At 53.0% G+C, this 46,951-nt stretch carries 44 protein-coding genes; 19 read left to right on the top strand and 25 right to left on the bottom strand.

The window, feature by feature from the left end:
* Positions 1-266: 266 nt before the first annotated feature.
* From PN477_RS14500 to PN477_RS14515, 4 genes are all read left to right on the top strand, one after another.
* Entirely contained in the window at positions 267-575 is a 309-nt protein-coding gene (locus PN477_RS14500; protein WP_272120858.1) for a hypothetical protein, read from the top strand.
* Positions 563-790 (top strand): hypothetical protein, encoded by a 228-nt coding sequence (locus tag PN477_RS14505; RefSeq protein ID WP_272120859.1) that lies wholly within the window; start codon positions 563-565, stop codon positions 788-790. The genes PN477_RS14500 and PN477_RS14505 overlap by 13 nt, the downstream gene beginning before the upstream one ends.
* Before the next feature lie 95 nt (positions 791-885).
* Positions 886-1,095, top strand: coding sequence for a type II toxin-antitoxin system HicB family antitoxin (locus tag PN477_RS14510; RefSeq protein WP_272120860.1), 210 nt, complete (start codon positions 886-888; stop codon positions 1,093-1,095).
* A complete protein-coding gene (locus PN477_RS14515) occupies positions 1,088-1,312 on the top strand; it encodes a type II toxin-antitoxin system HicA family toxin (protein WP_272120862.1) in 225 nt (74 codons plus the stop codon). The genes PN477_RS14510 and PN477_RS14515 overlap by 8 nt, the downstream gene beginning before the upstream one ends.
* 276 nt (positions 1,313-1,588) lie before the next feature.
* On the opposite strand, the gene PN477_RS14520 is transcribed toward PN477_RS14515, so the two are convergent.
* From PN477_RS14520 to ftsZ, 7 genes are all read right to left on the bottom strand, one after another.
* Entirely contained in the window at positions 1,589-1,867 is a 279-nt protein-coding gene (locus PN477_RS14520; RefSeq protein ID WP_272120864.1) for a glycoside hydrolase family protein, read from the bottom strand.
* A gap of 162 nt (positions 1,868-2,029) precedes the next feature.
* Positions 2,030-3,013: a porphobilinogen synthase gene (hemB, locus tag PN477_RS14525; RefSeq protein ID WP_272120866.1), complete on the bottom strand. Its 984-nt coding sequence runs from the start codon at positions 3,011-3,013 to the stop codon at positions 2,030-2,032.
* 125 nt (positions 3,014-3,138) lie between these two features.
* Positions 3,139-3,942 carry a hypothetical protein gene (locus PN477_RS14530; protein ID WP_272120868.1) on the bottom strand — a complete coding sequence of 268 codons (804 nt, stop codon included), beginning with the start codon at positions 3,940-3,942 and terminating at the stop codon, positions 3,139-3,141.
* A gap of 58 nt (positions 3,943-4,000) precedes the next feature.
* Positions 4,001-6,796: a cation-translocating P-type ATPase gene (locus PN477_RS14535; RefSeq protein WP_272120870.1), complete on the bottom strand. Its 2,796-nt coding sequence runs from the start codon at positions 6,794-6,796 to the stop codon at positions 4,001-4,003.
* Positions 6,797-6,911: 115 nt separating this feature from the next.
* Positions 6,912-7,547, bottom strand: a complete 636-nt coding sequence (locus PN477_RS14540) for a hypothetical protein (protein ID WP_272120872.1) — start codon at positions 7,545-7,547, stop codon at positions 6,912-6,914.
* 74 nt (positions 7,548-7,621) lie between these two features.
* A complete protein-coding gene (gene thiD / locus PN477_RS14545; RefSeq protein WP_272120874.1) occupies positions 7,622-8,440 on the bottom strand; it encodes a bifunctional hydroxymethylpyrimidine kinase/phosphomethylpyrimidine kinase in 819 nt (272 codons plus the stop codon).
* 6 nt (positions 8,441-8,446) lie between these two features.
* Positions 8,447-9,601: a cell division protein FtsZ gene (ftsZ, locus tag PN477_RS14550; protein WP_465250283.1), complete on the bottom strand. Its 1,155-nt coding sequence runs from the start codon at positions 9,599-9,601 to the stop codon at positions 8,447-8,449.
* A 584-nt stretch (positions 9,602-10,185) separates the two neighbouring features.
* Between ftsZ and PN477_RS14555 the strand changes: the two genes are divergently transcribed.
* Both PN477_RS14555 and PN477_RS14560 read left to right on the top strand, forming a co-directional pair.
* Positions 10,186-10,512 carry an STAS domain-containing protein gene (locus PN477_RS14555; RefSeq protein ID WP_272120878.1) on the top strand — a complete coding sequence of 109 codons (327 nt, stop codon included), beginning with the start codon at positions 10,186-10,188 and terminating at the stop codon, positions 10,510-10,512.
* A 97-nt stretch (positions 10,513-10,609) separates the two neighbouring features.
* Positions 10,610-11,410 carry a tetratricopeptide repeat protein gene (locus tag PN477_RS14560; RefSeq protein WP_417158828.1) on the top strand — a complete coding sequence of 267 codons (801 nt, stop codon included), beginning with the start codon at positions 10,610-10,612 and terminating at the stop codon, positions 11,408-11,410.
* A 303-nt stretch (positions 11,411-11,713) separates the two neighbouring features.
* Here the strand turns inward: PN477_RS14560 and psaK are convergent, their stop codons facing one another.
* From psaK to PN477_RS14580, 4 genes are all read right to left on the bottom strand, one after another.
* Positions 11,714-11,971: a photosystem I reaction center subunit PsaK gene (psaK, locus tag PN477_RS14565; protein ID WP_272120882.1), complete on the bottom strand. Its 258-nt coding sequence runs from the start codon at positions 11,969-11,971 to the stop codon at positions 11,714-11,716.
* A 180-nt stretch (positions 11,972-12,151) separates the two neighbouring features.
* Positions 12,152-12,445 carry an aldo-keto reductase family protein gene (locus PN477_RS14570; RefSeq protein ID WP_272120886.1) on the bottom strand — a complete coding sequence of 98 codons (294 nt, stop codon included), beginning with the start codon at positions 12,443-12,445 and terminating at the stop codon, positions 12,152-12,154.
* Positions 12,421-12,555, bottom strand: coding sequence for a hypothetical protein (locus PN477_RS14575; protein WP_272147368.1), 135 nt, complete (start codon positions 12,553-12,555; stop codon positions 12,421-12,423). Before PN477_RS14575 ends, PN477_RS14570 begins: the two co-directional genes overlap by 25 nt.
* A gap of 264 nt (positions 12,556-12,819) precedes the next feature.
* On the bottom strand, positions 12,820-14,214 hold the full coding sequence (locus PN477_RS14580; protein ID WP_272120888.1) for a uracil-xanthine permease family protein: 1,395 nt from the start codon (positions 14,212-14,214) through the stop codon (positions 12,820-12,822).
* A 423-nt stretch (positions 14,215-14,637) separates the two neighbouring features.
* On the opposite strand from PN477_RS14580, the gene PN477_RS14585 reads away from it, so the two are divergent.
* The 3 genes from PN477_RS14585 (at position 14,638) to PN477_RS14595 (ending at position 19,730) form a co-directional block, all read left to right on the top strand.
* Positions 14,638-16,899 (top strand): GAF domain-containing protein, encoded by a 2,262-nt coding sequence (locus PN477_RS14585; protein WP_272120890.1) that lies wholly within the window; start codon positions 14,638-14,640, stop codon positions 16,897-16,899.
* A gap of 300 nt (positions 16,900-17,199) precedes the next feature.
* Positions 17,200-17,430 carry a hypothetical protein gene (locus PN477_RS14590; RefSeq protein WP_139276428.1) on the top strand — a complete coding sequence of 77 codons (231 nt, stop codon included), beginning with the start codon at positions 17,200-17,202 and terminating at the stop codon, positions 17,428-17,430.
* A gap of 434 nt (positions 17,431-17,864) precedes the next feature.
* On the top strand, positions 17,865-19,730 hold the full coding sequence (locus PN477_RS14595; protein ID WP_272120892.1) for a two-component system response regulator: 1,866 nt from the start codon (positions 17,865-17,867) through the stop codon (positions 19,728-19,730).
* A gap of 18 nt (positions 19,731-19,748) precedes the next feature.
* Here PN477_RS14595 and PN477_RS14600 read toward each other — a convergent pair whose 3' ends face one another.
* From PN477_RS14600 to PN477_RS14615, 4 genes are all read right to left on the bottom strand, one after another.
* The gene (locus PN477_RS14600; protein WP_272120895.1) at positions 19,749-21,302 is read right to left on the bottom strand and encodes an Hsp70 family protein; all 1,554 of its coding nucleotides are present in this window, start codon (positions 21,300-21,302) and stop codon (positions 19,749-19,751) included.
* 29 nt (positions 21,303-21,331) lie between these two features.
* Entirely contained in the window at positions 21,332-21,955 is a 624-nt protein-coding gene (locus PN477_RS14605; RefSeq protein WP_272120896.1) for a hypothetical protein, read from the bottom strand.
* Positions 21,956-21,961: 6 nt separating this feature from the next.
* On the bottom strand, positions 21,962-22,189 hold the full coding sequence (locus tag PN477_RS14610) for a DNA-directed RNA polymerase subunit omega (RefSeq protein ID WP_072619362.1): 228 nt from the start codon (positions 22,187-22,189) through the stop codon (positions 21,962-21,964).
* Positions 22,190-22,278: 89 nt separating this feature from the next.
* Complete coding sequence (locus PN477_RS14615; RefSeq protein WP_072619361.1) at positions 22,279-22,851, bottom strand: hypothetical protein; 573 nt, start codon at positions 22,849-22,851, stop codon at positions 22,279-22,281.
* A gap of 600 nt (positions 22,852-23,451) precedes the next feature.
* On the opposite strand from PN477_RS14615, the gene atpD reads away from it, so the two are divergent.
* Together atpD and atpC are read left to right on the top strand one after the other, a co-directional pair.
* Positions 23,452-24,906, top strand: a complete 1,455-nt coding sequence (gene atpD, locus PN477_RS14620) for a F0F1 ATP synthase subunit beta (protein ID WP_272120900.1) — start codon at positions 23,452-23,454, stop codon at positions 24,904-24,906.
* A 102-nt stretch (positions 24,907-25,008) separates the two neighbouring features.
* Positions 25,009-25,422 (top strand): ATP synthase F1 subunit epsilon, encoded by a 414-nt coding sequence (gene atpC, locus PN477_RS14625; protein ID WP_272120902.1) that lies wholly within the window; start codon positions 25,009-25,011, stop codon positions 25,420-25,422.
* Between the two features lie 118 nt (positions 25,423-25,540).
* Here atpC and PN477_RS14630 read toward each other — a convergent pair whose 3' ends face one another.
* Positions 25,541-25,846 carry a 30S ribosomal protein PSRP-3 gene (locus tag PN477_RS14630; protein ID WP_272120904.1) on the bottom strand — a complete coding sequence of 102 codons (306 nt, stop codon included), beginning with the start codon at positions 25,844-25,846 and terminating at the stop codon, positions 25,541-25,543.
* Positions 25,847-25,974: 128 nt separating this feature from the next.
* Between PN477_RS14630 and PN477_RS14635 the strand changes: the two genes are divergently transcribed.
* Positions 25,975-26,754 carry a TIGR01548 family HAD-type hydrolase gene (locus PN477_RS14635; RefSeq protein WP_272120906.1) on the top strand — a complete coding sequence of 260 codons (780 nt, stop codon included), beginning with the start codon at positions 25,975-25,977 and terminating at the stop codon, positions 26,752-26,754.
* 198 nt (positions 26,755-26,952) lie between these two features.
* Here PN477_RS14635 and PN477_RS14640 read toward each other — a convergent pair whose 3' ends face one another.
* Positions 26,953-27,621 (bottom strand): type IV pilin-like G/H family protein, encoded by a 669-nt coding sequence (locus tag PN477_RS14640; protein WP_272147370.1) that lies wholly within the window; start codon positions 27,619-27,621, stop codon positions 26,953-26,955.
* 177 nt (positions 27,622-27,798) lie between these two features.
* Between PN477_RS14640 and PN477_RS14645 the strand changes: the two genes are divergently transcribed.
* Positions 27,799-28,563: a DUF1350 family protein gene (locus PN477_RS14645; protein ID WP_272120910.1), complete on the top strand. Its 765-nt coding sequence runs from the start codon at positions 27,799-27,801 to the stop codon at positions 28,561-28,563.
* Between the two features lie 89 nt (positions 28,564-28,652).
* Complete coding sequence (locus tag PN477_RS14650; RefSeq protein ID WP_417158829.1) at positions 28,653-29,123, top strand: DUF4079 domain-containing protein; 471 nt, start codon at positions 28,653-28,655, stop codon at positions 29,121-29,123.
* On the opposite strand, the gene PN477_RS14655 is transcribed toward PN477_RS14650, so the two are convergent.
* The gene (locus PN477_RS14655) at positions 29,120-29,890 is read right to left on the bottom strand and encodes a DUF1997 domain-containing protein (protein WP_272120913.1); all 771 of its coding nucleotides are present in this window, start codon (positions 29,888-29,890) and stop codon (positions 29,120-29,122) included. The two genes, PN477_RS14650 and PN477_RS14655, sit on opposite strands and share 4 nt — an antisense overlap.
* An 84-nt stretch (positions 29,891-29,974) precedes the next feature.
* On the opposite strand from PN477_RS14655, the gene PN477_RS14660 reads away from it, so the two are divergent.
* The 4 genes from PN477_RS14660 to kaiC all read left to right on the top strand — a co-directional run bounded on the left by PN477_RS14660 (position 29,975) and on the right by kaiC (position 33,948).
* Positions 29,975-30,637: an NAD(P)H-binding protein gene (locus PN477_RS14660; RefSeq protein WP_272120914.1), complete on the top strand. Its 663-nt coding sequence runs from the start codon at positions 29,975-29,977 to the stop codon at positions 30,635-30,637.
* A 381-nt stretch (positions 30,638-31,018) separates the two neighbouring features.
* Positions 31,019-31,936 (top strand): circadian clock protein KaiA, encoded by a 918-nt coding sequence (locus tag PN477_RS14665; RefSeq protein WP_272120915.1) that lies wholly within the window; start codon positions 31,019-31,021, stop codon positions 31,934-31,936.
* Between the two features lie 65 nt (positions 31,937-32,001).
* The gene (gene kaiB / locus PN477_RS14670) at positions 32,002-32,304 is read left to right on the top strand and encodes a circadian clock protein KaiB (RefSeq protein ID WP_072619351.1); all 303 of its coding nucleotides are present in this window, start codon (positions 32,002-32,004) and stop codon (positions 32,302-32,304) included.
* A gap of 72 nt (positions 32,305-32,376) precedes the next feature.
* The gene (kaiC, locus tag PN477_RS14675) at positions 32,377-33,948 is read left to right on the top strand and encodes a circadian clock protein KaiC (RefSeq protein ID WP_072619350.1); all 1,572 of its coding nucleotides are present in this window, start codon (positions 32,377-32,379) and stop codon (positions 33,946-33,948) included.
* 150 nt (positions 33,949-34,098) lie between these two features.
* Here kaiC and PN477_RS14680 read toward each other — a convergent pair whose 3' ends face one another.
* The 4 genes from PN477_RS14680 to recN form a co-directional block, all read right to left on the bottom strand.
* Complete coding sequence (locus PN477_RS14680) at positions 34,099-34,755, bottom strand: lysophospholipid acyltransferase family protein (protein ID WP_272120916.1); 657 nt, start codon at positions 34,753-34,755, stop codon at positions 34,099-34,101.
* Between the two features lie 53 nt (positions 34,756-34,808).
* Positions 34,809-36,446: an adenylate/guanylate cyclase domain-containing protein gene (locus PN477_RS14685; protein WP_272120918.1), complete on the bottom strand. Its 1,638-nt coding sequence runs from the start codon at positions 36,444-36,446 to the stop codon at positions 34,809-34,811.
* A gap of 393 nt (positions 36,447-36,839) precedes the next feature.
* Complete coding sequence (locus tag PN477_RS14690) at positions 36,840-39,491, bottom strand: adenylate/guanylate cyclase domain-containing protein (RefSeq protein WP_272120920.1); 2,652 nt, start codon at positions 39,489-39,491, stop codon at positions 36,840-36,842.
* A gap of 228 nt (positions 39,492-39,719) precedes the next feature.
* Positions 39,720-41,438 (bottom strand): DNA repair protein RecN, encoded by a 1,719-nt coding sequence (recN, locus tag PN477_RS14695; RefSeq protein WP_272120922.1) that lies wholly within the window; start codon positions 41,436-41,438, stop codon positions 39,720-39,722.
* A 387-nt stretch (positions 41,439-41,825) separates the two neighbouring features.
* On the opposite strand from recN, the gene PN477_RS14700 reads away from it, so the two are divergent.
* A complete protein-coding gene (locus tag PN477_RS14700; RefSeq protein WP_272120924.1) occupies positions 41,826-45,062 on the top strand; it encodes a type ISP restriction/modification enzyme in 3,237 nt (1,078 codons plus the stop codon).
* A gap of 37 nt (positions 45,063-45,099) precedes the next feature.
* Here the strand turns inward: PN477_RS14700 and PN477_RS14705 are convergent, their stop codons facing one another.
* The 3 genes from PN477_RS14705 to PN477_RS14715 are packed head-to-tail and all read right to left on the bottom strand — an operon-like array spanning position 45,100 to position 46,797.
* Positions 45,100-45,393, bottom strand: a complete 294-nt coding sequence (locus PN477_RS14705; RefSeq protein WP_272120926.1) for a DUF3288 family protein — start codon at positions 45,391-45,393, stop codon at positions 45,100-45,102.
* Positions 45,377-46,369 carry a WD40 repeat domain-containing protein gene (locus PN477_RS14710; RefSeq protein ID WP_272120928.1) on the bottom strand — a complete coding sequence of 331 codons (993 nt, stop codon included), beginning with the start codon at positions 46,367-46,369 and terminating at the stop codon, positions 45,377-45,379. Before PN477_RS14710 ends, PN477_RS14705 begins: the two co-directional genes overlap by 17 nt.
* Positions 46,366-46,797 (bottom strand): heavy metal-responsive transcriptional regulator, encoded by a 432-nt coding sequence (locus PN477_RS14715; RefSeq protein ID WP_272120930.1) that lies wholly within the window; start codon positions 46,795-46,797, stop codon positions 46,366-46,368. Before PN477_RS14715 ends, PN477_RS14710 begins: the two co-directional genes overlap by 4 nt.
* Positions 46,798-46,951 lie beyond the last annotated feature (154 nt).

Consider the following 46,951-nt stretch of genomic DNA (forward strand, 5'->3'; position numbering starts at 1 on the left):
TCGGTGGCTAGTGCCGTTCTTGGAGATATCGTGAGACCCACAGGTCGGACAGGTCATCTCAATAGCCATGAGCTTGTCTCCCTAGTTATCGTAGTTGTGTAGCCTGATTTTCCTCCGTCCCGTGCATTAATGCACTACCCCAAAAGAAACTCGATGCCATCACCGAAAACCTCGAACGCCTCGAATGGTTCGGCCTCATCATCGCCACCACCGAAAACGGCATCCCCACCTGGCACACCGCCGACACAGCAACAGCCGCCTAAGCCATGACGATTCGTTTTGAAATTACAACCCCCCTCGGTTTTCACGTCCGAACCACAGAAACCCACTGGCAAAGGCTCATCATCAAACATCCCGACATCGCCGATCTTGAACAATTCGTGCAGCAAGCACTACACAGTCCTGATGAAATTCGCAGAAGTAGCCGTGATGAATGCGTTTTCTTGTTCTACTCTATCCGTAAGCCCCAACGCTGGGTTGTTGCTGTAGCCCGACAATTAAACGGAGAGGGCTTTTTGATCACCGCCTATCAAACCGACGCAATCAAAGAAGGAGTGACGCTGTGGCCCAAGTAAAAGTCTTCTACGAACCCGAACTCGAACTACTCACCGTTTTTTGGCAAAGCCCCCGCCCGAATCAAATCTGCACCGAACTCGGCAATGGCATCATTTTGATCAAAGATGCCGACAGCGGCGAACCTATTGGCATGGAACTGCTGGCCTATAAACCGGGGGATGCTCGGTTTGACTCCGTGAGTGTTGAAATTGGCACGGCGCAATCGGTCGCCTAACGATGCGCTATTGTAGCCAGGGTTTTGAAAAATTTAAGGCTCTTGCTTGCGCTACGCTAAACCCTAGAAGCTCAACACGCTTAGAAGTCATTGCCATGAAAACACGTCAATTCACTGTCATTGTTCATCAAGAAGACGGGATGTACATTGCCCAATGTCCAGAAGTGGGCACGGTGGATCAGGGTGAAACTCCTGAGGCAGCGATCGCAGGTCTACAAGAAGCCACACGCCTTTATCTTGAAACCTTCCCCCTGCCAGAAACGACACCTCCGCTCGTCACCAGTATGGAAGTCAGCTATGCCTAGGCTGCCTCGTGTTTCCAGTAAGAAAGTAATTCGAGTTCTCAAGGGTCTGGGGTTTCAGTCAGTTCGTCAAACGGGTCATGTTGTTTTGAAAAAAGTAACCACCGATGGTGTGGTGGGCTGCGTTGTACCGATGCACCGTGAATTAAAAATTGGCACGTTAAGCAGCATCCTCAAACAAGCAAAAATCTCACCGGATGATTTTATTGACCATCTTTGAGCGATGTGAAGTTGTTACTCTCCTTGACCCGTGGGATCAAGCGGGAGGGGAGAGCGCGATCGCGCCGTCGGGGGTAAAGTGGCAGGCTTGGGGTTCCGCGAGACCGTTGGCAAAATGGCCCCCCTGATCAGCCCAGTAGAAGCCGAAAAAGAGCGGGTTGGCAGCGGTGGGGTTGAGGATTTTGCCCGCGTAGAGGTTGGGGGCGAGACAGCGGGCGATCGCAGGCAGGGGCGGGAAGGTGAGGGTATCGAGGGGAACCGGATCGGAGTGAAGGTATTAGGTGTCGGTTTCGGGATGTTGGATGATGCTCCCCGTCCCAATCGCGAGATTATCCCAGCGGTGGGGCGCAGGATGGGGGGTTAATGCTGGTGCTGGGAGGGCGTGCCAGCCCCAAGCCGTTCGCACCGCATGGCCAACAGTGGCGCGATCGTGGCGGCGTTCGGGATTGTAGCCACAGGCCGCCGGATCTGCCTGGAGATAGAACAAATGCAAGGTTTCCCCCTGCCAGGCAAACCAAAAATCCCAAATATACCGATTCAGCGGAAACCACGCCACGCCCTATCCCTCCTGTTGACAGCGATCGCGCAATAGAGCATCAGCATACCGAATGAACGATGGGATAGCGGGGGAGAGTCGTGATCAGGAACGCTCAAGGCTGACTATGTCGCCGCCTTGAGTCGTTAGGAGAGCAATGCAGGCGATCGCGGCGCGGCGATCTTAGCCCCGTAGCCAGCGCACGGCATCTTTGGCGTGATAGGTGAGAATCAAATCAGCCCCGGCACGTTTAAAGCTGGTGAGGGTTTCGAGCACCATCCGCTCTTCATCAACCCAGCCGTTGAGGGCGGCGGCTTTGACCATGGCATATTCCCCCGAAACATTGTAGGCAGCAACGGGGAGATTCGTCATTTCTTTAACGCGCCAAATGATATCCATATAGGCCAGGGCGGGCTTGACCATCAGCATATCTGCGCCTTCTTGGATGTCGAGTTCCACTTCTTTGAGGGCTTCGCGACCGTTGGCGGGGTCCATTTGGTAGGTGCGGCGATCGCCAAATTGAGGCGAGGAATCGGCGGCATCCCGGAAGGGGCCATAGTAGGCCGAGGCATATTTCGCCGCGTAGGACAGGATCGGAATCTGGGTAAAGCCCGCCTCATCGAGACCCTGGCGAATGGCAGTGACAAACCCATCCATCATCCCGGAGGGGGCGATAATATCGGCTCCGGCCTTGGCTTGGGAGACGGCGGTTTTTTTGAGGAGTTCGAGGGTGGGATCATTGAGGACGCGGCCGGTGAGATCGCCCACTTCGAGATAGCCACAATGGCCGTGGCTGGTGTATTCGCACAGGCAAGTGTCGGCGATGACGGTGAGACCTTCGACAGCTTCTTTAATGGCGGTGGCGGCTTTTTGGACGATGCCGCAATCATGCCAGGCTCCGGTGGCTTCGGTGTCTTTGCTGTCGGGGATGCCGAACAGAATCACGGCGGGAATGCCGAGGTCGCGCACTTCTTTGGCTTCTTCGACGATTTTGTCGATGGAGAGTTGATAGACCCCCGGCATTGAGGTGACCTCGTTGGCGATGCTCTCACCGGGGACGGCAAAGAGGGGATAGATGAGATCATCGGCGGTGAGGGTGTTTTCGCGCACCATCCGGCGGAGGGGGTCGGTTTGGCGCAGGCGGCGGGGGCGATGGGTGGGAAACATAGGAAAATTTTTAAAAGTTTGCTTAATTCGATTGCATTAAGGTTAACAGTGTAGGGCGATCGCATCCCTTCCCGGTTGCGATCGCCCCAGCTTGAAACGTTTTGTAACGTTTAACCGGGTCGGGATTACCAGTCGCTAGAATCCACCAATTCCAAACCGGGCGAGTTGAGAATTTCCTCTCCCCCCTGCCAGACTAAAAGCGTGGTGGGAGCGTCCCCGTTTTCCGTCAATTCCGTGGAGAGGGTGTAGGCATAGTCGCCATTTTCCCAAGCCATATTACAGATCCCATTGCGGCAGATCGTCACGCCCCCATCGAGGGCCAAGCAATTGCCTTGGGTATCACAGCCGTAATAGGTGAGGCCCCCCGTCCCATTCACCCCGTCCCAACTGTCCAACTGGCCGATCGTCACCGTCCATTTCCCATTACTCAACACCTGCCAACTGTCCCCCAACATCACCGTATCGGTGATCAGGGTTTCAACGCGGGTTTTGCCGCAGGGTTCGGCGCTTTCACAGTCGGCGACATTTTCGTCACTGTAGACAAAGCGCACGGTTTGATTGATCAGGGCATCATTGCGATCGCAAATCTCAAACCCCGCCCCAATCTCAAACACCTGCCCCTGACGATCCATCACCGTCGTGTAGCACATCAGATCACCAGTTTGGGTTGCGGTAATCGCGCCAATGCTGGGGTAGCCACGATCTTCAGGAAGCACGGCTTCTTCGGCGGCGTTTTCCGCCTCCTGTTCTGGGGTGAGGGTCGGGGTCTCGGCAGAGGTCGCGGCGATTTCGGTCTCGTCTTCCACGAGTTCTTCTGTGACAGCCTCCGACTCTCCAGCCGGCGTTGTGGTATTGGTGCTCGATCCACAACTGCTCAACAACAAAACTAGGGCGATCAAGCCCGTCATCATCCATGGTCGCTGCATCATAAATTTAGTATCCCAGAACATTGTTTTCTCTCTGATCGCGAATGACGCACCCCAAAGCTTATTCCGGACGCATCGGGCGCATCCGTCGCTGCATGAAAAAGCGCACAAAGAGCTTTTCCCCTTCCACCCAGAGGAACATCAAACTACTAAACCCGAAACAGATCAGCAGTTCCTCTTGGGTCAGCACACTCGTCCCGAAGAAATCACGCAGAACGGGCACATACACCAGCATCAGTTGCAATGCCGTTGTGCCAATCACCGCCGCGAGCAGCGCCACGTTGGAAAACGGATTCATTTCAATGGTGAGTTGGGTGTACGATCGCGCCGCCAAGGCATGGCCCATTTGCGCCAAACAGAGGGTGGTAAACACCATCGTCCGCCAACTGTCGGGATGGGTTTCATACATCCACACCATCAGCACAATCGAGAAAATCGCAAAGACAATCCCAATCCGGACAATATACGACCCTAGCCCCCGCGCAAAAATACTCTCGTTGGGATGAAACGGGGGACGCTGCATCACATTGGGTTCGGCGGGTTCGACGGCCAGGGCGAGGGCGGGTAAACCATCGGTCACGAGGTTCATCCAGAGGATTTGCAGCGGGGTGAGGGGTATAGAGGACAGGCCGAGAATGGGGGCAGCGGCAATGGTGATCACTTCGCCGACGTTACTACCGAGGATGTATTTAATAAAGCGGCGAATATTGGTATAGACGACGCGCCCTTCTTCGGTGGCGGCGACGATGGTGGCAAAGTTGTCATCAAGCAGGATCATGTCGCTGGCTTCTTTGCTGACATCAGTGCCGGTGATGCCCATGGCGATGCCGATGTCGGCCTGTTTGAGGGCGGGGGCATCGTTGACCCCGTCACCGGTCATGGCGATGAATTTACCGCGCTTTTGCAGGGCTTTGACGATGCGGAGTTTATGTTCCGGGGAAACGCGGGCGTAGACATTGACGGCTTCGACTTCCAGTTCTAGATCCGCTTGGGACATGGCTTCGAGGGTTTGGCCGGTGAGAACGTGACTGTTGGCCTCGGCAATGCCGAGACGCTGGGCGATCGCGCTGGCCGTCAGTTGATGATCCCCGGTAATCATGATCGTGCGAATGCCCGCCGCCTTACAGCGGCGCACGGCTTCGGCTACTTCGGGGCGGGGCGCATCGAGCATCCCCACCAGTCCCAGCCACACCATCCCCTGTTCCGCATCTTCCCCCTCGGCGGGCAGGTGGTCGAGAAAACGATAGCCAAACCCTAAGACCCGCAGGCCTTGGCTGGCCATTTCGGCGTTCATGCGGAGGACTTCGTCCCGTTCTTTGGCGGTGATCCGGTGGGCATGGTCGCCGAATTGATAGTAGTCGCAGCAGTTGAGGATCAGTTCGGGGGAGCCTTTGCAGAAGAGGGTATAGGCATCGGTTTTTTTGCGATCGCAACAGATCACACTCATCCGTTTGCGCTCGGAGGAAAACGGGATTTCATCCACCCGCTCAAACACCTCATCCAATTGGGATTGAAACAATCCCGCCTTCCCCGCCAAGGTGAGCAATGCCCCCTCGGTGGGGTCGCCCAAAATCCCCCAGTTTCCCGCTTCATCCTGTTGCAACAGGGCATCATTACAGAGCACCCCCGCCACCAAAACCCCTTGGATTTCGGAATAGGCTTTGGTCGCCACCACCTGGGCTTCCTGGGCAAAGAATTTACCGTCGGGGCTGTAACCTTCCCCGGTCACTCGTAATTGATTGCCCAGGGTTTGCACCATCTGCACCACCATTTTGTTTTGGGTCAGCGTCCCGGTTTTGTCCGAGCAAATGGTGTTGACGCTGCCGAGGGTTTCCACGGCGGGCAATTTCCGGATCAGGGCATGGCGTTTTACCATCCGTTGCGTCCCAATCGCTAACGTGACCGTAATCACCGCTGGCAAGCCTTCGGGAACCACCGCCACCGCCATACTCAAGGACACCTCTACCAGTTCTTGGAGACGGCTAAAGTTACCGGCTTGGATAAAGCCAAAGCCCACCACCAAGGCCACCAACACCAGGGAACTGGTAACGAGGACATTCCCCAGTTGGGTCATCCGTTTTTGGAGGGGGGTGGGTTCATTCTCCACGCCTTGGATCAGGGTGGCGATCTTGCCGAGTTCGGTGTCCATGCCGGTGGCAATGACGATCGCTTTCCCTCGCCCTTGCACCACTTCCGTGCCGCCAAACACCATGTTGAGGCGATCGCCCAAGGGGGTATTCTCGTCCAAGTCCAACGCCACTTGCTTATTTACGGCGGTGGATTCCCCGGTCAAGGCGGCTTCTCGGATTTGTAAATTGCTCATTTCGATCAATTGGCCATCCGCCGCCAACTGCACCCCGGCTTCCATCAGGAAAATATCCCCTGGTACGAGTTCATGGGCTTCAATTTCTTGCACCTGGCCGTTGCGGATGACCCGCACTTGGGGCGAAGACATCTGTTTCAAGCTGGCGAGGGCTTCCTCGGCGCGGACTTCTTGGATATAGCCCAGCAGACCGTTGAGTACCACGATCGCTAGGATGGCGATCGTATCTTTGAAGGGCAATCCCTCACTAGTACCATCCTGGAGGGACATAAAATCCAGCACCCCAGAAATAATGGCGACGGCGATTAACATCAGCAACATCACATTACTGAACTGATCCACTAAAATATCCCAGCGGCTGCGGCCGGCGGTTTCCACCAGTTCATTGCTGCCGTAATGGAGGCGACGGCGTTCAATTTCTGCGGAGGTTAGGCCTTTCGTTGGGTCACTCTGCAAGGTTTTCAGAGTGTCTGCAACGGGGTGACTATGCCATGACTGATGGGGATTGGGAAGGGATGAATTGGGTGAGATCACGGGTGCTTACAGGAAAAATGAGCAGGATAGGGTCAGCGGGCAGGATGCAGAGGGGTTGGGAGCGAGGCCGTTGAGCAGTATCGAGATGCTCTTGATGCGATCGCACCCCCACCCATTAATTTTGAGTCGGATTTGATAACAATGATCTTACAAAAATAAATCCCCCTCCTAGGGCCGTGGCGATCATCAAAATCACGGCCACCCACAACAGCCACCCGCTCATTTCTGCCGAAGCTTGGCCAGAACGGGAGCGACGCATGGGTTCTGCGATCGTGGCGACGGGATCATCCAGGGCCGGATCGGCTTCAAAAAAGGGCGGCATCACCGCATCTAGAGCAGATGGATCAGCCTCCGCGCCGGGTTCTGGTGCGTAGGTCGGTTCCGGCGCATAGGCAGGTTCGGGGGGTGCTGCCAGGGTTTGGAAGGGCTGCAAGCTCCCGGCAATTTGCTGGAGTGCCTGGCCCATCATCTGGTTTTGCTGGTGGAGGTGTTGGTTTTCGCCTTGGAGGTGGTGGAGTTGGGCTTTGAGGGTTTGGAGTTCGTCGGCCAGTTGGCGGTAGACCGTGATCGGTACGGCGGCTTGATAGCCGCTTTTGGAGTCTTCGGGGGGGGGAGGTGCTGGCGGGGTTTTCGGGTTGGCCAGCTTCAGGGGGCCTCCTTTTTCGGGGCGCGGTTTGGCCGCGGGCGCAGCTTGGGACTGGGCCTGCTTTTGCTGTTCGAGTTGATATTTAAAACGCGGTTTGTTTGTCATAGCCCAAATAACCCTAGAACGTTCGGTGTTGAAGTAATGGGACGGGTGCGATCGCACCGGTTCAAGCACCCACATCACGATGCGGGTGATGCGGGTGCTGTGAGGAGGGGGTAAAAATGCCCCACAGGGCCGGTTCCTTGGCCAATGGCGAGGCCGTGGTGGAGGGCTTGGGTGACGTATTGTTTAGCGCGGCGCACGCTGGTGAGGCGATCGTGACCGAGGGCGAGGTTAGCGGCGATCGCTGCCGAGAGAGTGCAGCCCGTGCCGTGGGTGTGGGGAGTGGCTACCGCTGGCCCTGGGAGCCAGTCCCACTCTTGCCCGTCGTACCAAAGATCCACCCCCCGCAGCGCGTTGGTAAAACCGCCCCCTTTCAGGAGTACAGGAACGTGGCTATCTTGGTAAATTCCCTGGGCGGCGGCCTGCATGGTGTCGGGGTCGTGAATCTCCATCTGCGCCAAAATCTGGGCTTCGTAACGATTGGGCGTAATCAAGACGGCATGGGGAAAAATCTGCTCGCGCAAAATTGCGATCGCCCCATCCTCAATCAACTGCACCCCCGCCCGCGACACCATCACCGGATCAACCACCAGATTGGCGATCGGATGCGCCCTCAACACCGCCGCCACCGCCGTCATAATCTCGCCATTCAACAGCATGCCCGTTTTCGCCGCCGTGATGCCGATATCCGATCGCACCGCGTCGATTTGGGCCACCACCGCTTCCGGCGGTAGGGCATCGACGCGATTCACCCCCATCGTATTTTGAGCCGTGACACAGGTGATCGCCGTCATGCCATGGACACAATGCATCGCCAGGGTGCGGAGATCGGCCTGAATCCCCGCCCCACCACCACTGTCAGACCCTGCGATCGTCAACACCGTCGGGATCGTCATGGCTCGTTAGCGGCGCGGAAACCGTCGCCGTTGCAGAAACTCCGGAATATCCAAGCCCCCACCGCCGGGTTGCGGTTGAGGGGGGGGCGGCATCGTCGGCGCTTGGGGCGGCGGCATCGGGGGTACGGGCGGCTGCTTCGGCAATGAAGCCCCCGATGGATTCATGGATTGGCGGGCTTTGGGTGCTGAACTACTGCGACTACTGCTCGGCGTTTTTGGGGCATCACCAAGGTTAAACCCCGTGGCGATCACCGTGATTTGCAACTCGCCCTGCATTTTTTCATCCACCACGGCCCCAAAAATAATATTGGCATTGGGGTCAACCACTTCGTAGATGGTTTCAGCGGCGGTATTCACTTCATGGAGGGTCATGTCTGCCCCCCCGGTGATGTTGAAGACGACCCCCTTGGCCCCTTCGATCGAAGATTCTAAGAGGGGGGAAGAAATGGCAGCGATCGCCGCCTCACGGGCACGGGACTTACCCGATCCGCCCCCAATCCCCATCAGCGCCGACCCCGCATCGGCCATAATCGCCCGCACATCGGCAAAGTCCACATTCACCAAACCCGGAATCGTGATGATGTCGGAAATCCCCTGCACCCCTTGACGCAGAATATCATCCGCCACAAAAAAGGCTTGCTGTACAGGGGTTTCCGGCGAGATCACCGACAGCAGTTTATTGTTGGGAATCACAATCAGGGTATCCACCCGACTTTGGAGGGCGGCGATCCCTTCTTCGGCTTGGGTGGTGCGCCGTCGGCCTTCAAAGGTAAAGGGACGTGTGACGATGCCCACTGTGAGACAGCCCATTTCCTTGGCGACTTCGGCCACAATCGGCGATGCTCCGGTCCCACTACCGCCCCCCATCCCGGATGTAATAAAGACGAGATCTGTGCCTTCGAGGGCGGCCGCAATTTCATCGCGGGATTCTTCCGCTGCTTTTTGGCCAATGGCTGGATTGCCACCCGCGCCTAAGCCTCTGGTCAATTTTTGACCGATCTGGAGGCATTTGGAGGCAGAGGACATTTCTAAGGCTTGGGAGTCTGTATTAATCGCCCAAAACTCGACCCCAGTAATCCCACTGGCGATCATGCGGTTGACGCCATTGCAGCCCCCGCCGCCGACACCAATCACTTTAATGCGAGCAACGTTAGTAGGCATGATCGTATCTGGCCGTGTTTGATCAGGTTCAGGGGTTGGATATTCGTTGGAGTGGGGCAAGGATAACCCCGGATTATTAAAGGGTGTGTTACTAGCCACAGGTACAGGAAGTTCCGCTATTGGTTCAACAGGTTTAATTTTTTAGATTCTACTCGTATCAATAGGGTTTAGTTTACTACCAAGGGAGTTTTCCCACCTTGATGGATCAATGGATTGGTGGGGAATTGCGATCGCAGATGTCATCGTCACCTCATTTTGGCCTAATCTTGAGGGCGGGTTCCTGAGCGCAGTGATCAACAAAGCCTGTCAGTTCCGGCTTGATGCGCAACCAAGATTCGCCCCAGTGCTCGACTTATAGCAGTGGACAAATTCGTTAGGGCAGGCAAGGGGCTTAAGCCTCTTGTTCCAGAGTCTCTGAATGTCCTAACTGCCCTGGCTCGTGCTATCCATCTTGGGCCTGTTGAGGAGATGATGTCGAGCACCGTTCCTGTGCCGCTCGTGTGCCGCAGCGGCGGGGCAACCGGTGGAACGTTTGGATCAGGGTGAGCGATATTGAACCAGAGTACTGTTTAGGAGCATTTTTGATGAATGTGGTTCTTCGTCCTCAGCGAAATTTAGATATTAAAGGGGCTTCGATGCTGCAACAGCGGGTGGTGAATTTGAAGCCGATCGCAGAAAATTCGATTTGGGTGATTGATCTCGTCGAAGTGAATGTGATCGATCATTTTGGCTTGACGGCGTTGATGATGATTCGCCGGGCTGCCCGTCAACACCACTGCCGGCTGTACTTGATTCATGTCAAGCAGTCGGTGCGCTATATGCTTGATATTACGGAGTTGTCACCTCGGTTTGAATTTCTTGAAACCATTGATGAGGTCTTAGGCGAGAAAATCCGCTTGTTATTATGTTGAAGGCGATCGCCCTGCTCAGGAGCGCGATCGCTTTCAACAGGATTTATACATTAGGAGTGGGGCGGTGCAACGATTGATCCAGTGGGGGACAAAGACAATCAGGGCGATGCGGATCGCGGGGTTGGGGTTGGTGCTGCTGTTGTGCCTAGGGAGTTTTGAGGGAGCGATCGCCGCCCCTTTAACCGCCGAAGCCGTCAACGCCGGGGAATCCTTGGCCGGTCAAGCGATCGAGGCGCTCCAACAGGGCGACCTCCGCGCCGCTGAAGATATTTGGACGCAATTAATTCAACAATTTCCCACCAATCCCGCCGTCTGGAGCAATCGCGGCAGCACGCGGGTCAGTCAAAATAACCTAGAGGCCGCCATTGACGACTTTAACGAAGCGATGCGCCTCGCCCCTGATGCGCCTGACCCCTATTTAAACCGGGGGATTGCCTATGAAGGGTTAGCCCGCTGGGATGATGCGATCGCTGACTATAACCGCGTTCTCGAACTCGACCCCGATGATGCGATCGCCTATAACAATCGCGGCAACGCCGAAGCGGGCCGGGGCGATTGGGCCGCCGCCCAAGCCGACTACAACCACGCCATCGAACTCGAACCCCAATTTTCCCTCGCCCAAGCCAACAACGCCCTCAGTCTCTACGAACTCGGCGACGACCAAACCGCGATCCAAACCATGCGAAATCTCGTGCGGAAATATCCCATGTTCCCCGACATACGCGCCGCCCTCACCGCCGTGCTGTGGGACAGTCATCAGCAGGGAGAGGCCGAAAGTAATTGGGTGGCGGCCATGGGTCTCGATCGCCGCTACAGCGATATTGAATGGGTGCGAACGGTGCGCGGCTGGCCCCCACGAGTGACCGCAGCGTTAGAACGGTTTTTAACCCTGAATTGATCCGTAATCCGGCTCAAAAGGATGACAGCGATGGGAGTGTGAGCCTCTGGCTCCCTCCTGCTAAAAGCCAAACTCGCAACTTGGGTTATAAGCACTAGCAAGGGCAGTTAGGACATTCAGAGACTCTGGAACAAGGGGCTTAAGCCCCTTGCCTGTCCTAACGAATTTGTCCACTGCTATATGTATCAGCAGCGAGCTAGAAGCTCGCACGACGAGAAGCCCGCAAAAAAACAGACTATCGCGTCCTACGATAGTCTGATGGAATTCAAGCTCAACGCAAATGGCACGTCAGAATCGACGGGATTAGATGATCCCCATGTTGGCCAAGCCCAAGATCACGCCAATGCCCAGGACGTGACCAAAGCTGGTGGTGGCCAACAATGCCGGGAAACCCATGCCGCCGAACATGTTGCTCATGGGCAAGGCGGGGCCTGCACTGGGCTGATCAATTTTGAACTTACCGATCGCGATCGCAGCCACATTACAAACAATCATCACTGCACCCACCATCGGAGTCCATTCCACTGTGGTCGGCATCGTTGCAAGTAGGGATAAAACCATGATGTCTAAAACTCCTGAAAACCGTCATTCAAATAGATGTGTAATGCTCAAGTTTTATCTCGAAACATCGGCTTTCATTACATAGCGTTGCAATTGTTCATGCAAATGCCCCGTTTTCCCTAAGAAATGTAAACGAATTGAACCGTGCAGATGGGTCTTCAATTTCACAGCCAGCCGAACCTAAGTCCAAGCCCGGTAAAAACTGTTGTCTTCCCAATGGTTTTGGACGCGGGCTGCGATCGCTCCCTGTTCTGCCGCCGTTAAGGGTTGGAACGCCGCCGCCGCCGCCACATTTTCCCGCAACTGTTCCGGGCTGTCCGCCGCAATAATCGAGCTATGGACACCCGGTTGCGACAGGGAAAACCCGAAAGCCTGGGTGATCGAGGACAACACCCCCGGCTTCAACAACCGTCCGTAGGCGGGCACTTTCATCGCAATCACGCCCACATTCAATTCCTGGGCAACGGGTAACACCGACGGAATAAATCCGGCTCTTGCTTGCCCAGGCGAGGCAGTTGGGTCGCGCCCACTAGCCCACCGACAAAGGCAGCCCCCGCGATTAAAATATTGCGGCGTTTCGGCATCACATTAACTCCAAATTTTAACAACAGTGGGCCATATGGATCGGCTCCCCTCGCCCTGTGGGAGAGGGGTTGGGGGTGAGGGCGATCAAGTCAGTCAACCAAGCCTTGCTGTGGCTCTGCTTCCACGATATCGAAACTGACGCAAAGAGAGAGGGCTTCAGGTGTTGCCCTGAAGCCCTCTGTGCTCTGGATTGTGGCTCAACCCCACCCCGATTTTTTAACGTTGGATGATGGAGTTAAGGGATGAGAGGTGCGATCGCCCCATCACTCCCGCGGCCCAGGAATCACAAGATTCAGCACCAGCGCCGACAAACCACCCGTCGAAATCCCCGACGAAAAAATGCTTTTGACTAAATCCGGAGCATTATCCAAAATTTCCGGTACAAACGTCACCCCTAACCCCAACCCCAGCGACACCGCCAGAATCATCGAGTTACGCTTCGTCAGATTCACACAGGAGAGAATCTTCACCCCCGCCACTGCCACCGTCGCGAACATCAAAATCGTCGCGCCACCCAGCACCGGCTGAGGCATAATTTGCACCACCCCCGCCACAATCGGAAACAAGCCCAGCAACACCAAAAACCCGGCAATAAAATAGCCCACATAGCGACTGCCCACTCCCGTTAATTGAATCACACCGTTATTTTGGCTGAATGTGGTGTTCGGGAATGTGGAAAAACAGGCCGCGATCAAAGAATTAACCCCATCTCCCAAGACCCCACCTTTGAGACGACGCATATACACCGGCCCTTGAATCGGCTCCCCCGAAATCGCTGAGGTTGCGGTTAAGTCACCGATGGACTCAATCGTGGTGATCAAGTAGAGAAAAATGAAGGGAATAAATGCACTCCAACTAAATCCTAGGCCGTAACGAAAGGGAATCGGCACGGTGAAAATTGTCAAGCCACTGAGGCGACCGAAATCCACTAACCCCATCGGAATCGCCACTGCATAGCCAACCGCCAAGCCGACAACGATCGCACTCATCCGCAGATAGGGATGATTAAAGGAATTCAGCACCAAAATCACCACCAACACCAACGCCGCCAGTCCCCAGTTTTGGGCACTGCCGAAGGATTCCGTCCCCAGGGCCGGAACTCCACCCCCGACGCTCGTGATCCCCACTTTAATCAGGGTTAACCCGATGGTCGTCACCACCACCCCCGTCACCAAGGGCGTGATCACCTGACGCGCTAAGTGGAGAAACCGACTAAAGAAGATTTCCACAAAGGCCCCAAAAAAGCAGAGGCCGAAAATCACCGCTAGGGCTTCTTCTTTGGTTTTACCCGCCCCGATCGCTGCAAACCCCGCCGCTAAAATCGGGCCGAGGAACGCAAAACTTGTCCCTTGGATACTGAGTAATCCAGACCCAATCGGGCCAATCCGTTTCGCTTGGATAAAGGTGGCCACTCCCGAAATCATCAACGACATGGAAATAATGAAGGTCGTATCGGGGCCTTCGAGTTCAAGCGCATTACAGATAATAAACGGGGGGGTGATAATCCCGACAAAAATTGCTAAAACATGCTGAAACGCGACAAACAGGGTTTCGATCAAGGGAGGGCGATCTTCTAAGTTGTAAATCAAGTCTGACTCTAGCTGTACCGGCTCTGTGGGTGATTCGGTTGCCAGGGTGGGTTCATTTGAAGCAGTCATAACACAAGGTCGTTTTTCAAGTAAGGACTGATAATTTTGATCCGTTTACTGTGGCGAACTTTCTTGGCCTGTGCTGTAACGAAAATTACGATCGTGATGCGTAAAGCCCCCTGAATTTTATTCGGGGGATATAAGCGAATAACCGAATTTATTCGGTGGTGATACAATCCAAGTGTTCGCTAGCGAGAAGTAAAATTCCGGGGTGAACACCTCATGGGCAGGGCGTTGTCCATTGGGCGAGGCGATATAAGACGGGCTACGCCTGCAATTGCTGTCTGAACCCAGAATCCCTCGTCATTTATGCGGGGGAGTATGTCAAGGAGTATCGTCCCCGATCTGGTCAAGAGAACAGGGGGGTTGTTCTGCTAAGTGAGCTAAAATAAAGGCTTAAGCTCCCCCTTTTGTCTGATTGAGTGCGATCTCATGAGTACCGATTCCTTCCCCGCTTCATCCCAGTTCGGCACGGATAACCACGACATCCAAATCACCGAACAGTTGATGTCGCAGTCCCAAAACTATAAGAAGTTGTTGGGATTTGTGTTGGAATGGACGGGGCGAGAGCCGCTGCTCACGCAGATTCTTTTCAAGATGATGCTGGAGACCGATCGCCCCCCTATTGCTGGGGAAGAGGCAAAGTGGGTGGATGGTTTAATCCGATCGCGCCTGTTAAAGGTGTGGGACACCGAGCCGCAACTCAAGCCGCTGCAAATGCTGCGCGATCGCCTCACCAGCCAACGCGATAAACGCAAAAGCCTCAGCCTCCTGCGGTACTATCTCAAAGTTCTCCGCCAAGAAGAAGTCTTTGCCGACAGCAGCCCGGAACAAAAAGAACTGCGCCTCCTCGGCTTGATTGCCAAACAGCGGGGCCGCGTCCAAGTTCATAACCGGATCTATGAAACCATCTTCAATGAAGACTGGGTAAGCACCGAAATCAAAAAGCTCGAAGCCAGTCTCGGCCCCGATGACGAAGAATTCCTGCGGATTTTTGAAGAACTAGAGCGCACCCTCCTCACCTCCCAAAGCCGGATCATTGCCCGGATTGAAAACGGCGAGGAAAAGGTGAATGCCAATCAACTGATCCACGAAGTTCTCCGGGAAGTGACCTCAAAAATTGGGGAATTGGTGGGAGCCGATCGCACCAGCATTTTTTTGTTAAATGATGAGCGAACAGAGCTTTGGTCGCTGGTTGCCGAAGATGCTACGGGGCAGTTATTAGATATTCGGGTGCGGGTGGGGGAAGGGATTGCCGGGGCGGTGGCGAAGCATAAACAGGTGATCCATATTCCGGATAATGTCTATGATGATCCGCGATCGCGCCTCGTCCAAGAATCCGACCAAAAATACAACTACTACACCCGCAACATTCTCGCCTTCCCCATTCTCAACGATGCCCTCGACCTGATCGCCGTCGTCCAACTCCTCAACAAAATCACCAAGACCGGCGAAGCCACCGGCTTTAGCCACCGCGACCTTGAACAACTCGCTAAATGCGTGATCCCGATTCGGCGCATCCTGGAAAGTTGCCAATCCTCCTACGAAGCGATCAAACGCGCCCAAGCCTCCGCCGCCCTTGCCAAGGCAACGCGATCGCTCGATCAAGTCAACCTCGACACCTCCATGATCCTGCAACGGGTCATGGATGCCGCCAAAGAACTCCTCAACGCCGATCGCTCCACCCTCTGGCTCTACGACGACAAGCGCGGCGACCTCTGGACTCGACTCCCGAAAGAAGGGGTGATCCGCTGTCCCGTGGGCATCGGGTTCGCCGGTCAAGTGGCCCAAAGTCGCGAACCGATGGTGATCGGCTACGACCTCTACGAAGACCCCAACGCCGAAAACGCCAAGAAAACCGACGCTCAAACCCACTACCGCACCTGTAGCCTCCTCTGTATGCCCATCCTCAGCCCCGATGGACAATTCCTCGGCGTGAGCCAACTGATCAACAAACGGAAACCCGGCTACGAAGGCGAAACCTACCAAAAAGCCCAATATCCAAAAGTCCCCCCATTCTTTAAAGCCAGCTTCGACCGCAACGATCGCCAATCCATGCAGGTCTTTAACGAGCGCGTCGGGGCGATTCTTCAGTTCGCCAAAACCCACGAAACCCTGAAAGAATCCAACGCCCAAGGGGACACGCAAGACATCCTCGAACAAGCGTTGATTTTACTCGGTAACGCCATTGACCCCGATGCGGGGGATGGCCAATACGATGCGTTTTATGGTGTATTGCGGGGCTTAGGGTTGGCCCTCCAGCGGAAATTTGCCGCCGAACACAGTCATATTTTTCTGATCGATCGCCCCCGCCAAGAATTGTGGACGTTAGTGATCGATCCGAAGCGGAAATGCCCCCGTGAACTGCGCATGTCTGCCCGGCAAGGTATTGCGTTGCGGGTGCTCGCCAGTGCCGAAGCCAAAAAAAGTAATAAAGCCGCCCAGTTACCGGATAATCTCGTGCGGATCGGGTTGCGGCGATCGCAACTCAGCAGTTTGCAAAGTGTGTTATTATTACCTGTTTTTGATGCTGACAACATGCCCGTTGCGATCGTTCGTCTGTTAAACCATGAATCCGGGCGCGGCTTTAGCCGTCAAGACAGCGAATCCCTCACCGCCATCAGCCCAACCCTGATGCCAATCCTGCAAACCGTCCAAACCCTCTCGCAATCCCTGAACCGTCCGGCTGCCTAGCCCCGCCCACCCCCGATGATCCGTCCGTCATCCATCTCTCAAACCGGTATGGATGGCAATGGTACTTGACATTTCCCCTCCATCACGTTTTACGCTAAGCTGTTAATCAATGCATTAAGTTTTTTTTAAACATACGTAGAGTGCGACCCTAGCCAACAGTAGGTAATAGTGCCTGCATTTTTGCGTAAACCATAACATTTGTAATTTTTTAACATTTACACATTGCATTTCGCGGAGTACGTGAATATACTGAAGAGTATAGACAAGTCTCCCATAAGGCTGTATTACCCATCTAAGGCCATGTTGACTCTTTTGCGCACCACTAGCATTTTGACCCTGGTCGGACTCCAGATTACGTTGGGTTCGTCCGGTGCTAAGGCATGGGATTTGCAAGAGCAACCTCATCAAGAGGCTTTTGGCTCAATATCCTTTGTGCAAGACCACCCCCTGAACCCTTCAACCCAGAAAAAGTTTGAGCCTGACCAAGATAACGGTGGCCCAAGCCGCACCTCTGGGGCTGGTGGCCATTAGTTTTCGTTCCTTCATGCGCTGTAGCTGTTGTCGACACACCTCACACGACAGCAGCGATCGCTGAGACATAACCCAAGTTGTGAGTCTGGCTCGGAGATGGGTGAGCCAGAGGCTTACCGTCCCATGGCTGAATTCTTCTGGGGTGCGATCGCCCCATTCCCTGCCCGGACGTTACTCGTTGAAATAACCCCCGTGGATTGGGGATCAATTTGACTGGATGCAACGATCTATCATGTAATGGCGAACTAGTTGCCATGCTACAGTCTTCAAAGATAAAGTATTGCAAAACAGGATCACCGACGTTCTGGTTATCCTCCCCTTAAGATGAGATCTAGCCTGCGCCAGAATGCCCTAGATTTGCACTATAATTCAGTCAAGATCATTACCGTGTTCTTTCCGTTCAGTATTCGGGATTCGTTTGTCTTCAAGTTGTCATGGATATGAAGCATGGGAAGACTGCAAAAGCAGATATTTTACTGGTTGATGATACACCCGAAAATCTGCGACTGTTAACAACAGCATTAACCCAGCACGGTTATAAAGTTCGGAGTGCGATCAATGGCAAGATGGCGATTATGGGCGCAAAAGCCCTGCCCCCTGATTTAATCCTGCTTGATATTTGTATGGCAGGGATGGATGGGTATGAAGTGTGCCAACATCTCAAGGCGGATCAAAACACTGTCAATGTTCCGGTTATTTTTATCAGTGCATTGGATGAGGTGTTGGATAAAGTCAAAGCATTTTCGGTCGGTGGGGTTGATTACATTACCAAACCGTTTCATTTTGGTGAAGTATTAGCACGGGTTAAAAATCAACTGATTATTCGTCAACTTCGCACCTCCCTGGAGCAACTGAATGAACAACTTGAAGCACGGGTTAGTGAGCGAACCCAAGCCCTAGAGCGGGAAGTTCAAGAACGCAAGCAAGCTCAGCAAGATTTACTGTATCTCGCCCTCCATGATCCCCTCACGAAACTACCGAATCGTGCTCTTTTGATGGAGCGGCTACAGGCAATGTTGCTGTATGGCCAAGATCGTGAAAGTTATGGCTTTGCCGTTTTATTTTTAGATTGCGATCGCTTCAAGCGGGTCAATGATTCCCTGGGTCATAGCGTGGGCGATCGTCTGCTGGTGGCGATCGCCCACCGCTTATCTACCTGTCTCCGCAGTCAAGACACCCTAGCGCGGCTCGGTGGGGATGAGTTTGCGATTCTTGTGGATGGCATCGATCGCGCCCAGGATGTAATCGATTTAGCGCACTCGCTCAATCTGCAACTCGCCCAACCCTTTCATCTGGTGGATTATGAAATTTTCATCAATGCCAGTATTGGGGTTGTGTTTAACCGCGATCGCTTTTATACCGAATTAAACCCTGCGATCGCAGCAGAGACCCAACCGATTATTTACACCGATCCGGAGCATATTCTCCGCGATGCTGATACGGCAATGTATCAAGCCAAAGCTGTGGGTAAAGGCTGTTATGAAATTTTCAATGCAGAACTTCATCATCAAGCCCGTTATTTACTGGAACTAGAAACTGATTTACGTCGTGCCCTAGAGCAGGATGAATTTACGCTGCACTATCAGCCGATTATCTCACTGCAACGGGGAAAAATCATTGGCTTTGAAGCCTTAATCCGGTGGAATCATCCCCAAAAAGGTTTCATTTCGCCGGGAAAATTCATTCCTGCGGCTGAAGAAACCGGCTTAATTGTCCCGATTGGTGAATGGGTGTTTCATACGGCTTGCCATCAATTAAAACAGTGGCATGATAGTCAAATTACGCCGGAACCGCTCATTATGAGTGTTAACTTTTCGGTGCGCCAATTTTCCCAAGCTAACTTTCTCGGTCGGATTGATGCCACCCTCGATCGCAGTCAAGTCGATAGTTCATGCCTCAAGCTTGAAGTGACGGAAAGTGTGTTAATTGAACAGCCAGAATCGGTGATGTCGTTGTTAGTAGAGCTGAAATTACGCCAACTGCAATTAAGTTTGGATGATTTTGGGACGGGGTTTTCATCCCTGAGTTATTTGCATCGCTTTCCGATGGATACGTTGAAGATTGATCAGTCGTTTGTGAGTCGCATTGGGGAGGCTCCGAAGAATTTAGAAATTGTGCAGGCGATTATTGCCTTGGGGCATAATTTGGGGATTGAAACCATTGCCGAAGGGATTGAAACGGCCCATCAATTGGCACATTTGCGGGCGTTGGGCTGTGAATATGGTCAGGGTTATTTTTTTGCGCGGCCGTTGCCGGCAGCGGAGGCGGAATTGTTGCTGCGGAGCAATCCCTGTTGGTAGGGATCGGGGATGGCGGGGCTATTGGAGTTGAGCGATCGCGCCTCGATTTAAGAGGGTGGTTTGGGTGAGGAGATCGTAAACGGTGGCCAATAAAAGACGCTGTTCGTTGACTTCAAACTGGACGGTAATCCGGTCGCTGCCTACGTCTCCGGGTGGGGTGAGGGTGGCGATCCGGGTGTCGCTGTGGGGTTCGAGGGCCTGATATTGGGCTTGATGCTGGAGTTGTTGGCTGACCATGCGCCCCTGTTCGTCGTAGGTGACGGTGGCGGCGACGCTGCTGCCGAGTTCGCCAATGTCAAGGCGGATTTCGGTTTGGCCGGTGCGGGCGACTTGGAGGGTGAGGACTTCGTCGCGGACACAGGGATAGCGTTGGCCTTGGGTGAAGAGGGTGAAGTAGGTGTAGGTGCGGGTGGCGGGTTCCCAGAGGCGGATGGCGTAGCTGTGGTGGAGGTAGTCGTCGATGTGATGGATGCGCTGAAGGCTGAGAGCACCATGACAGACGGCGGTGAAGGGCTGGTCTTGTTTGAGGCGCGATCGCCCAAAGTAGGCCGTGATCAAGTCCTGCACGGCGGGAATTAAGCAACTGCCGCCGACGAGGAGCACCTGTTCAATGTCACTTTTATGCACGCCTTGATTGAGGGCGAGTTGGAGCACGGTATCGAGGGCATCGCGTAAATGGTCAAGGAAGAAATGGCGTTCGAGAAGGGCGGCAAGGCGATCGCGGTCTAAATCCACCACATCGGCCCTTAATGTCTCGTCATCAAGCCAGGTTTCGGAGGCGATCGCCGTCTGGGAAAGCTGAATTTTTAACCGTTCCGACAGTTCGAGCAATTGCTGCCAGGCCGTCATCGTCAAGGATTCCCGCGCCATGCCCCGCCGTTGGAGATAGTCCTCGGCAATCCAAATATCCACATCTTCCCCCCCCAGCACCGCATCGGCTTTGGCAATCACCTGCGCCTGGAGGGTTGCCGCCGTCGGGTGTTGCTGAGTCCGCACCAGACTTAGATCCAGCGTCCCCCCGCCAAAATCCACCACCAACACGATCGCATTGGGATGATCCACCCCATACCCCAACGCCGCCGCCGTCGATTCATCGACAAACTGCACCTGCTCGATCCCGTGCTGCATGGCCCAGGCCTTAAACCAATGGAGATAGCGTTCAAACGCTCCGACGGGAATGGTCAGAATCAGATTAGACGGTTCAAAGGGTTGGAGACCGTGCCAAATCGTGGTTAAAAACCGCTCGGCGATCTCCCGACTGCTGTAGCTCACCCCATCTAGACTGCGGGGCGGCGTTGGGAAGGCGGCGACCAGATCCCGTTTAAAGCCCCGGAAGCGGCGCTGGGGATTGCGTTCACCGAGGCGATGGCGACGCACCGGTTCCCCCACCACCTGAGTGTGAGCATCTTGCACATACACCAGGCTGGGAATGAGGGGAACTTGGGGCCCGGTGGCGGGGGAAAACAGACGGGTGATGCCGTCGATCTGAATGCTTTCTGGGCGTTGGGTGTCAGGGGCAAGGAGGCTGACAAGGGTGTTACTGGTGCCAAAATCAATTGCAACCGTGGTCATAAGCGTTAGGGTGAGGCAATCCACACGGTTTACCGCAGGAGGCGGGAGTCTCCAGGTTGGGGCAGGGCGGGGGGTTGGGGTGCGGCGGGTGCGGTGGGGGGTGCGGGTTGGGGTTGAGGCGGTGGCGGGGCGGCGGGGCGATCGGAGGGGGGACGATGGATCGCGGCGAGGAGGTTGACGAGGGCATTGCGCTGCCGGAGGTTGAGGCGATCGAGGGCGGTGCGATCGCCCTGGAGGGGATTTTCCGTCAGGGTTGTGTTACCGGGATATTGATCGAGAATGATGTCTTCGTTGTCGCCGAGATAGTCCGCGAGGGTTAATTTCCAATCGAGGCGATAGCGGGGCGATCGCCGCTTAATCCGGGTGTGGTAGTACACGAGGCGATAGAGCAGGGTGTTGTCCGGTTGGGGGGTGCCATTAAGGAGGGCGTAGTCATTGGCGCGGGGAAGATCCGGCAATTGACGATAGACTTCCTCCGCCACATTGACCAAGCGCGGCGACTGGGCGAGAGCGAGGTGCTGGGGGGTGGGTTGCCACGACGGGAGACCCGCGATCGCCGCGATCGTCAGCACCCAGATCAGGATGAATTTTCGCATCTGTTTCCCCATGGTTACCTTAGTGTAGTGGCGCGATCGCCCCCATTTTCCCGTCACGGCCCATTAATCGCTAATAATTTCCGGCTGCGTCAATTCATCGGACATTTCAATCACCGCCCGAATCACCGGCTTCATCAACGAATCATCCAAATTTTCAAAATCCTCATACCGCCGCCGTTTAGCCCGATTGGCCACCTGCACCGTAATCCGATAGCGGTTCGACGCTGCGCCCATTAATTCATCAGCGCGGGTCGTAATTTCACTAGAGTCAAAGGGAAGACGTTTAGCCATGGGTTGAAGGGTCAGGATCAAGAGAACGTCCCCCATTGTGCCATATTCCCCGAATCGATGGGATGGCAAAAGGTGCGATCGCCACGTCTCTACTTCAGTAATTCCGTTAATTCCTGTGCCGATGTCCCCAAAATCCGCGCCAGGGTATTCATCTCATTATTGCTAAAGCCATCGCGGATATTGCGGATATCTTCAACCGATTTCCCCAAAATTCGCGACAAGACCTTGATTTGATTATCCGTGATATCTTTGCCCCGGTAAATATCCCGCAATTCCTGGGGTGACAGGCGATAGGAATTACAGAAAAAGACAAACTCTTTATCACTGACATCTAGTTCCTGTTGGCGATCGCGCAGCAGGAATGCGATCGCCCGCGTCCCATGCTCCGGCCGCTTCGCATTCTCCAAATACCGCTCCATCAACCGCGTCACATTCGCCGGATTGCCCCCCGTTTTTTTCAGCAAATCCCGACAGACCATCTGCAACGCCTTCGTCAACGTCTCATTATCCTCATGGAGTTGCTCATCCTCATTCAGCGTCTCCACAATCCGCGCCGCAATTTCGGGCGTACAGAATCCCACTTCCCGCTCCTCATAAATAATCGGAATATACGCACGGTCGGTATCAAATTCGAGGTGCAATGGCTGATTCGTCTGTTTCATCAATTCTGAACTCAAGCACGAAAGCGGTCAACAAGCGCAGGCAATCGATCGAGAACGCCAAAACCTCACCCACAACAGGAGCAGAGCAAGCGTTTCTCCATACTATAGTAGCCCTAGACGTTAGTGCTGCATCAGCCCGACGGGAAAATCCATCCCTAATCCCCGACCAGAGCAGCTAAAATTCCATCCCAGCCCTCCACCCTCCTGCCCCCAATGATCTGGAGGGCAAATGCGAGGAAGAGGGCGAAAGAATGATAATCTGGAGAGTGGAAAATTTCACATTCGTTTAACAACGTGTGAGTCATCCGTTCCGGAGTCGCACACCCTAAAAACAACTTGTGCAATCATCCTGAGCATCCTGCTCACTCCGTTGAAAGCCAGCCGTGACGAACATGCCTCGCCTGCCCCCATTTCTCGGTCAGCCCGTGAGCGTTCCCCCCGTCGGCAATCATCGCGATCTGTCAACACAGACGGTGATGGTTCGGTTTTCATCGTCTTGAGACCCCTGACCCGCTGCCCCTACAACCCTAGTTGCACGGTACGTCAGACCCCTTGAAGATCCGTTAAGACTCACCTAAAGACTGTATAGCAAATCTGAGCATGGTAGCCACAACAGAAAAGACAAACATCGGAAGAATTACGCGAGTAATCGGCCCTGTTATCGATGTCGAGTTCCCCAGCGGTCAAATGCCGCAAATTTATAACGCCCTCCGCATCGCTGGTACAAATGCAGCCGGCAATGAAGTTGCTGTCACCTGTGAAGTTCAACAGCTTCTAGGCGATCACCAAGTTCGTGCCGTTGCGATGAGCAGCACGGATGGACTGGTGCGCGGCATGGAAGCCGTGGACACTGGCGATGCGATCACTGTGCCGGTTGGCAAGGCCACCCTCGGACGGATTTTCAACGTTCTGGGTGAACCCGTGGACAATAAAGGTGACGTAGGTGCTGAAGACACCGCCTCGATTCACCGCTCTGCACCGCTCCTGACTGAACTTGATACCAAGCCCACGGTGTTTGAAACCGGGATTAAGGTGATCGACCTCCTCACCCCCTATCGTCGGGGTGGCAAGATCGGTCTGTTTGGGGGAGCCGGGGTTGGCAAAACCGTGATCATGATGGAGTTGATCAACAACATCGCCATTAACCACGGTGGGGTGTCGGTCTTCGGTGGTGTGGGGGAACGAACCCGTGAAGGGAATGACCTCTACAACGAAATGATCGAATCCGGCGTAATCAACGCCGAAAACCTCAACGAGTCGAAAATTGCCTTGGTGTACGGGCAAATGAATGAACCGCCCGGAGCACGGATGCGGGTTGGTCTGTCGGCGTTGACGATGGCGGAACATTTCCGGGATGTCAACAAGCAAGATGTGCTCTTGTTTGTTGACAATATCTTCCGGTTTGTGCAAGCGGGTGCTGAGGTGTCGGCGCTGCTGGGTCGGATGCCCTCGGCGGTGGGCTATCAGCCCACCTTGGGGACGGACATGGGTGATCTGCAAGAACGGATTACCTCCACGAAGGAAGGATCGATCACCTCAATTCAAGCGGTGTATGTGCCTGCGGATGACTTGACTGACCCGGCTCCGGCGACGACCTTCGCTCACTTGGATGGGACGACGGTGTTGTCCCGGGGCTTGGCCTCGAAGGGGATTTATCCGGCGGTTGATCCGTTGGATTCGACCTCGACGATGTTGCAGCCGAATATTGTGGGCGATGAGCATTACGATACGGCGCGGGCGGTGCAATCGACGCTGCAACGCTATAAGGAATTGCAAGATATTATTGCGATTCTGGGTCTGGATGAGTTGTCGGAAGACGATCGCCGCACGGTGGATCGCGCTCGGAAGATTGAGCGGTTCTTGTCGCAACCGTTCTTTGTGGCGGAAGTGTTCACCGGTTCTCCGGGTAAATATGTGCCCCTTGATGAAACGATTAAGGGTTTCCAAATGATCCTGAAGGGTGAGTTGGATGATCTGCCTGAGCAAGCGTTTTATTTGGTGGGTAACATCGATGAAGCGATCGCAAAAGCCGAAAAACTGAAGCAAAAAGGCTAAACGTTGACTCCATAACCCTTCTGTTGCCGGGGTCAATGCTCGGTAGCAGAAGGGTTCAGCGTTCTCAATTTGGTTGAACTAATCCGCAGTGAAGTAAGAGCAATGTCATTAAGTGTGCGTGTAATTGCCCCGGATAAAACCGTGTGGAAGGGAGAAGCCCAAGAGGTTATTCTGCCGAGCATTACGGGGCAGATTGGAATTTTAGGTGGTCACGCGCCGCTATTAACGGCCCTAGATATTGGGGTGATGCGTGTCCGCGCTGAGAAAGATTGGCAGACGATCGCCCTCATGGGTGGGTTTGCCGAAGTGGAACATAATCAAGTGACGATCTTGGTCAATGGTGCCGAACAAGGCAGCAAGATTGACCAAGAGACCGCGAAACAAGAGTATGAAGCGGCCCAAGCTGCCGTGAATGCGGTGGGTGCTGAGGATCGCCAAGGCAAAATCCAAGCGAATCAAGCGCTGCGACGGACGCGATCGCGGTTTCAAGCCGCCGGCGGCATGGTTAAAAGCTAAACAATTTAGAGAACCCGCCAAAAACAAGACGCTAGAGTGCAAGGCTCTAACGTCTTGTTTTTTTTGGGGGGTTCATACCTTCAGCCCGGACTGATGCTGCATTCTACCGGCATTAAGCCTAGTTGCTGCCGGTGAAGACCACTTCCGGGAATTTGTCCTGAGCCACATTCATCGGCGTGCGCTTGCCTTCTTCTTGCCAGTAGTTGATCACTTCGGTGGCTTGGTTGAGAAGGGCAATCCGCTCGACTTCGTTGATCCAGTGCTTGGATTCGAGTTCGGTTTTGAGTTGTTCCCAGGCATCGTTACGGGGCCAGAAATAATAGGGGGTGAGGGGACTCGTTCCTTTGCCCACAACTTGATCGACGGCAATTGCCACATTGGCATCGAGCCATAAAATTTTAAGAATAAAGCGCGCTGACTCCAAGTAAACCTCCGAAATTAATGTTCTGTGTAGGGTTAAGCTATAAGTTCACAATTTTACAATTGTATCGCAGTTTTCAAAATTCGGCGGCACTGTCGTCTAGATAGTCTGAAGCACAGTACAAAACGAGCATGATTATTTTTGATATTGATGGGGTGATTCGCGATGTGACTCAATCCTATCGACGAGCGATCGCAGATACCGTCGAGCATTACACCGAGGGCAATTTTCGCCCCACCCTCCATGATATTGATCAACTCAAAAGCGAAGGGGTTTGGAATAATGACTGGGAAGCCTCCCAAGAATTGATCTATCGGTATTACGAGAAGGGGCATCATGCCAGCGATGGTGGGTGTTGCGATCGCACCACCCACCCCCTCGACTACGCCGCCCTCGTGGACTTTTTCCAAGCCCGGTATCGCGGCAACCATTGGGACGGCTACATCACCAGCGAACCCCTCCTCGTCACCGCAGCGTATTTTCAAACCCTCACCGCTGCTCAAATCCCTTGGGGCTTCTTCAGCGGCGCAATGCGAGACGAAGCACTCTACGCCCTCAGCGATCGCCTCGGCCTCGATCATCCCCCCCTCTTTGCCATGGAAGACGGCCCCGGCAAACCCGACCCCACCGGACTGTTGACCGTGATGGATCACTTAGCCCCCAACAGCACCCAACCCGTCTGCTACGTGGGGGACACCGTGGGCGACTTACAAACCGTGCAACAGGCCCAAGCCCAACGCCCCGATCACCCATTCATCGGCATCGGCATCCTCCCCCCCCACGTCCAACCCGATCCCCACCGCTGCGAAGCCTACCGGAACACCCTCAAGACCCACGGCGCGGCCTGTGTTTTGGCGAATGTGATGGACTTAACCCCTGAGCGTTATCACCTGCTTTTAGAGTCATCCTGACGAACGATCAAGGGGCTGATCTTGAATTAAGGAAGGAGCTAATACCAATTCTCTAAATTCACGCTACCAAACAAGGGGCTTAAGCCCCTTGCCTGAGTCATGTCATGGGTAGTCCTACGTTAGAAAATTGGTATCAAGCCGCCTTGTCTGGCGTTAAGCATAGACAAGGCAGTTTTTTCACCGTTGCTCAGATACCGGCTACTGCACAGACACAGAACCCGCTGCACAGCTTGCTCCGTCTGCGGTGACTGCGGGTATTTCGGGGGCGGTGGTGCTGTTTTCTTCGGTTTCACAGAGAATGCCTTGGGTGATGCCCTCGTCATCGATATAGACCAAGCCGGTGAAGCTTTTGGCCTCGTCGCCTTGGGCGGAGCCGGTAATCATGACGTTGTTGTCGGCTAAAACCATTTCGTAGGCGTAGTTTTCGTTGTCGGGACTGATGCTTAAGCCGAGGTCTTCAAAACTGTCGGTAAAGGCTTCGTTTTCGGCGTAGTAGGCCTGTTGGCCACTCATTAAGGCACTGACGGACAAGATTCCTTCGGAGGCGGCGGCGCGGGCGGCATTGTTTTCGAGTTCTTCGGCGAGGCTGACGATTTTTGTGTCTTCCGGGACAGCGGTGGCTTCGGACACTCGCTCAATGGGAATTTCATAGGCGATTTTTTCAGGACTCAGGCCTTCGGGGGCGATGAAGTACACTTTTTCATCATCGCTGAGGATAAACTGCACCGATTCGCCGGTATCGGGGTTAACGAATTCCCAAGTGCCCTGCCAATTGGTTTCTGCTGAACGGCTACAGGCGCTGAGGGCACTGAGACAGAGGCTGGAGAGAAGAACCCATTTAACGGCGTTCGATGGCATTAAGTTCATAGTAATTGGTCGATTTCACATACAACAAGCCTGACTGCGATCGCTGTTTTCGTCCATCAATCACAGGCGGCTTCTTTATCTTAGCGGCGATTTTTGCGATCATTGCTGGGATGAAACTAGCCTTGGCCAAGGGGAACGTTATCCTAGGATGGGGAATCTTTAACGTGAACGATCGCAATGGATTGGCAGGAAACAAGTAACAACTGGGTGTTAATTCCGCCCCAGCCGGTGGGGTTAGTGCATTTTTTGGGGGGGGCGTTTGTGGCCACCGCACCGCATTTGCTCTATCGCAGCTTGCTCGAAGCCCTCGCCCAGGCAGGGTATGGGATTATCGCCACGCCCTTTTTTACCCTCGAAACGTTGGATCATCAAGCGATCGCCCGGAATGTGTTGAATCGCTTTGAAACGGCGTGCGATCGCCTCACCCAGCGTCAACTCCTACCGCCCCATCTTCCCATCTACGGCATCGGCCACAGCATGGGCTGCAAACTGCACCTCCTGATCAACAGCCGTTACCCTGTCGAACGGGTGGGAAACGCGCTCATCTCCTTTAACAACTTTCCCATTGATCGCTCCATCCCCTTTGCCGATCGCCTCCAACTCCGCACCAGTTTTAACCTCGACTTTACCCCCACCCCCGCCGAAACCTTGGCGGTAATCAAAACGGACTATCCCGTCCAGCGGAATTTATTGATCAAATTTCGCCGCGATGACATTGACCAAACCTACGACCTCGCGCCCATCTTTGAAACCCGTTTCGCAACTCAGACCCGCTTCCAAATCTTGCCCGGAACCCACACCACCCCCCTGAGCCAACGCCTTAACTGGCAAGTGGGCAAAGCCTTCACCCCCCTCGATGCGATCGGGCAATGGGTAAAACAGGAAGTCTCTCGCGATCTCGATCGCCTCCAACAGGAGCTTTTGCACTGGTTGCGGGAGTGATGCGATCGCCTCCAGTCCGACATACCCCAGATTCACGAGTTTATGTTAACTTTAGTTTCAACTATTGTTAGGTCTGATAAGGGGACATGATGAGCTTTGAACTACCGGAATCTGTAAAAGTCTATTCCCAATTTTTTCATCCGATTCTGATGTGGGTTTTACTCGGACTTTCAATTTATGCGTTTTATCTCGGCTCCCAAAGTCGCAAGCTGCGCAAAGCCGATAAAGAAGTCCGCAAGGAAATGATCGGCAAAAACTTCACCGAGCGTCATTTTCGGACGGGTTCCATTGTGTTGGCTTTGATGATTTGCGGCACGGTGGGTGGCATGGCAGTCACCTACATTAACAATGGCAAGCTTTTCGTCGGCCCTCATCTCATCGCCGGACTCGGCATGACCGCTATGATTGCGGTTTCTGCCTCCCTCGTTCCGTTCATGCAAAAGGGTAATAATCTCGCTCGCATTACCCATATTTCCCTGAATATTTTCCTCTTGGGGCTGTTCGGTTGGCAGGCCTTCAGCGGCATGGATATCGTGACTCGGATTTTGAGCAATTTCTAAGGATCTGGGCTTTCCGTCTCGCTCGTGGCTGAGGTTTCAGACGTGATGTGAATGAGGCGGCGCGATCGCTTCGGTGGCAAGGGTAAGCCCATCCGGTCATGAAAGTCTTTTTGGACGGTCTGGGTGAGACGGGGCGAAATTTTGCGGACAATCTGGGTGAGGAGGCGATCGCCGGTCTTTTGAATTAAATCGCGGGGCAGTTTTTCAATAAACAGGGGAAACCGCAAGCGGACATTGAGGGTTAAGCCCCATTCCACTTTCGTGACTTGGGATGCGATCGCCTGATTCACCGGCCAATCCAACTCCGTCGAATTCACCCCCTCAATGGTCATCATCGCCCGATAGTCCACGTCATAACCCGGCGGCGTATAGTCCGGGACAGGGATACTGTACATGGTGTAGGTCCGGTCTGCCGGAGGGGCCAACACCACCGCCATCTTCGGCTCAACCTCATAGCCAAACGCCCCAAAATGCCCCACGGTCAACACATACCCATTATCTCCCAACGGTTCAGCCGTCATCGGTTGGGCGCAGTGCTTGAACCAATGTTCATGGGCATTGAGATAATTCTCAACCCGTTCCGGTTCACCATACATATCCATATTGCCCCGGAACTGAGTCCGAAACGCAAACACAGCCTCCCCAGCCGCCTGCTCCTGTTCCGCAGCGCCGTGATCCGTGGACTGGGTGGATGAATGGTTTTCTCCCAACGCAACAGGATCTGGAATTGCATCGACGGATGATGAGTCTGCACACGGAAACTGCATAGGACACCTGAGAGTAGGGCAGAATGACTTCAACTTACTCTATTATCCTAAACTCAACCCATTTAATTGTAAGGAACGTAACGAATGAAAGCTTTTGTTGCTGGCGCAACCGGACGCACCGGCCGTCAAATTGTCCAAGTTTTGCTCGAAAAGGACATCGCCGTTTGTGCCCTCGTGCGCAGTCTTGAAAAGGGTCAAACTGAATTACCCCAAGGGGTTGAACTCGTCGAAGGAGATCTCCTTAACCCCCCATCCTGGCAGGCGGCGTTAGCGGATTGTGATGTGGTGTTTTGTGCCGTCGGTGCAGCACCATCCCTGAACTTCACAGAACCCTACCAAGTGGATTACGTTGGCACAAAACACCTCATTGATGCCACGGAAAAACAGGGCATCGAACGCTTTATTTTGATTTCGTCCCTCTGTGTTTCGCAGTTCTTCCATCCGCTTAATCTGTTTTGGCTCGTGTTGTTTTGGAAGCAGCAGGTGGAACAGTACCTGCAAAAAACAGGACTGAAGTTTACGATCGTGCGACCCGGTGGACTCCTTGATACAGATAATGCTGATCCGCTGGTGGTGGCTAAGGCGGATACCTTATTTGAGGGGCGCATTCCCCGCCGGAAGGTGGCTGAGTTGGCGGTCGAATCTCTGTTCTATGACGATAGCCAGTACAAAATTATTGAAACTGTTGCCCAACCGGAGGCCCAGCCGCAGTCGTGGGAACACCTCTTTAGCACCTTGGCCGCGTAACGCGGGCTGAGGCATCAATAATCCCCTCAAGTCTGTTGCTCTGACAGGTTTGAGGGCAGATCCTCAATCGCCCCAATCCCTGGGGCGGGTTGAGGTTGAGGCGGCCCTGATCCAAGGCGTGCGGGCGATCGCTCCCGTGGACAATGTATAGCAATCAACAAGGGCATCAGGACAGGCAAGGGGCTTAAGCCCCTTGTTCCAGAGTCTTTAGAATGTCCTAACCGCTCTGGCTAGTGCTATATCAGGATTAACGTTGCTTGAGAATTAGTGCTAAATTTAACTTTTATGAAGTAACGCAACAGTTTCCTAGAAAACTATACAATCATTTACACAGACCGCCAGCCCTTGACCCACCCACGATCGCACAGATAAAACACACCATTGGATGCTCAACTCTCTATCTGTATTTACGCCAAGGCCGATCCCCTGATTCGGTCTCTTTCGCAGCAGCTAGGGAGCGATCGCTACAACTGCCATCTTTTTAGTGAACAAGTCGAACTGCTCAAATTCATCGAAGGTCACAAAACCGACATTGATTGCCTGATCATCCAAAACACAGAAGCAGACCTCAGCGTCCTCAACGAACTCTACGCCCACGGCATCCTCCTGCCCATCGTCATCATTGAACCCGCTCAATCCCAAAACACCGCCACCGAGCACAATGATCACGGGCTACTCCTCAACCCCACCCAATACCTCTATCACACCGGAGAAGTGCGACTCCTCGGCAGCGAAATCGCACAGATTGCCACCACCATCGATCGGGCGATCGCCAAATTCCTCAAACTCACCCCCAGCCGCCCCCCCAGCACCGACGAACTCCCCCCATCCCCCGAAACAGACGATCCGCCCAGCTTCCTCATCCTCCAGCAACGCCGCCTCGCCGAAAAACTCCAAGAACGCCTTGGCTACCTTGGCATTTACTACAAACGCAACCCCCAAGACTTCTTCCGCAACCTCTCCCGCCACGACAAACAAACCCTGATCACCGAACTCAAAGCAAACTATCGCGACATCATCCTTAACTACTTCGATACCGATTACCCCCTCAATCAACTCATCGATCAACTCGTCAACCGCGCCTTCTTCGCCGACCTATCCGTCTCCCAAATCCTAGAAATTCACATGGATCTCATCGACCAGTTCACCCAACAACTCAAGCTCGAAGGCCGCAGTGAAGACATCCTCCTCGACTATCGCCTTGCCCTCATCGACATCATCGCCCACCTCTGTGAAATGTACCGCCGCTCCATCCCCCGCGAAGACATTCCCTTTGAAGTCTTCTCTCGCCATGGATAACGAGCCTTAATCCCTTAGAATTATCTATACTCAAATTCCGTTTCCCATTGCCCACCACATGATCTATGAGTCCTCCAAAAAAAACGTATGTTCTCAAACTCTACGTTGCCGGAAATACACCCAACTCAGCCCGGGCCCTCAAAACATTGAAAGGCATCCTTGAGCATGACTTTCAGGGAGTGTACGCCTTAAAGGTGATTGATGTCCTCAAAAATCCCCAACTGGCAGAAGAAGACAAAATCTTAGCCACACCAACACTTTCAAAAGTGCTCCCGCCCCCCGTCCGTAAAATTATCGGCGACTTATCAGATCGCGAAAAAGTACTGATTGGTCTAGACTTACTATATGAAGAGATCAACGATGAGTAGCGCTTGATCTCTGGCGAAAAACATATCCCACCATTACACTTTTAAAACCATTATTGCTGCACCTAAAAAAGAATGAGTCATTTTGATTCTAGTGAATCACCGACATCGGAAAAAACTCTGGTTGGTGTCCGCAAAATCCAAACCTTAATTGAAGGATTTGATGAGATTAGTCATGGTGGCATGCCAGTAGAGCGGACAACCCTCGTCAGTGGAACATCCGGAACCGGAAAAACATTACTAGCGATCCAGTTTCTTTATAACGGCATCAAGCATTTCGGCGAATCCGGTGTTTTTGTCACCTTTGAAGAATCCCCCGCCGACATTATTACCAATGCCTATAGTTTTGGCTGGGATTTACAAGAACTAGTCGATGATGGCAAGCTCTTTATTCTCGATGCCTCCCCCGATCCTGAAGGGCAAGAAGTGGTGGGTAACTTTGACCTGTCTGCCCTCATTGAACGGATTCAATATGCGATTCGGAAATATAAAGCCAAGCGGGTTTCCATTGACTCCGTCACAGCCGTTTTCCAACAATACGAAGGAGCATCGGTTGTCCGGCGCGAAATCTTCCGATTAGTGGCTCGCCTCAAGCAAATTGGGGTCACCTCGATCATGACCACGGAGCGCGTCGAAGAATATGGGCCAGTGGCCCGGTTTGGGGTTGAAGAATTTGTCTCGGATAATGTGATCATTATTCGCAACGTTTTAGAAGGGGAACGGCGGCGGCGCACCATTGAGATTTTAAAATTGCGGGGGACAACCCACATGAAAGGGGAATACCCCTTCACCATTACCAACGATGGGATTAATATCTTCCCCCTCGGTGCGATGCGCTTAACCCAACGGTCATCGAATGTCCGGATTTCTTCCGGGGTGAAAACCTTGGATGAAATGTGCGGCGGCGGCTTCTTCAAGGATTCAATTATTCTCGCCACAGGGGCGACGGGGACTGGGAAAACCCTCCTCGTGAGTAAGTTTTTACAGGAAGGGTGCAACCAGGGTGAGCGGGCGATTTTATTTGCCTATGAAGAATCACGGGCCCAACTGTCGCGCAATGCGAATTCTTGGGGGGTGAACTTTGAAGAAATGGAGCAGAAAGGGTATCTCAAACTGCTTTGTAACTATCCTGAATCGGCAGGCTTAGAGGATCATTTACAAATGATCAAGTCGGAAATTGAGGAATTCAAGCCGTCGCGGATTGCGATCGATTCTCTATCGGCATTGGCGCGGGGGGTGACGAATAATGCGTTCCGTCAGTTTGTGATTGGCGTGACGGGTTATGCGAAACAGGAAGAAATCACCGGCTTTTTCACGAATACGACGGATCAATTTATGGGGTCAAACTCCATTACAGAGTCCCATATTTCAACGATTACCGACACGATTATCATGCTCCAATATGTGGAGATTCGGGGTGAAATGTCGCGGGCGATTAACGTCTTTAAAATGCGGGGATCGTGGCATGATAAGGGGATTCGAGAATATAGCATTAATTCTGAAGGCCCTGATATTAAGGATTCGTTCCGGAACTATGAGCGTTTAATTAGTGGTTCACCGACTCGCATTATGGTGGATGAAAAAACCGAGCTTTCCCGGATTGTGCGGGGGGTGCGTGATAAAACGATTGATGAGGATTTGGGTTAAGGCCGAATCCGTTCAATGTTTGCCTTCTGTAGCCTGACTCGATGGGCGGTTTTCTGGATCTTGATCGAAGTCTGCGCGATCGCACACCCCACGGCTATCCCCATAATCTGGGTGGTTAGGGTAGTTTGAAGACGCTCAATGCTGGCGCGATTAACGCCCCAGGGCATGGAGAGCGTTGATTTTTTCCGTACAGAGGGCGGTGGTCGCCTCTAGATCCGCCCGCTTACTGGATGCGGGGGGGGGCAATAGTTCACCCACGCGGATGGTGAGGGGGGTGGGGCGGGGTAGGGGCGACCCTTTGACGAGAATTTTCTCAGTTCCCCACAAACTGGTGGGCAACAGGGGGGCGTTGAGTTTGGCGGCGAGCAGTGCCGCCCCTAGTTTCGGATCGGTGACGCGGCCATCGGGGGTGCGCGTGCCTTGGAGAAAGATCCCAACGGCCCAACCGTCGTGACTGGCTTGGATCGCGGCTTTGATGGCACTGCGATCGGCGGCTTGGCGATTGACAGGATAAGCACCGTAGAGGCGAATCATCGGGCCGAGAATGGGAACGTTAAACAGTTCTTCCTTGGCCATGAAGGCGACGGGGCGTTCTAGGGAGGTGGAGAGGAGGGGCGGGTCAAAATAACTGGCATGGTTCGAGACGACCACCAGGGGGCCAGAGCGGGGCACGCGCTCCACATTGTAGATCCGACCTTGAAAATAGGTGTTGTAGACTGGGGCGATGATTGACCATTTCGTGCCGGAGAAGAGGGCCAGGCTAATGAGGGGTTCGCGATCGCGCTGGGTCGGGGCCGCTTCGGACATAGGCTAGTGGGACTGATTGCGGATAAACTAGCCCCCATTCTCTCATATTCCCTTCAGACATCTTCGCTTTGGACGGTGGATTTACGGCGGCGGGTTTGGTAAATGGGGACGGGGCGATCGATGCCTTTAAAGTTGCGATCGCCCAGCAGATAAAACCCCGCCCGCCTCGTCAAGCGGTTATAGGTATCAGCAGAAATCACACATTCACTCGGCGGACAAATCCCCTCCATCCGCGCCGCCAAATTCACCGTCGCCCCCAACACCGTATAGTCCACCCGTTGAGAACTGCCCACATCTCCCACCACCGCCCGACCACTATTAATCGCCACATGCAACTCCAACGGCTCCGCCCAGGCCCCCGACGCATTGAGTTGATCCAAACGCTTCAGCATCCCCAACGCCGCCCGCACCGCCCGATCCGCATGATCCTCTTGGGGGTCAGGCGCACCAAAAAACGCCATAATACAGTCGCCAATAAACTTATCCAACGTCCCGCCCATGGCAAAGACAAACTGCAACATTTCCTCAAAAAAGCGATCGAGCATCTGGGCAATTTGGGACGGGGTCATCCGCTCCGCCATCGCCGTAAACCCGACAATATCCGCGAAAATAATGCTAATTTCCGTCTCAATCGGATCAACACGCCCCTGATCGATCTTGCCGCGAGCAATCAACTGCTGCACCACCGCCGGAGAATGGTAACGCTCCAATTGTTGGCGAATCCGTTCTTCCCCCTGCAAACGACGGCGCAACAACCACCGCTGCACACTGTAGGCCACCAAATTCGCCACCGTCGAGAAAAAACTAAGGTCTTCTTCATCGTTGGCGGCATCGCCCGACTCCATCAGCCGTAAATTCGCATCGGCATACAAGACCCCCACCACTTGGTTTTTATCCCAAAGGGGAACGGCCAAAGCCCCCCGAATCCCCTTCGCCAGAATACTTTGCTCCCCTTCAAATCGTTCATCGGCTTGGGCATCGACGGTTTTAATCGCCACCTTATCGCTAAACACTTTTTTGCAAATACTGCGGCTGATCCAGCTATGGCTATGGGTTTCGGTGGCGTTGCTTTGATGGCGGGCGGCGGCATCCACGAGGCGCAGCGTGCCGTCACTCTCCACATCCACGAGGAGGGCGAGGCGTTGAATATCGTTCAGTTCTTTAAAAATAATGCTCTGCACTTTCTCAAAGATCGCATCAATGGATTCTGCGGAACTCAAACCCTTAGAAATTTCCACAAGATATTGCAGACGGGCGATCATCCGTTGCTGGGTACTAAAAGTTTCGTCCGCATAATCGACATTGAGCCATTGCTGTTGGAGTTCTTCCGCGCTGCGTAGGATGGTGTGTTGGGTGCGGGATGAAACTTGGGTGCGTCGGGCGGCGTGGGTTTCCACGAGGTAGACCATGATGAATGCATTGCCGATCTGGATTGCATCATTATGTTCAATGCAGTGGGGGCCTTGGATGAGCACTTGATTCACCACGGTGCCGTTGGTACTGCCGAGATCTTCAACAAACCACTGCCCGTCACGATTTTGATAAATGCGGCTATGGTGGCGAGAGACTTCTGAAAAGGGTAAACAGAGGTCGCATTCTGGCAATCGGCCGACGATTAATTCTCCATGGCTCAGGCTCAAGACTCGCTCTGGATTGCCGTCTACATGAATACGGAGCTTCAGTTCCGCCATAGATTCTCCGCCATAGATTCATCCACTCCCAAACGGGTATCAAGAGGATCGCCTCTCCATAACTACTCTACTCAAGAAAGTCAGGATGATTCGGATAGTTATCAAGATCCTTTCGGAAAAGGAGGTGCGATCGCACTCCCCCCATTCCCTCCAGAGAACGGATACAGTCCAAACGCTCCAGCGCCGATCGATGCAAATTAAGCCCTGTAGATTAGGGTGCATCCCACTTTTGCAGATTCCCATGGCTCACCAGGGAGCACCCTCATCCCCAGCCCTTCTCCCGCAGGAGAAAGGAGCCAAAAGCTCTCTCCTGAGGGAGAGGGTTGGGTGAGGGATTGCATAACTGGGATGCACTCGTAGATTCAGCCCTAGCACGTTTAGAGCACAGTCATTTTATTTAGTTGTCATCGTCCAAACCCCATCCCAATCCTTCGCGGGCGGGTTTTTGATGAAGTGCTGACAGCGACCCATATGGAGGTACGACGCTTTATCGTTGGGGAACACTTCGAGCACCGTGGCAAAGTAGGGCAGTGCCAAAGAGAAGTTTTGGGACTTATACAAGTCTCGACCCCGGCTATAGAGTTCGATCACCTGTTCATGGTGGGAGGGCAAGGGCTGCCCCACTTCTTCGACGAGTTCAAAGACGCTCACCGGCTGGGTTTTCCCTTTCACCCGAATGCAGTCGAGTTCCCGCACAATCAGGTGTTCGTGACATTGGTTATAGGTGTTTTCGCTGATCACGATGTCACAGCCGTATTGCTTACTGGCCGCCTCTAAGCGGGAACTGAGGTTAACCCCATCCCCGATCGCGGTGAATTCCATCCGCTTACTCGAACCAATGTTGCCGCTAATGACCGTATCGGAGTTAATCCCGATCCCGATTTTGATGATGTCTTTGCCAACGGCAGCCCGTTCGTCGTTGTAGACTTTCAGGCGGCGGCGCATATCAAGGGCACTTTTGGAGGCCATGAGGGCGTGATCTTCGAGCTTGTTCGGCGTTCCAAACACCGCCATCATCGCGTCCCCGATGTATTTATCCAAAATGCCTTTGTGGTCAAACACCGCTTCCACCATACTTTCAAAGTATTCGTTAAGCATGCTGACCACTTCTTCAGCGGTGAGGCGTTCTGTGAGGCTGGTGTAGCTGCGGATGTCGGAGAAAAGGACGGACACTTCTTTGCGATCGCCCCCCATTTGAATCTCGCCCCCATCGAGCAACTGTTCCGCCAACTCTTGGTTCATGTAGCGATACATCGTGCTCTTGAGCCGCTTCTCATCGCTGATATCATCCATCACCACCAACGCCCCAGAGACTTGGCTCTCGTCCGCTGCATCGGCGATCGTATTGATCGACAGGTTCACACTATGCTCATTACCGCCCGCCGCAATAATGGTCTGATCCGGATAATATTGTTGACGATCTTTGAGGTCATTGGGCGCAAGGGCACGTTCAAAGGATTCCGAGAATTCCCCCTTCTTCGCCACATCGGCCTTGTCTGTCACCTCTTTACCCTTGATTTCGAGCAATTCGCTCATCATCTTGCCTTCAATGGGATTGTCCTCAGAAAAACCAAGCAGGGCTTTAGCGCGTTCATTGGCCGCCAACACCATACCGTTTTTATCCGTGGAAATCACGCCATTGCTCAAGCTGCGCAGGATATCCCGCTGCATTTGTTCCTGTTGCTTGACGCGGGCGAAGAGCTTCGCATTTTGGAGCGCAACCCCGGCTTGGATGTTGAACGCCCGCATGAATTCTTGGTCGCTGCGGTTGAAGCTCGCTTTCCAGCATTCCGGCGGTTCAGGCCAGTTCTCTGGATTGTAGGGGGGATGGTCGCCCTGCTTGAGTTTGTTAACTAGTTGGGTCACACCAATCAACTGCTTATCGGAGTTATACACCGGCATACAAAGCAGGCTACAGGTGCGGTATTTGGTCGTTGCGTCGGTTTTTTTCGAGTTCTCCGCGTCGGGGTGATTGTACAGGTCAAAGCCAATATTGAGCACTTCTCCCGTTGCGCCCACTCGACCGGCAAACCCGACTCCTAGGGGAACTCGCAATTCTAAGGTTTTGCCATCGGGCAGGGCAATTTTAGTCCAGAGATCATTTTTCTCATCGTCGATCAGCCAGAGGGTGCTGCGATCGGCGTTCATCAGTTTTTTCGCCGCGTCCATCACCGTGCGGAGGGTGGTGTCGAGGTCTAAATTCCCTTTGCTGAGGGAATTGGTGGCTTCGATCAGGGCGTTGGCGGCGCGTTGACGTTGGGTGGCTTTATAGAACGATCGCGACGATTCCAGAATCAGCCGAATCGAGGGGGCGAAGTTCTCGAAAACATCAAGATCGTTTTGGGTGAAGCCGGTGTGGGAGATGCGATCGTCTAGGGGCGCATCGGGATCAAAGCCCGGCTCTAGCTTATTGATCAGTTGAACCACCGCCACCAATTCCTCGTCCTCATTCAGGAGCGGCAGGGCCAACATGGAGTAGGTGCGATAATGATTGCGCTTATCAAATTCTTTCGCGGCTTCGGAGCGCGGATCATCGTAGAAATCAAAGGGAATATTGATGACATGCCTGAACTGGGCCACTTCCCCAGCGATGCCGCGCCCCACGGGAATCCGAATCTCGATGGGTTTGCCATCACTGCCCTTCGCGACAATCGACCACAGTTCATCTTGGTCATCGTCGAGGAGATAGATGGTGGTGCGATCCGCGCCGAGGAGTTCCCCGGTTTTGAGGGTGATCGATCGCAACATTTCATCTAGAACCGCGTCAAATCCTTGGCTGTCGATGATATTGTCGAGCAAGCCTAGGGTTTGATTCACCACTTTCAGCTTGTCTTCGACCTCAACCACAACCTGCTGAAAACTGTCTTTGTTGAGGGGGGCGAGGAAGTTGGAGAAGGTTCCCGTCGGCGTGACTAAAGCACTACTAGAACTGTTATTCTCTCCCCCGCCGTTCTGCTCTACATTGACGTTGTCCTGTTCAGGAAAAACGTCAACGGTTTGCCCGGTATACTCAAGTTTTGTGGGCGGTTGAGATGCAGCAGTCATAGCTCTCTACAGTGTCTAGGTCTTGGATCGAGTTGGGATTATTTTAACGGTTAAACTTCGGACGCGATCATCAACTCAGCTTTATAATACTGACAATTTTCCTTTAGTCTACCCATTGCCCCCTGTTTACGCCTGATCTTAATCCTTCATCAATCTTCACATAGGCATGGCGCGATCGCAGCTTCCGCCTCGGTTGGTGATCCCACGGGTTGGGCGGACGCGGCGCGGTTAGGTGCGTTTTGCATCGGCTTGGCTGAGGAGGGATTCGGCAAAGGCGATCGCATCTTGGGCCGAATGGCCGCCCGTGAGTTGAGCGAGTTCGGCTTTGCGGCTGTCGTGGTGGTCGAGACGGGTGACGCGCACGAGGGTACGGGGGGCGGATTTTGGGGCTTTTTCCACCTGTTTATCGACCCGAAAATGGGCATCGGCCAGGGCAGCGATCAAGGGTTGATGGGTGACACAGAGAATTTGATGGCTCTGGCTGAGGTGATGGAGTTTGGCGGCGATCGCCTGGGCCACTTTCCCCGACACGCCCGCATCAATTTCATCAAAAATCAGGGTTTTTCCGGCCTGGGTCTGATCCCCAGAGAAACAGGCCTTGAGGGCGAGGAGAAACCGACTCATTTCCCCCCCCGATGCCGTTTCGGCCAAGGGTTGCAGCGGTTCGCCGGGGTTGGGACTGAAGTAGAACACCACCTGATCCCCGCCGTGGGCGGTGGGTTCAATCGGAAGAAGGCGGCAGTCAAACTGAACTTTGTCCATGGCGAGGGGTTTGAGTTCGCGGACGAGTTGCTTAGTGAGGCGTTGGGCGGCGCGATCGCGCTGGCTGTGGAGATGGTCGCAGCCCGTTGTTAAGATTTGATGACAATCCCGGTGGGCCTGTTCCAATTGATCCAGGGATTGATCGCCATTGGTGAGGTCATGAAGTTCTGAAGCGATCGCGTCAGCATGGGCGATCGCATCGGGAAGATCGGGGCCATATTTGCGACAGATCTGCCGGAGGGTGGTGAGACGGCTTTCGACTTCGGCGAGACGTTCCGGGTCAGATTCGAGACTGTCGCTGTAGCGGTTGAGCAGTTGCCCCGCGTCGATCACCTGATTTAAGGCACTTTGTACCATTTCTAACACGCCCTCTAGGTGGCTGTCGTAGTGGGTCATGCTCTCCACCTGGGCTTGGACTTGACCGAGGCGATCGGCGATCGCTTCTCCCCCCTGCTCGTTTTGGTAGAGGTCTTGATAGGCCTGATACCCCATCTGCTGCAACTCCACCACATGGGAGAGGCGATCGCGCTCCTGTTCGAGTTGGGTCAATTCGTCGGGGTCGTCAAGGTCGGCTTCGGTGAGTTCTTGGTGTTGGTAGCGGAGCCAATCGAGGCGTTGGAGGCGGTCTTTTTCCGATTGGCGGTGGGCATCAAGGGCGCGTTGGGCCTGGCGATAGGCGGCGAAGGCCTCGGCTACTTGGCTGCGGGCTTTGAGCAGGGCTGTACCGCCGTAGCTGTCGAGGAGTTCCCGCTGATGACTGGCGATCAGGAGTTGGGCGGTTTGACCCTGGGCGGTGATTTCGACGAAGCGATCGCGCAATTGACTAACTAATTGCCGATTCACCAGCACGCCGTTAATCCGAGAGCGCGATCGCAAACTGCCCTGAGTCGCGGAAAATTCCCGACTACAGATGATGCTGTCCTCGTCGATCAGGTCAATTTCCTGACGCTGCAACCACAATCGCAGATCCTCCGTGAGGGCAAATGTCCCTTCGACACAGCCGCGATCGCACCCCGTCCGCAAGAGGCGACTGGTGACTTTTCCCCCCAACACCGCATCAATGGCATCGAGAATAATCGATTTTCCCGCCCCGGTTTCCCCGGTGAGCACTGTTAACCCTGCCCCTAGCTCTAATTCCAACTGATCCACGAGGGCAAAATTTTCAATCCGCAGCGATCGCAACATAAAACCTCCTCAAATTCCCCAACTCTCAACGCAATGTAGAACAGGCAAGGGGCTTAAGCCCCTTGTTCTAGTGTTAGAACAGGCAAGGGGCTTAAGCCCCTTGTTCTAGTGTTATTGATGTTTGCTTGATCCATGAGTTAATTTGTATGCCTTGGCATTCTAACCCGCATTTTCGCCTGTGGGTTTGGGGCGGGTTTGCGAAGGTGGATGTAATGCATCTCATGGCGACCCCTCCCCCAGGCGAGGGCACATGGCTCCCTTCTCCTAGGGGAGAAGGGTCGGGGATGAGGGCGGTTATTGGGGTGGGTTTCGTCTAAAATGGGGAGAGCGCAAGGTTTCCAGCGAGTGGAAGCCCGAATCAAAAATTCATAAAGTTGAGATTGTCTAGTGTTTGATCTTTATCTGAAGGAATTAATTACAGCGGTCAAAAAGGGTAATGCCACAGAACATACTCACCGCCCCACGTTGCAACGGTTATTAGAGTCTTTAGAGTCTGGGTTAACGGTCACAAATGAGCCGAAACGGATCAAGTGTGGTGCGCCGGATTTTGTGATTACTCGGCAGTTGCAGGAGATTGGTTATGTTGAAGCGAAGGATGTGGGGATTGCGTTAAAAAAAGTAGAAAAGTCCGATCAAATGAAGCGATATTTGGCGGCTTTGGGAAATTTGATCTTAACGGATTATGTGGAATTTCGGTGGTATGTGGGGGGCGTGTTTCGTTCGGCGGCGAGTTTAGGGAGTTTTGATAAAAAGGGTCAGTTTAAGGTAGATCCAGAGGGTCAACAACAGGTTAAAGGTTTACTAAAAGGGTTTCTAGAGGCGCAGGTTTCCCAGGCAAGAACGCCGAAGGATTTGGCGCAAAAGATGGCCAGTTTGGCGCAGTTAATTCGAGATGCGATCGCTATCAAGTTAAAGGATGCAACGGATGGGGTTTTGTTTGATCAATATGAGTCATTCCAAAAGGTTTTAATTTCGGGTTTAACGCGGGCTGATTTTGCGGATATGTACGCGCAGACGATCTGTTATGGGTTGTTTGCGGCGCGGTGTAATACGAAAACGCCTCATGATTTTTCGCGGAAGACGGCGGCGTTTGAGTTACCGAAAACGAATCCTTTTTTGCGGGATATTTTTGATAAGATTGCCGGGATTGATCTGGATGGAAGTATTGCGTGGGCGGTGGATATTCTGGCGAATATTCTGAAGCTGACGGATATGGCGGCGATTTTACAAGACTTTGGGAAACGGACGCGCCGAGAAGATCCGGTGGTGCATTTTTATGAAACGTTTCTGGCGGAATATGATCCGAAGATGCGGCAATCACGGGGGGTCTACTATACGCCGGAGCCTGTGGTTTCCTATATTGTGCGGAGTGTGGATTATATTTTAAAGGAAAAGTTTGGGATTAAGGATGGTTTGGCGAGTAAGCAAACGGTAACGATTCCCGACCCGAAAGATCCGCAAAAGATGATCGAATCGCATCAGGTTTTAATTCTTGATCCGGCGGTGGGGACAGGGACGTTTTTGCATGGGGTGATTGATCATATTTATGAGAATTATAAGAATAGAAAGGGGATGTGGTCGAGTTATGTAGAGCAACATCTTTTACCACGTTTGTTTGGGTTTGAGTTGTTGATGGCTCCCTATACAGTAGCTCACATGAAATTGGGTTTACAGTTACAGGAATTAGGTTATAGATTTGATTCGGATGAACGGTTAAAAATTTATCTTACAAATACCTTACAAGAAGCATTTCAACTTGAACAACAAATGATTAGTTTTGGTTCTCGTATCAAAGCAGAAGCAGAAGAAGCAAAAGATATTAAACAAGACAATCCTGTAATGGCTATTCTAGGTAATCCTCCTTATTCTGGCAAGTCGTTTAATAAAGGAACTTGGATTATAGATTTATTACATGGAAAAGATACACTTTTTAATATTTCCAGAGAAAATTATTTTGAAATTGATGGAGAAAAGCTTAGTGAGAGAAATCCAAAGTGGATCAATAATGACTATGTAAAATTTATCCGTTTTGCTCAATGGCGTATTGAAAAAACCGGATATGGGGTCGTTGCTTTAATTACAGACAATGGATATCTTGATAATGTTACATTTCGGGGTGTTCGATCAAGCTTGATGAATACTTTTGACGAAATTTACATCTTAGATTTACATGGGAATAGCAATAAACAAGAAATTTGTCCTGATGGTTCTCCAGATCAAAATGTTTTTGATATTAAACAGGGAACTTCTATCTGCTTCTTTATTAAATATCAAAATCAATCTGCTGAAAAAGCAAAAATTCATCATACTGAGATCTGGGGCAAAAGAGAAATTTTTTCCAATAAACAGTTAACAGGAGGGAAATATCACTGGCTGAATGAAAATTATATGAAATCTACATTCTGGAATTCTGTTGAGACACTGAAGCCATTTTATTTTTTTAAACCCTTTGCAATTGAGATGCAAAAAGAATATTTTGCTTATCCTGCTTTAACTGAGATAATTTTTGCGGAAGACAAGAAAGTAGTAGGCTTTCAAAGCCATAGAGAACACTTTGCCATTGACTTTGACAAACAAGAACTTAAAAAACGTTTTCAAGAATTAAGAGACAACAAGCTAAATGATTCTGAATATGCTGATAAGTATCAAGTTTTTGATAATCGAGATTGGAATTTAGAATCTGCAAGAAAAGCTATCTGCAATGATGGAGAGTGGGAAGAGAAAATCACAAAATGCTCTTATCGAGCGTTCGATACTCGATATTGCTATTTTGATCATGTAGCAATGGATTATCCAAGACGAGAATTGTTAGATCACGTCTTTGAAAAAGATAATCTTTGCTTGAACACAGTGCGTCAAACAAAACTAGATAGTTGGCAACATTGCTTAGTTTCTAATGTGCCATCCTCTGCTTTATTTTTAGAAGTCAAAGATGGTTCAAGTGTTTTTCCTCTATATCTTTACCCTACAGAAAAAGCAACAATTTTTGAACCAGAGCCAACAACCGCCCCCGGCGGTCGTCGCCCAAACCTAGATGAGAAATTCATTCAAGAATTTGCAGAAAAACTAAACCTAAAATTCATATCCGACGGCAAAGGCGACCAAAAGAAAACCTTTGGCCCCGAAGACATTTTTAACTACATTTACGCCGTCTTCCACTCCCCCACCTATCGCAGCCGTTACGCCGAATTCCTCAAAATCGACTTTCCCCGCGTCCCCCTCACCCGTAACAAAAAACTCTTCTGGCAACTCGCAACCCTAGGCGACGAACTCGTACAGATCCACCTCATGAATCGCCAACTGGAAACCATCACCGGCTTCCCCATCGAAGGCGATAATAAGATCGAAAAAATCACCTACACCGAACCCACCCAAGACCAAAACGGCAAAGTCTACATCAACAAAACCCAATACATCGATAACATTCCCCCAGACATTTATCACTTCCGAATTGGCGGCTATCAAGTCTGTAATAAATGGCTAAAAGACCGCAAAGGACGCGAATTCACCGACGATGACTTTGAACACTATAGCCAAATCATCGTCATTTTAAAACGTACCCAAGAACTCATGAACGATATCGATCAGGTCATCGAAAAACACGGCAGCTTTCCCATCCAATAAACACCCCGTAACCTTCTGTCTTCTTCCACACCTGTCCTTAACTCCAATCTTGGGACTCTTCCCCTCCCTTCGTGCGGCGGTAAATTTGGCCGCTGGCGTGGATAGCGCGGGTTTGGGCGAAGAGCGTCTCCGGGGTCAGGTCGTAGGTCGTGAGGAGAGCGCTTAATTCCGCTTGAAACGATCGCGCACCGGGGAAATTTTGGTAACGAATCAGCAGGCGAGCCAGTTCAACCTTGTTGTAGTCCGACAGGTTGGCATCGCGTTTGATCGCGTCGAGGATGAGGCGATCGCGGCTTTCTTGGGGGTGGCGTTGGTCATTGGTTTGGGTCATCGGTCGGCAAATCAACAGGAGCAGACGGCAATAACCACAGTTTAATCTGACCCCGCAGATCCCCGCTGGCCAACTGCCGCCCATCGGGATGAATCGCCAAGGACATCACCCAATCCTGATGCCCATCCCAATGCTCTTGTAATCGTCCATCGGCCATGTCCCAAAGGCGAATTCCGTCATGGCTGCCACTGATCACCGTTGTGCCGTCGGGAGTGAGGGCGATCGCACGAATGCCCCCCGTATGGCCCCGCAGAGTAGCGCGTTGCTGACCCGTAGCCAGATCCCAGAGGATCAGCGTCCGGTCGGCGCTGGCGGTGATTAGGGTTTCACCATCGGGGCTAAAGCGGAGGGCCGTGATAGCGGCAGGATGGGCGGGAAACGTGGTGAGTAGGTTGCCGGTGCGGAGATTCCATAACTGCACCGTCCCGTCCAATGTGCCCGCCGCCAGGGTGTAGCCGTTGGGATGCACAGCGATCGCGGCGATCGCTTGAAAGCGCACCAGAGTATAGAGGGGCCGTTGTTGGTCTAAATCCCAGAGCCGCACCCCCTCCAGCCCGGCACTAATCAACACCGTTTCATCCGGCGTTAAGGCGAGATCAAGAATATTCGCCGTGTGGTAGCGGAGGGTTTGCTGGAATTCGCCGTCCGGAAAGGCCCAGAGGTTCACCTCGCTATCTGCCCCGGCACTAATCAGCAATTCTTGACGCGCACTCAAGAGCAGATCCACCACCCCCAAACTCTGGCTCCGGGTTGTTTCCACCAGTTTCCCGGACTTCAAACTCCACATCCTCAAGCGGCCATCATTATGGCCGCCCCCACTGATCAGCAGTTGGCCGTCGGGACTGAAGGCGATCGCATTCACCGCCGTATTTTGGGCTTGGAAGGTGCGCTGTACCGTCGGCTCCTCAGCGTGGCTCTGGAGGGGATGCAAGAGGGCGATCGCGACCACTGCCGCCGCCCAATACCGATAGATCATGGCTGTTGCAAATTGGGGCAAATGGTGCGCTCGATCAGGTGGGCGGGGGGTTGATCTTCCCAGCCGGAGAGGATGCCTTCGAGTTCAAGGCGGAGAATTTCCAAGTTGGCGATTTGGGCGTGAATGTTGTCGAGTTTTTGCTGTAGGCGTTCTTTGATTGCGCCACAGGGAAGCGTTCCCCCATCATGCACCATCAGCAGATCGTGAATATCTCGCAAACTGAGGCCGAGGGCTTGCGATCGCTTAATAAACGCCAACCGATTAAACACGTCCGGGTCAAACAGACGATAACCGGAGGGCGATCGCCGCATCACCGGATTTAATAAATCGGCCTCGGTATAAAACCGAATGGTTTTCACCGAAAGGCCACTCTCTTGAGCCACTTGACCAATTTTTAACCCTAGGGCTGAACGGCGGGACGTTGACATCAATCACACTGGAATTCATCGAAAATTTGGGTAGAAACCCCGTCCTTCTAGGACGGCTTGATGTTAGTATAATCCTTGGTCAACGACCCACCCGAGACGATGGATCAGACAGCCTACACGAGCGAAGTCCAGTTGTACTGGCGGCGCAGCAAAA

The organism is Spirulina subsalsa CS-330 (genome assembly GCF_028330765.1).
In the GTDB taxonomy this organism is placed as follows: Bacteria; Cyanobacteriota; Cyanobacteriia; order Cyanobacteriales; family Spirulinaceae; genus Spirulina; species Spirulina subsalsa_A.

Excerpts from the sequence above, each read along its gene's own strand:
- PN477_RS14500 (WP_272120858.1), top strand. The coding sequence starts at position 267 with ATGACGATTCGTTTTGAAATTACAACCCCCCTCGGTTTTCACGTCCGA.
- PN477_RS14510 (WP_272120860.1), top strand. The coding sequence starts at position 886 with ATGAAAACACGTCAATTCACTGTCATTGTTCATCAAGAAGACGGGATG.
- PN477_RS14515 (WP_272120862.1), top strand. The coding sequence starts at position 1,088 with ATGCCTAGGCTGCCTCGTGTTTCCAGTAAGAAAGTAATTCGAGTTCTC.
- hemB (WP_272120866.1), bottom strand. The coding sequence starts at position 3,013 with ATGTTTCCCACCCATCGCCCCCGCCGCCTGCGCCAAACCGACCCCCTC.
- PN477_RS14530 (WP_272120868.1), bottom strand. The coding sequence starts at position 3,942 with ATGATGCAGCGACCATGGATGATGACGGGCTTGATCGCCCTAGTTTTG.
- PN477_RS14540 (WP_272120872.1), bottom strand. The coding sequence starts at position 7,547 with ATGACAAACAAACCGCGTTTTAAATATCAACTCGAACAGCAAAAGCAG.
- thiD (WP_272120874.1), bottom strand. The coding sequence starts at position 8,440 with ATGACGATCCCGACGGTGTTGACGATCGCAGGGTCTGACAGTGGTGGT.
- ftsZ (WP_465250283.1), bottom strand. The coding sequence starts at position 9,601 with ATGCCTACTAACGTTGCTCGCATTAAAGTGATTGGTGTCGGCGGCGGG.
- PN477_RS14555 (WP_272120878.1), top strand. The coding sequence starts at position 10,186 with ATGAATGTGGTTCTTCGTCCTCAGCGAAATTTAGATATTAAAGGGGCT.
- psaK (WP_272120882.1), bottom strand. The coding sequence starts at position 11,971 with ATGGTTTTATCCCTACTTGCAACGATGCCGACCACAGTGGAATGGACT.
- PN477_RS14575 (WP_272147368.1), bottom strand. The coding sequence starts at position 12,555 with ATGCCGAAACGCCGCAATATTTTAATCGCGGGGGCTGCCTTTGTCGGT.
- PN477_RS14580 (WP_272120888.1), bottom strand. The coding sequence starts at position 14,214 with ATGACTGCTTCAAATGAACCCACCCTGGCAACCGAATCACCCACAGAG.
- PN477_RS14585 (WP_272120890.1), top strand. The coding sequence starts at position 14,638 with ATGAGTACCGATTCCTTCCCCGCTTCATCCCAGTTCGGCACGGATAAC.
- PN477_RS14590 (WP_139276428.1), top strand. The coding sequence starts at position 17,200 with ATGTTGACTCTTTTGCGCACCACTAGCATTTTGACCCTGGTCGGACTC.
- PN477_RS14595 (WP_272120892.1), top strand. The coding sequence starts at position 17,865 with ATGGATATGAAGCATGGGAAGACTGCAAAAGCAGATATTTTACTGGTT.
- PN477_RS14600 (WP_272120895.1), bottom strand. The coding sequence starts at position 21,302 with ATGACCACGGTTGCAATTGATTTTGGCACCAGTAACACCCTTGTCAGC.
- PN477_RS14610 (WP_072619362.1), bottom strand. The coding sequence starts at position 22,189 with ATGGCTAAACGTCTTCCCTTTGACTCTAGTGAAATTACGACCCGCGCT.
- PN477_RS14615 (WP_072619361.1), bottom strand. The coding sequence starts at position 22,851 with ATGAAACAGACGAATCAGCCATTGCACCTCGAATTTGATACCGACCGT.
- atpD (WP_272120900.1), top strand. The coding sequence starts at position 23,452 with ATGGTAGCCACAACAGAAAAGACAAACATCGGAAGAATTACGCGAGTA.
- atpC (WP_272120902.1), top strand. The coding sequence starts at position 25,009 with ATGTCATTAAGTGTGCGTGTAATTGCCCCGGATAAAACCGTGTGGAAG.
- PN477_RS14635 (WP_272120906.1), top strand. The coding sequence starts at position 25,975 with ATGATTATTTTTGATATTGATGGGGTGATTCGCGATGTGACTCAATCC.
- PN477_RS14640 (WP_272147370.1), bottom strand. The coding sequence starts at position 27,621 with ATGAACTTAATGCCATCGAACGCCGTTAAATGGGTTCTTCTCTCCAGC.
- PN477_RS14645 (WP_272120910.1), top strand. The coding sequence starts at position 27,799 with ATGGATTGGCAGGAAACAAGTAACAACTGGGTGTTAATTCCGCCCCAG.
- PN477_RS14650 (WP_417158829.1), top strand. The coding sequence starts at position 28,653 with ATGAGCTTTGAACTACCGGAATCTGTAAAAGTCTATTCCCAATTTTTT.
- PN477_RS14655 (WP_272120913.1), bottom strand. The coding sequence starts at position 29,890 with ATGCAGTTTCCGTGTGCAGACTCATCATCCGTCGATGCAATTCCAGAT.
- PN477_RS14660 (WP_272120914.1), top strand. The coding sequence starts at position 29,975 with ATGAAAGCTTTTGTTGCTGGCGCAACCGGACGCACCGGCCGTCAAATT.
- kaiB (WP_072619351.1), top strand. The coding sequence starts at position 32,002 with ATGAGTCCTCCAAAAAAAACGTATGTTCTCAAACTCTACGTTGCCGGA.
- kaiC (WP_072619350.1), top strand. The coding sequence starts at position 32,377 with ATGAGTCATTTTGATTCTAGTGAATCACCGACATCGGAAAAAACTCTG.
- PN477_RS14680 (WP_272120916.1), bottom strand. The coding sequence starts at position 34,755 with ATGTCCGAAGCGGCCCCGACCCAGCGCGATCGCGAACCCCTCATTAGC.
- PN477_RS14685 (WP_272120918.1), bottom strand. The coding sequence starts at position 36,446 with ATGGCGGAACTGAAGCTCCGTATTCATGTAGACGGCAATCCAGAGCGA.
- PN477_RS14690 (WP_272120920.1), bottom strand. The coding sequence starts at position 39,491 with ATGACTGCTGCATCTCAACCGCCCACAAAACTTGAGTATACCGGGCAA.
- recN (WP_272120922.1), bottom strand. The coding sequence starts at position 41,438 with ATGTTGCGATCGCTGCGGATTGAAAATTTTGCCCTCGTGGATCAGTTG.
- PN477_RS14705 (WP_272120926.1), bottom strand. The coding sequence starts at position 45,393 with ATGACCCAAACCAATGACCAACGCCACCCCCAAGAAAGCCGCGATCGC.
- PN477_RS14710 (WP_272120928.1), bottom strand. The coding sequence starts at position 46,369 with ATGATCTATCGGTATTGGGCGGCGGCAGTGGTCGCGATCGCCCTCTTG.
- PN477_RS14715 (WP_272120930.1), bottom strand. The coding sequence starts at position 46,797 with ATGTCAACGTCCCGCCGTTCAGCCCTAGGGTTAAAAATTGGTCAAGTG.